This is a genomic window from Mesorhizobium sp. M0833, from assembly GCF_040319905.1.
In the GTDB taxonomy this organism is placed as follows: Bacteria; Pseudomonadota; Alphaproteobacteria; order Rhizobiales; family Rhizobiaceae; genus Mesorhizobium.
Map to the genome: position 1 here is coordinate 109,929 of NZ_JAMYOQ010000010.1, position 57,671 is coordinate 167,599.

Here is a 57,671-nt window from a genome sequence, read left to right on the forward strand (position 1 = left end):
TGCCTTACCTCCTCAGCCTGCCGGCCCTGCTGGTCTGCATCGGAATCCTGATCCCGTTCCTGACCTCGGTGGTCTATTCGTTCCAGCGCTACCGGTTGAGCCAGCCCTGGGCGCGGCAGTTCAACTGGGGCGACAACTATATCTCCTTCTTCACCGACCCGAAGTTCTGGAACACGCTGGAGATTTCGCTGCTCTACGCCGGCATCACCGTCGTGCTCGAGCTGCTTCTCGGTCTCGGCATCGCCATGCTGCTGCAGAAGCGCTCGACGTTAAACAACTTCATCTCGATCATGCTGTTGATGCCGCTGATGACGGCGCCGGCGCTCGCCGCGCTGATGTGGAAGCTGATGACCAATCCCGGCTTCGGTGTGCTCAGCTATCTCGCTAGCCTGATCGGGCTGCAGGATTTCCGCTGGGCCTCGTCTCCGTCGACGGCATTGCTCACCGTCGTCCTTGTCGACATCTGGGTCTACACGCCTTTCATCATGATCCTGCTGCTTGCCGGACTGCGCAGCCTGCCGACGCAGCCCTTCGAGGCGGCAGCACTCGACGGCGTGCCGCGCAGCTTCGTCTTCTTCCGCATCACCCTGCCGATGCTGACCCCCTATATCCTGACAGCGACGCTGTTCCGCCTGCTCGATTCAATCCAGCAGTTCGACATCATCTACGCCATGACCCAAGGCGGGCCGGGCGATACGCTGACCGTCTTCCAGGTGGAGGCCTATCTCAACTTCTTCCAGTCGACCAATGTCGGCCGCTCGGCAGCACTGATGATCATCCTGTGGGCGATCACCTATTTCCTCTCGAACATTTTCATCAAGAACTGGCTGCGGCTGCGCGAACGCGCCCGCGGCCATGCATAGGAGGCTGGCATGGAACACACCTCCCTTCTCGAACGCATCCTGCGTGGCATAGCCCTGGCGCTGGTCGTGATCTTCTTCATGTTCCCGATCGTCTGGATCCTGATGATGTCGTTCCAGACCAACGAGACAATCCTGCGGATCCCGCCGCAGCTTGTCTTCGAGCCGACGCTCGCCAACTACACCGCCTTGATCACAGGCAAGCTGATGACGGCAGCCGGCACGCTCGACATCGCCTTCATGCGCAATCTCTGGAATTCCGTCTTCCTGTCGGTCACCTCGGTTGCCGTCGCGCTGCTGCTCGGCGTTCCCGCAGCCTATGCCTTTGCACGGCACAAATTCCGTGGCTCGGAGGACATCGCCTTCACGCTGCTGTCGTTCCGGTTCGCGCCGGCGCTGCTGGTGCTTTTGCCGCTCACCCTCTATTTCCAGAAGCTCGGGCTGGCCAACACCTATATCGGGCTGATCTGGGTCTACCAGCTGATCTGCCTGCCGCTGATCCTGTGGATCGTGCGCGGCTATTTCGAGGATATTCCGGCCGACATCGAATACGCCTACCGCATTGCCGGCCATTCCTGGTTTGCCACCTTCCGCAAGATCGCGCTGCCGCTCGCCGGGCCGGGCATTGCCGCTGCCGGCCTGCTCGCCTTCATCTTCGCTTGGAACAATTTCGTCTTTGCGCTGGTGCTCGCTTCGGCCGACAAGCAGCCGGTGACGGTCGGCGCCCTGGCTTTCATCACCTCCTCCGGCATTCAGTACGGCCAGATCTCAGCCGCGATCGTGCTGTCGATCACGCCGACGCTCGCGCTCGCGCTTTATGCGCAGCGCTATCTCGTCGAAGGCCTGTCGCTTGGCGCGGTGAAAGGATAGTCCGATGGCAAGCCTCGAACTGCGAAACATCGTCAAGCGCTACAAAAGCCGGACCGTTCTCGACAACCTGTCGCTGACCGTCGCCGACGGCGAAACGCTGGTCCTGTTCGGGCCGTCCGGCGCCGGCAAGACGGTGCTATTGCGGCTGGTCGCCGGCGTCATCGACCCCGACGAGGGAAAGATCCTCATCGGCGGCGAGGACATGACCGACGTCGACGCCGAGTTCCGCGGCGTCGGCATGGCATTCCAGAACTTCGCGCTGTTCCCGCATATGACGGCGTTCGACAACATCGCCACGCCGCTGCAGGCGAAGCATTCGTCGCAGGGCGCGATCAAGGCCGGCGTCGAGAGCGTCGGCAAGCTGTTGAAGATCGGCCATGTGCTCAGCCACAAGCCGCGGGCGCTGTCCAACGGCCAGAAGCAGCGCACTGCGCTTGCCCGCGCCCTGGTCGGCTCGCCGCCGCTTCTGCTGCTCGATGATCCCTTGCGCAACGTCGATGCCAAATTGCGCTTCGAAATGCGGCTCGAACTGCCAAGACTGCTCGCCGATCGTGGCGCAACTGTTGTCTACGTCACCCAGGACTACAAGGAAGCGATGGCGCTTGGCGATCGCATCGCAGTGATGTCGCAAGGCGTCGTGAAACAGCTAGGCACACCCGAACAGATCTATCGCGAGCCGGCCAACGTCGAGATCGCCCGGCTGTTCGGCGACCCGACCATCAACCTGCTCGACGTCAAGCCGTCCCGGGATGCCAAGGGCGTCTATGTCGGCCTGTCCAATGTCCAGGTCCATCTGGCCGGCGCGCATGAGGCGGCGGTCGGCCGTGACTGCGTGATCGGCTTGCGGCCGGAGGCGCTGGCCTTTGTTGACGAAGGCACGTCCGGCGCCATCCCGGTGACGGTCGAGGCCGAGACGCCGCTCAACGAGAAGATCGTCACCCTGGTGCGCACCGTGCGCGGCCGTGAAATCCTGGTTTCGCGTCCGTCCGGGATACCGGGTCAATCCGAGGGCAGGGCGCATATCGCTGTCGACAGCAAAAGCGCCCTGCTGTTCGATCGTGCAAGCGGCGAGCGCATCGGCTCGAAAAATGTCGTCAATTTGCGCAGTGGAGAAGCGGCATGAGCCCGAGCGCAATCACCATTTCGGGCGTCGACAAGTTCTACGGTCCGATCGACCGCGGCGTGCACGCCGTCAAGAACCTGACGATGGAAATCGCCAAGGGCGAGATCGTGGCACTGCTCGGCTCATCCGGCTGCGGCAAGACCTCGACATTGCGCATGATCGCAGGCTTCGAAGAGGTCTCGCGCGGCACAATCTCGGTTGCCGGCCGCAAGGTGCACACGTTGCCGCCGGTTAAGCGCAACGTCGCGATGGCCTTCGAGGGCTATTCGCTCTACCCGCCGCTGACCGTGCGCGAGAACATGGCCTTCGCCCTCAAGGCTGCCAGGCTGGCTAAGAGCGCGGTCGATGCAAAGGTTGCTCATATCGCCAAGCTGCTTGAGATCGAGGACATTCTCGAGCGCTATCCGAGCTCGATCTCCGGCGGCCAGCAGCAGCGCGCCAGCCTCGGCCGGGCGCTGATCCGCGAAGCCAACCTGCACCTGCTGGACGAGCCGATGGGCCAACTCGAGCCGCAGCTTCGCGCTGTGCTGCGCGGCCGCATCAAGCACTTCATCAAGGAGCGCGGCCTGACCGCGATCCTGGTCACCCACGACCAGACGGAGGCCAATGCGCTGGCCGACCGTATTGCCGTTATGGAAGGCGGCGTGCTGCAGCAGTTCGATACGCCTGACAGGATCAAGGAGCGGCCGGCAAACCTGTTCACCGGCACCTTCGTTGGCGAGCCGCCAATGAATGTCTTCGAAGCCTATGTCGGCGCGACTGACGGCAAGATCAGTCTCAAGCTGCCCGACGGGCTTTCGCTCGACTACGACAAGGATGCCTTCAGCGGCCCGGTTCGCGACGAATTGCTCAACCGGCAGCGCGTCGTCATCGGCGTCAGGCCTTATGCTGTCCGCCGCTCCAAGGACGGCGTGCCGGCCACGGTTTCGGCCAATCAATGGCTCGGCGATCAGACCCATATCGCCGCCGATTTCGCCGGCGGTTCGCTGGTTCTGGTCGAGCATGACCGGACCCGCCTGGAGCTCGGGGCGCCGATCAAGGTCAGCATCGATCCAAAGAACCTGCACGTCTTCGATCAGGCGAGCGGTGACGCCATTTCGCACGGCACGGAGCTTGCCTGATGCGGGATGTGCTGATCGGCGTCGACGCCGGCACGTCTGTCATCAAATCCGTCGCCTTCGACACGGCGGGCAGGCAGATCGCGGCCGCCGCACTGCCCAACAAGTACGAGACACTGCCGGGCGGCGGCGCCGAGCAGGACCTGACACGCACCTGGGCCGATACCGCGACGACCTTGCGCGAGCTTGCCAACAAAGTGCCGGATCTCGCCAGCCGGACCATTGCCATCGCCGTGACCGGGCAGGGCGACGGCACCTGGCTGATCGACAAGGATGGTGAGCCGGTGGCCAAGGGCTGGCTGTGGCTCGACGCGCGCGCTGCCGCGGTCGTCGAGGAGATACGCGCGCGGCCCGAGGACCGGCTGCGCTTCGAAAAGACCGGCAGCGGGCTCGCTGCCTGCCAGCAAGGATCGCAGTTCGTCTTCATGAAGCGCCACATACCCGCGATGCTTGCCAATGCAGCGACGGCCTTCCACTGCAAGGACTGGCTCTATTTCAAGTTGACCGGCCACCGCGCCACCGACCCGTCCGAGGGCACCTTTACCTTCGGCGATTTCCGCACGCGCGGCTATTCAGATGATGTACTCGAGGTACTCGGCGTCACCGATCTCCGGCATCTACTGCCGCCCATCGTCGATGGCACCAGGCAAAGCACCTCGCTGTCGGCGGCAGCCGCCAAAGCGACCGGTCTGCTCGCCGGCACACCGGTCGTTCTGGCCTATGTCGATGTCGCCTGCACGGCGCTTGGCGCCGGCCTGTTCGATCGCGAGCGCAAGCCGGGATGCTCGATCATTGGCTCCACCGGAATGCATATGCGGCTTGCCGAAACGCCGGAGGAGGTTCTGCTCAACGAGGCTGCAACCGGCTACACGATGACGATGCCGGCGCCGGGCGTCTTTGCGCAGATGCAGTCGAACATGGCGGCAACACTCAATATTGACTGGGTCCTTGGCCTCGCCTCCGGCATTCTCGCCTCGCAAGGTATCACACGGACAAATGGCGAGATGATCGCGCTGGTCGACCAGTGGATATCGTCGTCCGAGCCAGGCTCGTTGCTCTACCAGCCTTATGTCTCGGAGGCCGGCGAGCGCGGCCCGTTCGTCGATGCCAATGCCCGGGCCGGCTTCATCGGCATTTCGTCCAGGCACGGCTATGCCGATATGGTTCGTGCTGTGTTCGAGGGGCTGGCTTTCGCGGCACGCGATTGCTACGCCGCCATGGGGCCGCTGCCCAAGGAAATCCGCCTGACCGGCGGAGCGGCCAGGAGCCCGGCGCTGCGCAATATCCTGGGTGCTGCGATCGGCGCCGACATTCGCACCAGCGAGCGCGAGGAGGCCGGTGCGGCGGGCGCCGCAATGATTGCTGCGGTCTGCGTCGGCCAGTACGCATCGATGGACGATTGCGTCAGTGAATGGGTCACACCGTTGCTCCGTGCGGCCGAGCCCAGCGACCGAAAGCTTGCCGCTGCTTATGAGGCGATGGCTCCGTCCTACACATTGGCGCACGAGGCGCTGCGGCCGGTCTGGCGTTCGCTGGCCGCGTCCAGGCAAACCGACGTGAATTGAGAAGAGCATGCCCAAGAAAATTGCGATCATCGGCGACCGCTTCATGCTTCCGGACGTGTTTCGCGAGAAAATCGAGGCGGCCTGCGGCGACAATCTAGACATCCGCACCGTTGAGACCGCTTGGCCCGACGAGCCGATGCAATTCGGCAATGCGGCGCTCGGCCTCGACAAGGTCAAGGAGTATTTCGGCGATCCGGACGAGGTGGTCGATTTTATCGGCGATGCCGAAATTTTTGTTACCCAGCTTGCGCCGCTCTCCGAAGCCATGATGCAGCGCCTGCCCACACTCAAGCTGGTTGCGGTGTCGCGCGGCGGTCCGATCAACATCGACATGGCTGCCGCCAAGGCCCATGGCATCACGGTGGTCAATGTGCCCGGCCGCAACGCCAGCGCGGTGGCCGAGTTCACCATCGGTGCCATTCTCGCCGAAACGCGGCTGATCCGTGTCGGCCACGAAGCCTTGCGCAAGGGCGAGTGGCGCGGCGATCTCTACCGCGCCGACCGCACCGGCCGCGAGCTCAACGAAATGACCGTTGGCGTCATCGGCTATGGCAATATCGGCACCAGGCTGGTTCGGCTGCTGCGTGCTTTCGGCTGTCGCATCCTGGTCTCCGATCCCTATGTGCAGTTGAGCGTCGAGGACCGCAATGCCGGCGTCGAGCTGGTAGCGCTGGACGATCTGCTGTCGCGCTCCGATGTGGTCACGCTGCATTCCCGGGTCACCGAAGAGACGCGGGGCCTCATCGGCAAGGACGCTATTGCACGGATGAAGCCAGGCGTAATCTTCGTCAATACAGCGCGGGGACCGCTGGTCGACTACGATGCACTCTACGAGGCGCTCGTCTCGGGACAGATCGGCAGTGCCATGTTGGAGACGTTCGCCGTCGAGCCGGTGCCAGCCGACTGGCCCTTGCTGCAGCTGCCGAACGTGACACTGACGCCGCATATCGCCGGCGCGTCGGTGCGCACGGTGACTTATGCGGCCGAGCAGGCGGCCGAGGAAGTGCGCCGCTTCATCGCCGGTCTGCCTCCGGTCAATCCATGCTGACGACAGGGCATAGAGCGAGATGAACGGTGAAACCGAAATCGTCGACCTCTTCGTCATCGGCGGCGGCGTCAATGGCGCCGGAATCGCGCGCGATGCGGCGGGCCGGGGCCTGTCGGTCATTCTTTGCGAAAAAGGCGATCTCGCCGAAGGCACCAGTTCGCGATCGGGAAAGCTCGTTCATGGCGGTTTGCGCTATCTCGAATATTACGAGTTCCGCCTGGTGCGGGAGGCGCTGATCGAGCGCGAGGTGCTGCTCGAATCCGCGCCGCACATCATCTGGCCTATGCGCTTCGTGCTGCCGCACAGCCCCGATGACCGGCCGGCCTGGCTGGTCCGGCTCGGCCTGTTCCTCTACGATCACCTTGGCGGCCGCAAGCGGCTGCCGGCCACCCGCACGCTCGACCTGCGCACCGCACCCGAAGGCGCGCCGATCAAGGACGCCTTCAAGCGCGGCTTCGAATATTCCGACTGCTGGGTCGACGACGCCCGCCTGGTCGTCATCAACGCGCTCGACGCCGCGGAGCGTGGGGCCAAGATATTCACCCGAACCGCCTGCATTGCCGCCCGTCGCGAAAGCGGCCTGTGGTCGGTGGAGATGCGCGACGGTCGAACCGGCGTCAGGACCACAGTCCGGGCACGGGCGCTGATCAACGCCGGCGGTCCCTGGGTCAACGACATCGTCAACCGCGTGGCCGGCCAGAACTCCAAGCGGAACGTGCGCCTGGTCAAGGGCAGCCACATTGTCGTGCCAAAATTCTGGGAAGGGCGACAGGCCTATCTCGTCCAAAACAGCGACAAGCGCGTGATCTTCATCAATCCCTACCAGAACGATCTGGCGCTGATCGGCACCACCGACATCCCCTATGACGGGCGGCCGGAAGACGTGACCGCGGATGCCGGCGAGATCGATTATCTGATCAAGGTGGTCAACCGCTACTTCAAGCGCCAGCTTGCGCGCAGCGACGTCGTTCATTCGTTTTCCGGCGTCAGGCCGCTCTATGACGACAATGCCGACAATCCGAGTGCGGTGACCCGCGATTATATTTTCGAACTCGACGCTTCGGCAGGGCAGGCGCCGCTGCTTTCCGTCTTCGGCGGCAAGATCACCACCTTCCGCAAATTGGCCGAGCACGCGCTGGACCGCATCGCCCCGTTCTTTCCGAAGATGGGCAAGCCGTGGACCTCGAAAGGGCATCTGCCGGGCGGCGATATCGCCAATGCCGATTTCGAGCAGTTCCTCGGTGACCTCGGCCACGAATATCCCTGGATGCCCGCCTCCCTGGTCAAGCACTATGGCCGGCTCTATGGCACAAGGACGCGTGATCTGGTCGGCGCGGCCGGTTCGCTCGCCGAACTGGGCCGGCGCTTCGGCAAGGATTTTTTCGAGCGCGAAGCCAACTACCTGCTCGAGCACGAATGGGCCGAGACCGCGGCCGATATTCTCGAACGACGCACCAAGCACGGCCTGCATCTGTCCGCCGCGGAAAGAGAAGCGTTCGAGGACTGGTGTTCGAATCGCCTGGCGAAGGCGGGCTGATGGCCTTTACGCTGTCCCTCAACACCAATCCGCTGGTCAACCGTTTTGCCGAGCCGGACGACCTGATCGATACGATTGCCTACGACATCGGCATCCGCGACGTGCAGCTCACGCATGAATTCATCAATCCCGGCTGGCCGGCGGCAACGATCGCCAAATTCACCCGCCTGTTCCGCTCCGCTCTCAACCGCACCGGGGTGCGCGTGACCTCGGCGATGACCGGCCCTTACGGTCGGCTCAATCATTTCGGCCATCCCGATGCCGACGTGCGGCGCTACTACGTCGACTGGTTCAAGACCTTTGCCGAAATTTCGGCCGAGCTCGGCGCCGGCGGCATGGGTACGCAGTTCGCGATCTTCACCCACCGGGATTACGACGATCCTGAACGTCGCGCGCGGCTTTTCGACATCGCGCTAGCGTGCTGGCGTGAGGTTGCCGAGCATGCCCAGGCCGCCGGCTTGATCTACCTGTTCTGGGAGCCGATGTCGGTCGGCCGCGAGTTCGGCCATACGATCGAGAGCTGCCGGACGCTGCAGCGCGAGATCGATGCCGCCGGCATGGCGATCCCGCTCAAGATGATGGTCGACATCGACCATGGCGACGTGACGTCGAGTAATCCGGACGACATCGACCCTTATGCCTGGGCCGAAGCCTTTCCAAAGCAATCGCCGATCATCCACGTCAAGCAGTCGTCGATGAACAAGGGTGGCCATTGGCCGTTCATTGCCGCCCACAACAAGGACGGCCGCATCACACCGGAAAAGCTGCTGGAGACGATTCGCCGTGGCGGCGGCGTCGACAACGAGATCTGCCTCGAATTGTCGTTCCGCGAGCGCGAGCCCGTCGACCACCAGGTCATCGCCATGATCCGCGAGTCGGTCGGCTATTGGGCGCCCTTCATCGAGGCCGGCAGGGCCGATCTTTTGCCGCGAGCATGATGGATGAGCAGGAGCCGATGCGGCCCCTGCTCATCCAGAACACATCAGCCGAATTTAGGGTCGAGGCTGCCGGATTTATAGCGCCTGGCCATTTCCGATAGCGGCAGCGGCTTGATCTTCTGTGCGTTGCCGGCGGTGCCGAATTGCTCGAAACGCTCCTTGCAGAGCTTTCGCATGGCGGCCATCGCCGGCGTCAGATATTTGCGCGGGTCGAATTCGCTCGGGTTCTCGGTCAGCACCTTGCGAATGGCGCCGGTCAGCGCCATGCGGTTATCGGTATCGATGTTGATCTTGCGCACGCCGTGCTTGATGCCGCGCTGGATCTCCTCGACCGGCACCCCCCATGTCGGCTTCATCTGGCCGCCATATTTGTTGATGATCTCCTGCAGCTCCTCCGGCACCGAGGACGAGCCGTGCATGACGAGATGCATGTTCGGCAGGCGGCGGTGAATTTCCTCGATGACGTTCATGGCCAGCACAGCGCCGTCCGGCTTGCGGCTGAACTTGTAGGCGCCATGGCTGGTGCCCATGGCGACGGCCAGTGCATCGACACGGGTGTCGCGCACGAACTGTTCGGCCTGCACGGGATCGGTCAGCAGCTGGTCGTGGCTGATGACGCCCTCGACGCCATGGCCGTCCTCCTGCTCGCCGCCGCCCATCTCCAACGATCCGAGAACGCCGATCTCGCCTTCCACCGAGACGCCGCCCCAATGCGCCATGTCGACGACGCGGCGGGTGATGCCGGAATTATAGGCGTAGTCGGCCGGTGTCTTGCCGTCTTCCTTCAGCGATCCGTCCATCATCACCGAAGTGAAGCCGTGCTGGATAGCGGTGACGCAGGTCGCTTCGTTGTTGCCATGGTCGAGATGCATGCAGACCGGGATATCGGGATGGATTTCGACCAGCGCGTCGATCAGCTTGGCCAGCACCACATCGTGGGCGTAGGCTCGCGCGCCGCGGCTCGCCTGCAGGATAACCGGCGATTTGGTCTCCTCGGCTGCCTCCATGATGGCGAGGCCCTGTTCCATATTGTTCATGTTGAAGGCAGGCACGCCATAGCCGTATTCGGCGGCATGATCGAGCAATTGTCTCAGTGTGATGCGAGCCACTCAGTAGTCTCCCGTATCCGGTTTCGAGCCAGTGTTTGCGGGCTGTTCGGTTGTCGTCGAGCCCCTGATGCTTCTGGCCGGATTTCCGCGGCACCGCAACCGCTGGGCGCTCGGCCGGCAGCAATTCTTGTTACAGCACGCGACCAGAAGCGTCATGATATCCCATAGAGATATAACATTATCACAAAAAATTTGATGGCTTGTGCGACGTTTGCTGTTATGTCTCGGAACCGGGGTGCACGAGGAAGCCGCGGAAATGAAGAGCGACGGCCGTCGGCAAGGCATCATGGATTTTCTGATGGACACCGGTACGGCCAGTGTCGACGATCTTGCCTCACGCTTCGGCGTGTCGAAGATGACCGTCCACCGCGACCTCGACGAGCTCGAGGAAAGGGGCTTTCTGCGCAAGGTGCGCGGCGGCGCCTCGATCCAGCCGAGCAGCCTTTTCGAGAGCGATTTCCGTTACCGCCAGAGATTGGCTGGCGACGAGAAAAAGCGCATCGCCGTCGCCGCCGTGAGGATGATCGAACCGGGCCAGACGGTGATTATCGACGACGGCTCGACCGCGGGCGGCGTTGCTCGGCACCTTGCCGATCTGCGTCCGCTGACGGTGATCTCGAACAACCTGGCTGTCATCCAGGATTTGGCGGGCGTTGCCGGCATCAACCTGATTGCGCTTGGCGGCCAATACAGCAAGAAGTTCCACGGCTTCTTCGGCCTGCTCGCCGAAGACACGCTGAAATCTTTGCGCGCAGATGTCGCCTTCCTGTCTTCATCGGCCATCCATGGTGCCTCAGCCTTTCACCAAGATCAGGAAGTGGTCCAGACCAAACGGCTGATGATGGCTGCAGCAGCGCGCAAATATCTGCTGGCCGATCACGGCAAGTTTGGCCGCACCGCCTTGCACTTCCTGACCGATCTCAAGGCCTTCGACATGGTCTTCACCGGCCGCGAGCCGCAGCCGCAGATGCGCGCCGCGCTGGATGGCGCTGGCGTTTCGCTGACCGTGATCGCAGACTAGGAGGGCGCGTATGGTTTATTGGGTCGGCACCAGCTGGAAAATGAACAAGACGCTCGCCGAGGCGATGGCTTTCGCCGAGGCGCTGGCGGAGTTCGTCCCCGGTTTCGACGAGCGCATTCAGCCTTTCGTCATCCCGCCATTCACGGCGGTCCGCGAGGTCAAGAAAGCGCTGTCGCCGACGCGCATCAAGGTTGGCGCGCAGAACATGCATTGGGCCGACGCCGGTGCCTGGACCGGCGAGATCTCGCCGGTAATGCTGAAAGACTGCGAACTTGATATGGTAGAGTTGGGCCACAGCGAACGGCGCGAGCATTTCGGCGAGACCGACAAGGCTGTCGGGCTGAAGACTGCAGCGGCGGTGAAGCACGGTCTCGTGCCACTCATCTGCGTCGGCGAGACCTTGGCTCAACGCAACAGCGGGCAGGCTGCTGCGGTACTGGCCCTGCAGGTGCACGGCGCACTGCAGTTTCTCGAAGGGGCGGCGAAGGCGGCGACGATCCTGTTTGCCTATGAGCCGGTCTGGGCGATCGGCGACAAGGGCGTGCCGGCCAGTTCTGATTATGCCGACAGGCAGCAGGCGCTGATCAAGAAAATCGCCCGCGACCTGCTGCCGGTGGTGCCGCCGGTGCTTTATGGCGGCAGCGTCAATCCGCAAAATGCCGCCGAACTGGTCGGCCAGCCCAATATAGACGGCTTGTTCATCGGCCGTTCCGCCTGGCAGGCGGAAGGCTATATCGACATCCTCAAACGCGCCTCGGCGGCGATCTGAAGCATCGAACAGGAAGGAAACCGAACATGAAAATAGCCATTGGAGCCGACAGCGCCGGCAAGCCGCTGCTCGACGTCATTGCCGCTCACCTCGCCACCAAGCCCGGCCTCACGGTTAGCGACCTCAGCCAGGCGGGCTACTATGCCGACCTGTCGCAGAAGCTCGCCCAGACCATCCTGGACGGCGAGAACGATCGCGGCATCCTGTTTTGCGGCACCGGCATCGGCGTATCCATTTCCGCCAACAAGGTCCCCGGCATTCGCGCCGCACTCACCCACGACACCTATTCGGCAGAGCGCGCGGCGAAATCCAACAACGCCCAGATCATCACCATGGGCGCGCGCGTCATCGGCCCGGAACTGGCCAAGTCGATCGTCGACGCCTGGCTCGCATCGGAATTCGATGAGAGGGGACCATCGGCCGGCAATGTCCAGGCCATCGACAGGCTCGACGCAGCGAAGCGGGGCTAAGCCAGACTGTTCCGCATCGCCCTGACGATCGTCACGGCCGACGCGGCGCCAGGATCGACGTGGCCGAGCGAGCGCTCGCCGAGACGCGAAGAGCGGCCCTTGGTGGCGATCATGTCCTTGGTCGCCTCGGCGCCGCTTTCGGCCGCGGCAAGTGCCGCATCCAGGCTCTCGGACAGGTTCTTGCCGGCTTGCTGCGCGGCACCCGCTGCTTGCGCCGCCGGCAGCCAGGCGTCGACCATGGTTTTTTCGCCGAGCTCAGCCTTGCCGCGATCCTGGATGCCTTGCGCCATCGCCCGGAACATGGCGATGACGTCAGCGTCCTCCAGAATTGCCTTGCCTTTCACGGCGGCGGCACCGCGCATGAAGGCGGTCGCATAGAGCGGGCCCGACGAGGCGCCGACTGCGTTGAGAAACGACTTTGCCGCGGTGTTGAGCAATGCCGTCGGCTCGGTCGACGCATCGATCTGGTCCAGCGCGTCGCGCACAGCGCCGAAGCCTAGTGCCATGGCGATGCCATGGTCGGCGTCGCCGATGACGCCGTCGAGCCGGCAGAGCCTGTCCTTGTCGGCGTCGATCGCCGCGGCGATCGCATCGAACATTCTTTTCAATTTGGCCGTATCGGTGGACGTCATGATGCTCTCTCAGCCGGCGCGGAACATGGCGCAGTCGCAGGGATGGTCGAGCATCTCCTGCAATTCGCCGTCGAGATGCATCAGCGTCACCGAGGCGCCGGCCATTTCGAGCGAAGTGCAATAATTGCCGACCCAGGTCGCGTGGACGGAAACGCCGATGTCGTCGAGCCTCTGCTTGAGGCGTCGGTTCATGATGTAAAGCTCCATCAACGGCGTTGAGCCGAGCGAATTGACGAGCACGGCGACCTTGTCGCCGCGCGCCGGCGCCATCTCGTCGAGCACCTTGTCCAGCATTTCGTCGGTGATCTCGTCGGCGGTTTTCAACTTTCCACGCGCGGTGCCGGGCTCGCCGTGGATGCCCATGCCGATCTCCATCTCGTCCGGGCCGATCTCGAAATTGGGCCGGCGGGTCTGCGGCAGCGAGCAGGGCGACAGCGCCACGCCCATGGTGAAGGTGTGATCGTTGGCCTTCCTGGCGATACGCTCGCATTCATCGAATGACAGCATCTGGTCGCATGCGGCACCGGCGGCCTTGAAAATGAAGAAATTGCCGGCGACGCCGCGCCGCTTCTGCCTCTGGTCGCGTGGCGCCGAGGCGACGTCGTCGGTGGTCAGCACGGTGCGCACTTCGATGTCGTCCATCGCCGCCATCTCTGCGGCCATGTCGAAGTTCATCACGTCGCCGGCATAGTTGCCGTACATGAACAGCACGCCGGCGCCGCCGCTGGCCGCCTTGGCGCATTCGAGGATCGGGTCCGGCGGCGGCGAGGCGAAGACATTGCCGATTGCGGCGGCGTCGGCCAGCCCCTTGCCGACGAAGCCGAGGAAGGTCGGCTCGTGGCCCGAGCCACCGCCGATGACGAGGCCGACCTTGTCGGGGCGTGGGCCGTCGCGGGCGATGATGGAGCGCGGACTTCCCTCCGCACTTTTGAGATGGCGCGGATGCGCAGCCAGGATGCCCTCCAGCATCTCGTCGACGGAGCGGTTACCGTCATTGATGATCTTCTTGGTCTGCACCGGCATCCTCCCTGGTTTTCGTGAGATACTACAGCGCCTTACCGGGATTTCCACCCGCGACGGAGATTTCATGCCGCGATGCGTTCGCGTGCCGCCAGCAGTTGCACGCAGGCACTGGCCGCCTCTTTGCCCTTGACCTTGAAATGCTCGAAGAAGAAGCGGTGATGGTCCGCGCTGTCATGGTAGTTGTGCGGCGTCAGCACCGCCGAAAGCACGGGCACGCCAGTCGACAATTGCACGTTCATCATGCCGTCGATGACAGCGCCCGCCACGAATTCATGGCGGTAGATGCCACCATTGACGACAAACGCCGCGCCGAGGATCGCGGCATAGCGACCGGTCTGGGCCAAGGTCTTTGCATGCAGGGGAATCTCATAGGCACCCGGCACGTCGAAGACATCGACGGCAAAGCGTTTCTCCCCGAGAACCGCCAGTTCCGCCTCGAACGCTTCGACGCATTGGTCGACGATGTCGGCGTGCCAGCGCGCCCGAATGACGGCAACGCGGATCGTTTCATAGTTTTTCCGGGAATGCTGATTCATGGGTCCATCCTTCCGTTTCGAACCAGAATCAGGACGCACGATACGGAATCCGAACCGCGAAAGCGGACCGTCTTCCATTCGTTCTCTTCCATCCGGACTTTGACCGTCGGCTCCGGAATCACACCGGATCTGCTGACCCTTCCGATCATCTGGAAGGCGCTCGCGGGCTTGGGCCGAAACCCTTCACCGCCGGTGGGGACTTTCACCCCGCCCTGAGAACATTGACGGCGTTTGTATGGAAGGGCTGGATGACGCTGTCAACCACCGGCGTCGCGGTCACCCTTGAGGGCGAGGAGGCGCTGACAACTTGCAGCGTCAAATGGCGATCACAGGCAAGGCAGGCAGCACCTTGTCCAAGGTGATGGGAAATTCACGCACTCGCACGCCGGTCGCGTTGTAAATGGCGTTGGCGACAGCTGCCCCGGCACCGCACACGCCGAGCTCGCCGAGACCCTTTGCGCCAAGCGGGTTGGCCTTGTCGTCATCTTCCTCGAGGAAGGCGACCTCCATATCGGGGACATCGCCATTGACCGGCACATGATACTCGGCAAGATCGTGATTGACGAAGTGGCCGTAGCGCGGATCGAGCACCGTCTGCTCCATCAGCGCTGCACCGATCCCCCAGGTCATGCCGCCGATGATTTGCGAGCGCGCGGTCTTGGCGTTGAGGATACGGCCCGCGCCGATCACAGTCAGCATCCGGCGCATGCGGATTTCACCGGTATCGCAATCGACAGCGACCTCTGCGAAATGCGCGCCATAGGAATGCTGCGAATAGGTCTTGTATGACTGGGTAGTGGCGCCCGCGGCCACGGAGCCTTCGGCTTCGAGCCCGTCGGGAGAGATCCCTCGGATAAGATCGGCCAGGCTCGCCGATCGCTGGCCGACCCTGACCTCGCCGTCGGCAAAGCTTGCCTCGGTGGCGTTCGCGCCGCGCAACGGCGAGGCTTCGTTCGACTGCGCCGCCCCCAGGATGCGTTCCTTCAGAGCGTTGCAGGCGTCGTGCAGCGCCGAACCCGCGCTTGCTGCGCCCCAGGACCCGCCGGAGCCGGCGGTACGCGGGAAGCGGCTGTCGCCAAGCTCCACTTTGATGGACGAGATCGGCAGGCCGAGGCTCTCCGCCACGATCTGGGTCAGGATCGTATAGGTGCCGGTCCCAATATCGGTCATGTCGAGCCGCGCCGTCACCCGACCGTCCCGGTCGATCGCAACCCGCGCCGTCGCCGCGCCGATGTAGTTCGGACGGATCGCCGCCGCCATGCCGTAGCCGATGAGCTTGCGGCCCTCTCGGGTGCGGCCAGGTGTCGGGTTTCTCCGCTCCCAACCGAAACGGCGGGCGCCTTCCTCCATGCAGGCGACGAGATTGCGGGTGGAGAACGGCACGCCGCGCTCGGGATCCTGTGCCGGCTCGTTTCGGACCCTGAGTTCGATCGGATCCAGGCCGACCCGCTCGGCGAGTTCATCCATTGCACATTCGAAGGCCAGCATGCCGGGCGCTTCGCCGGGCGAGCGCATCCATTCGCCGCGGTTGATGTCCAGCGGAACCAGGCGATGGCGGGTGAGACGGTTCGGCGCCGCATAGAGCGAGCGCGCAAAAACTGCCGTTTGTTCGCAGTACTCCTCGAAGCTGGACGTTGCGGACCAGACATCGTGCGCGATCCCGGTGAGCCGCCCGTCGGTGCCCGCGCCGAGACGCACCTGTTGGATCATCTCTGCACGATGACCGGCATTGGCGAACATCTGTTGTCGCGTCAGCGCGATTTTCACGGGGCGCCGCAGGACCTGCGCTGCAAGCGCGGCCAGGATCGTATCGGCATGGACAATCAGCTTGGACCCGAAGCCTCCGCCGATGAAGGGGCTCACGATGCGCACTCGCTCGGGCGGGATGCGAAGCGTGCCGGCGACCCCGGCCCGGAAGTTCGCGAGGGTCTGCGCCGATGTACGGATCGTCAGCTCGTTGCCTGACCAGGCAGCAAGCGTCGCATGAGGCTCCATCGGATTGTGATGTTCGAAAGGCGTCCGGTACGTGGCATCGATCTTGACCGGAGCCACAGCAAAGGTGCTCTCGAAGTCGCCGATCACGCTGTCGGTCTCGAAGCCGGCATTTGTCCGCTTTGGTGCATAGGCGTCGGCCTTATGGCCCGGTAGATCGTAGACGCCCGGCTCCTCGTCGTAGCGCACCTTGATGAGGCCCGCAGCAGCGCGTGCCGCCTCGAACGTCTCCGCAACGATCAGCGCGACGGGCTCGTCGTAATACCGCACCCGCTCGCTGTTGAGCGCGGGCCGGGCGCGCGTGAAGACCTCCGGCACCGTCGGCGTGACCGTTGGGCCGAAATCCGGCTGGGCCGGCGCATTGCGGTGCGTCATGACGAGCAACACTGCCGGCGCCCGTTCGGCTTCGGTCGTGTCTATCTCGGCGATGCGGCCCTTGGCGACGGAGGCGCCGAGAATGTAGCCAAAGGCTGTACCATCCAGCTCATTCTCGTAAGCGTATGTGGCGCCGCCCGTCACTTTGAGCGGACCGTCGATGCGGTCGATCGGCCGCCCGATGACGCCGGCATCGGGACGAGGTTTCACCCTTGAATGGATGGCGGAGCCGGGCAGTCCGGGTATGGTGTCGTTCATAAGTCACCCAAAGATTTCATTGGGAGTTCAGAAGCATCGAGGCCGCGACGCCGCCTCTTCCTTGCACCTTCATGTTCGTCGCGCGGCGGCCGGAGCTCACGCGGCGATCTCGCCGAAATACTCCCGAAACTCGACCAGCCTCCCTGTCGGGCCGGCCCGCATGAAGATCGCATGCAGGCCAGTGTAGGGCGCGCCACTGATTGTCCCGCTCCCGCGATCGCAGACGATGACCCAGTCGGCGGCGAAGAGCTTGAGATCGACGGTCGATTTCGTGATCCTGTTTCCCTGCGCTTGATGCGCGGCGGTCCAGGCTGCGAGTGCCTGCTTGCCTTCTGGCGGTCCATGTCGGCCTCGTTGCTCGCCGACAGGGAATTGGAAGGTCATCGTCTCATCGCAGGAATCAAGGAATGCCGTCCAGTCGCCAGAGGCCCAGCCGGCAAAGAAGGCGTCAACGGCGGCCTCGAGCACGTGACGAGCTGCCGGGTCGGATGTGGCGCCCCAGGCTGCGGCGGCACAAACAAAAAGGCCGCCACCCGCGGCGGCAACGGCGCGTCGCGTGAGTTTCATATCGATCCCCCGCTCGTCGCCTGCATCTGGGAACCGCTGCTCGGGGTCGTCGTCTCTGTCATCGCACCACCTCATGCACGTTCGACGGCAGCAGCGAGCGTGTGCCGCACCGTCCGTTTCGCCAGCGGGATCTTGAAGTCATTGGCGCCATGCCCGACGGCTCCGGCGAGCGCGGCTTCGGCCGCGTCGGTAAAGGCGCCGTCGAACGCCGCCGCGCCTGCCAGCGCGCGCTCCGCCTCCGTCGCGCGCCAGGGTTTCGCTGCCACGCCGCCCATGGCGATCCGAGCGCTTCGGATACGGTCGCCGCTTTTCTCGACGATTGCTGCCACCGACACCAGCGCGAAGGCGTAGGAAGCACGGTCGCGCACCTTGCGGTAAAGCTGCCGGCCGGGTGGTGGCGGCGGCAGGGTAACCGCAACGACCATTTCGCCGTGGCCGAGCACGGTCTCCACATGGGGCGTCGCCTCGGGCAATCGATGGAAATCGCCGATCGTGATCGTGCGGGTCTCACCGCCGGGCGAGACGGTCTCGATCCAGGCGTCGAGCCCGGACATGGCGACCGCCATGTCAGAAGGATGTACCGCGATGCAGGCTTCGCTCGCGCCGAGTACGGCGTGCATGCGGTTGAAGCCCTGAAGCGCCGCGCAGCCCGAACCCGGCTGGCGCTTGTTGCAGGGCATGTTGCGGTCATAGAAGTAGGGGCAGCGCGTACGCTGCAGGAGATTGCCGCTGGTCGAGGCCTTGTTGCGTATCTGTCCAGACGCTCCGGCCAGCAGCGCTTGCGTGAGCATCGGGTAGCGCGACCTTACCCGTGGGTCGGCGGCGAGATCGCTATTGCGGACCTGGGCGCCGACCCGAAGCCCGCCTTCCGCCGTCTCCTCGATCCGATCAAGAGGCAGCCGGCTGATGTCGACGAGATGCGCTGGGCGCTCGATCTCGAGCTTCATCAGGTCGAGCAGGTTGGTGCCGCCGCTGATGAACTTGGCGTCCGGCCGGGCCGCAACCGCGGCGGCCGCCTGCTCGGCACTCGTCGCACGTTCATAAGTGAAGGACTGCATTGCTCATGCCTCCTCTGCCGCGTCGCGGATTGCAGCGACAATGTTCGGATAGGCGGCGCAACGGCAGATGTTGCCGCTCATCCGCTCGCGGATCTCGACATCGGTGAGACCGACGGAAGCCGCTGCCACGTCAGCGCTCGCATGGCTTGGCCAGCCGGCCCGCGCCTCGCCCAGCATACCAACCGCCGAGCAGATCTGGCCTGGCGTACAGTAGCCGCACTGGAAACCGTCGCGGGCGATGAAGGCAGCCTGGACCGGATGCAGCCGGTCACCCTCGGCAAGGCCCTCGATCGTGGTGATCTCGTCGCCTTCATGCATTGCGGCAAGCGTCAGGCAGGAATTGATCCGGCGCCCATCGACGAGCACCGTGCATGCGCCGCACTGGCCGTGGTCGCAGCCCTTCTTCGAGCCGGTGAGGCCGAGATGGTTGCGCAGGGCGTCGAGCAGCGTCGTCCGCGGGTCGAGCGCGATGGCAAGATCCTTCGCGTTGATCCGCAACGATATCGTCATCGTCGGTACCGGCGTGGCCGATGCCGCCGCCGTGACGGTCTCGGCCGGCTCGGCGTCAACCGGTATTCCGGTAGCCAGGAGCACCCCGGTCGCAACACCGCCTTCCAACACCATCCGACGCGTCGGCCCGCTCCTGTTGTCCGTTTTGGCCATGCATGATCTCCCAGTCGCAATGAAGCGCAGACGGCAACTTGACCCGAGCAACCCTCGGGTTCTGTCACCCAACGACACTGGAGGTGGGAGTGCGCGCGGCGCCTTTCTTTCAAGAAACCGGCGGCACTATCAGGATTCTGGAGAAGAATTCATCCGATAGGCACGAGGCGTCGTGCCCCTTAGACGTCGGAAGGTCGTGGTGAAGTGGCTCTGGCTTGAAAAGCCGAGCCGAAAGGCAATGATACCGATCGACAAACCCGTTTCGCGCAGCAACACCTCCGCTCGCCGCACCCGTTCCTCGATCACATAGGCATAGGGTGCAAGGCCGGTCGTCGCCTTGAAGCGACGCGCAAAGCTGTCGACGGCCATGCCCGCGACGGCTGCCAGCTCGCTTAGCGAAATGTCGGAATTCATATGCGCATCGATGTAATCCCGAACGCGACCAAGTGCTCGGCGGCTGAGACAGCCGTGACGTACAAACCGCTGTTGCTCCCGGCTCAGGTTGGCCACGCGGAGGCTGACCAGGGCGACCAGATGCTCGACATAGGCAGTGTCTGGCTTGTGGCCGAGTGCCATCTCGTCGCGAAGCGAACTCAGGAGCGTGGCGACGACCGCGTCTTTCTTGTTTACCAGTATAGGCAGGTTCCTCAGGCGTTCGCATCCGGGAAGCCTGATATCGGGATCGATCCACAGGGCTGAATAGGAGAGGTTTACATCGCGATAGAAGCCCTGTCGCTCCGCGCCTGCCGGGACGAAGGTGAGGGCTCCGGGACGGTCCATTCCATCGTAAAGGGATCGTGCCTCGTGCCGGATGGATGTATGGGACGTGCCGCCTTCTTCGGTCAGCACGATCAGATGATGAGGGGCTGTCCAGCGGAGCTCCGCCTCCCGGCACGCCCACCGCCGGTTGTCGAACACGATCGAGGAGCTGACCCATGACGCGGTTTGCAGGGGCTCCGACTTCTCGTCCTGGCTCCGAACCCGTCCGTCACCAAGCAATGGTCTGAATGACATCGCGGTACCCCGCTTGTTCACTCGCCGGGCCGTGGTCAACCCCGGCTTCGAGCGTTGGGCGCCGCCCCGCCGCTACGCATACGGCCGTCCATGTGGGACAGGCAACGGGCGTTTTTAACCGTGCCGTGGTCAAGAAATCGTGAGATGAGGCAATCCAGAGCGCCCTCCCGGAAAAGCCGATCATCCGCGCTCGGGAAACATCGTCTTCAGGCCTTCGCGCGAGGCCGTAGCGACACCGCGTTCGGTGATCAAACCGGTGACCAGCCGCGCCGGCGTCACGTCGAAGGCCGGATTGGCCGCCGGCGTGGCTTCCGGCGACACGCGGACCTGGGCGATCTCGCCGGACGCGGTCTTGCCCCAGACCAGCGAGACCTCGTCGGGCGAGCGCTGTTCGATCGGGATTTCGGCCAGCCCGTCGCCCACGGTCCAGTCGATCGTCGGCGACGGCAGCGCGACATAGAACGGCACGTCGTTGTCGGCGGCGGCCAGTGCCTTGAGATAGGTACCGATCTTGTTGCACACATCGCCGTCGGCGGTGGTCCTGTCGGTGCCGACGACGACCATGTCGATCTGGCCACGCTGCATCAGATGGCCGCCGGCGTTGTCGACAATGAGCGTATGCGGCACGCCGTGGCCGGCCATCTCCCAGGCGGTCAATTGGGCACCCTGGTTGCGGGGTCGCGTTTCATCGACATAGACATGGACTGGAATGCCGGCTTCCGTCGCCAGATAGATCGGCGCGGTGGCGGTGCCGTAGTCGACGGTGGCCAGCCAGCCGGCATTGCAGTGGGTCAGGATGTTGACTGGTTCGCCCGGCTGCTTGCGCGCCGCGATCGCCTTGATGATTTCGAGCCCATGGGCGCCGATGGCGCGGTTGAGGCCGACATCCTCGTCGGCGATCTCGCCGGCACGCCGATACGCAGCCGCGGCACGTTCTGCCAGGGGAAGCGTCAGCAGGAAGCGCTGCATTTCGTTCAGCGCCCAGCGCAAATTGATCGCCGTCGGGCGCGTTTCGTGCAAGGTTGCCCAGACGGCGTCGAGTGCTGCATCCGACGGGTCGTCGGCCATCTGCATGGCGACGCCATAGGCCGCGGTGACGCCGATCAGCGGCGCCCCGCGCACCCACATGTCGCGGATTGCCGTGGCGATGCCGGCGACGGTATCGATCTTTTCGATGCGGAACTCATGCGGCAGCCAGCGCTGGTCGATGATCTCCACCGAACGCCCGTCGTCACTCGGCCAGATGGTGCGGTAGTGGCGGTCGCCGACGTTCAAATCCTGCTCTCCCGTTCGATCAGCGCGGCCAACCGGTTGACCTCGTCGATGCTGTGGATCTGGCGCCGGTTGACGGCGAGGTGACGGCCGAATTTCAGCGCCTTTGCCTCACATCTGGCGCGCAGATCAGGATCGGCAATGGTCTCGAAATCGGCATTATGGGCAAGGCCGAGAATGCGCCGGTGAACCTCGACGCCGGCAAAGCCGAGCAGATCGGTCCAGATCGACTGCAGCACGTGGTCGAGCGCCTGCTCGGCGCCAAGCCTGTCGCCTTGATCTTCGAACAGGCTCTTCTGGTAGAGCATGCCGGTACGCTCCGTCCGCCACAGATGCGAGAACTCGACGCGGAACACCGACCATGTCTCGACCGTAACGCCGAGCAGATAGTCCCGCATGGCATCGCGGCTTCCGTCCTGTTCATGGCCGCGCTGCGAGAAGAACGCCATCCAGAAATTGGCGAGCAGCATGCCGACGTCGAAGGCGATCGGGCCGTAGAAGGCGAATTCGGGATCGATCATCCGCGTTTCGGTGTCGGTGACCATGATCGAGCCGGAATGCAGGTCGCCATGCAGCAGCGTCTCGGCATTGGCAGCGAAGATGTGCTTCATGCGCTGCGCCTCGACCTTGAGGTCGCGGTCGGCGCGCAGCTCGGCGACAATGCCGTCGAGCTGCGGGCTGGTGTGCCGGTTCATCTTGGCATCGAAATACGGATCCGAGAAAACCAGGTTCTCGGTGATGTCGCAGAGTTCGACATTGTCGGCGAACAGCGCCAGATCGGCCTTGCGATCCTTGGTCGCCATATGCAGGTCGGAGCCGCGAAACAACGTGCGGGCCATGAACAAGCCGATGTCTTTCGCGATGTTCGGCAATTGCCGGCCTTCGATCAGTGCCCGCCGCAGGATGATGTGCGGCGACAGGTACTCCATGATGATCAGCGCCTGGCCTTCATCGAAGTGGTAGATCTCAGGCACCGAACCCGGCGCCCGTGCCTGTTGCCGCGTCAGCGCATGGTATTCGAAGAAGGAGCGTCTTAACGGCAGCGGCCAGCTGTCGCCGACCAGCCGGACGTAGGGCAGGGCCTGCTTGACGACGGCCGCACCCTGAGCACCCTCGACGATGAACACAAGGTTCAGATTGCCGTCGCCGACTTCACGAACTTTCCACTGGCTCGTATCCTTGCCGATCTGCGAACACAGGGCCTCGTTGGCACCGAGACGGCCCGCCAGTGTCTCGACCGACAGTGCTTCGAACGGCGATTTCCCAGTCATCCTCACCTCCCGCTTATGAGCTCCGATGATAGCGGAGCCATGGCGGCCGGGCCAAGCTAGGAAGCCTTCTGGCAATTGTCAATCGTGTTGACAATTGCCGATATAGCCCATAGCGTCACGGTCAGGGAGGAACGAATGGGCAATGATGCCGTGTTCCGCGTCGACGGCCTGAGGAAATCCTTTGGCCATATCGAGGTGCTTGGCGGCGTCTCGCTCGAATTGCATGCCGGCGAGATGACCGTGCTGATGGGCGCCAACGGCGCCGGCAAATCCACCCTCGTCAAGATCATCAGCGGCGTTTACGACCATGGCGGCGGCTCGATGTCGCTTGCCGGTCAGGACTTCGACCCGAAAACGCCGGCGGAGGCGATCCGCGCCGGCGTCGTTACCGTCCACCAGAACATCAATGACGGTGTCGTCGCCGACCTCGACGTCGCCACCAATCTTACCCTCGACAGGTTGAGCGGCAGCGGCGTGCCGACGCTGTTCAATCCGGGCCGAGTGCGTCGCGAGGCAAAGGCGGTGGCCGACCGTATGGGACTGGCCATCGACCTCAAGGCCCGGATCAGCGATCTCTCTCTGGCCGACCGCCAGATGGTGGCGATCGCCCGCGCCATGGCGCACCGGCCGAAAGTGCTGATCCTCGACGAGCCGACCTCCTCGCTGTCCAGCGCCGAAGCCGACCGGCTGTTCGCATTGCTCGACCGGCTCCGCCGACAAGGCGTGGCGATCCTCTACATCTCGCACCGTATGTCGGACATCAGGCGACTTGCCGATCGCATCATTTCGATGCGCGATGGGGTCATCTCAGGCATCTTCGACAGGAAGCCGCTGGATTACGAAGGTGCGGTCAACGCCATGCTCGGCCGCAAGATCCAGCTTGAGCGGATCGTCGCCAGGAATTCGGCCAAGGCAATTTTTGCCACTGACGGGTTGCGGATTGCAGAAGGCGCCAGGCCGATTTCGCTGACCCTCGGCGACGGCGAGGTCGTCGCCATCACCGGCCTCGTCGGTGTCGGCAAGACCGCACTCGCCGAGACGCTGTTCGGTTTGCGCAAGCCGCTGTCCGGGACCATGGTGCTGAACGGGAAACCCTATGCGCCGGCGTCGACCGGCGAAGCGATTGCCGCCGGCGTGTTTCTCGTCGCCAAGGACCGGGGCGAAAACGGCATCGTCGGCGACTTCAACATCCAGGAAAACATCAGCCTGCCGTTCCACAGTCGCATGTCGCGTCTCGGTGTTCTCAAACGCCGTATCGAACGCGCTGTTGCCCGCCAGCAGATCCAGGAGTTGGGCATCGTCTGCCGCTCCGAGAGGGACGAGATGGCGTCGCTTTCCGGTGGCAATCAGCAGAAGGTGATGGTCGCCCGCTGGATGTCGCAAGCGGCAAGGCTTTTCATCCTCGACGAGCCGTTTCAAGGTGTGGACATCTCGGCCAGACGCGATATCGCCGCAAAGCTGCGGGCGAGCGCCCACGGCCGCGCGACGCTGCTGTTCGTCACCGAACTCGATGAAGCCCTGGAGACAGCCGATCGCATCCTGGTGATGTCGGAGCAGACGATCGTCGGCGAGCACCGCAATACCGATGTCGATCTCGAGCGGCTATTGGCCGAAGTGGCGGGCGGGGCGGTTGCACAGCGCAGCCTGACAGCGGGAAGACGATGAGAATTGGAATGGAGAGGGTATGAATTCGGGTCGGATAAAGACGGTGCCAGCGTGCGGGAGCGCTGAATGATCCTGCGCGACCATGCTATTCGCTACGGCTTCATCGTTCTGTTGTTCGGGCTGATCGCCTATTTCGCCGTCGCCGCCGATGGTTTCGTCTCGCCGCAAAGTGCTGTCTTCATATTCCAGTCGGTCGCCATCACCGGCGTTCTGGCGCTCGGCGTCACCGCCACGCTGGTCGTCGGCGGCTTCGATCTGTCGATCGGCTCGGTCGCCACCAGCGCCATGATGGCGGCTGCCTACGTCATGGTGGTGCTGGAACAGAACGCCGTCGTGGCGGTCGTCGTCTGCCTTGTGATCGGCGCCGTCGTCGGCCTCATCAATGGCTGGCTGATCGTCTATATGCGGGTGCCGGACCTTTTGGCGACGCTCGGCATGATGTTCCTGCTTGTCGGCCTGCAGCGCATACCTACCGAGGGCCGTTCGATCGCCACCGGCATGACCATGCCCGACGGCTCGGTCGCCAACGGCAGCTTCGGCGCCGCGTTCCTGGCGCTTGGCCGCCATCGCTTCGACTTCTTCATCCCGAACCTCATCCCGGTGTCGGTCGTCGTCCTGCTCGTGCTGGCCGTACTGATCTGGTTCTTTCTAGAATACACGCGTTTCGGGCGCATGATGTATGCGGTCGGCAGCAACGAACGCGCTGCCGAACTCGCCGGCGCGCCTGTCAAGGCATACAAAATCTGGGCCTACGTTATTTCTGGGGTTTTTGCCTCGATCGGCGGCATTTTGCTCGCCGCCCGGCTTGGACGTGGCGACATCGCCTCGGGTAATAATCTGTTGCTCGACGCGGTGGCTGCGGCACTCATCGGTTACGCGGTTCTCGGCGCCGCCAAGCCGAACGCCTTCGGCACGGCTGTCGGCGCGGTGTTTGTCGGCGTGCTGCTGCAGGGCCTGACGATGATGAACGCGCCTTACTACACGCAGGATTTCGTCAAGGGCGTGGTTCTCGTGGTCGCCCTTGTCTTCACCTTCGCCCTGTCCGGCAGGGGCAGGAGATAGGTTTCGACCGGTTACATTTTGGGTTCAACAAGTGGAGGAAGCGACGTGAACATCACAAGAAGACTTTTGGGGAAGACAGCGCTCGGGCTTGCCGGCGCAACATTGCTGATGCAGTTGCCAGCGATGGCGCAGGATCGGCCGGCGCCGTTCGACAAGCCGGGCGGCGTCAAGATAGCGCTGGTCCGCTATCTCTCGACCGGCGACTTCTTCCAGGCGTATTTGTCCGGCGTCGAGGCGCAGGCGAAGGCGCTCGGCGTCGACCTGCGCGTGCTCGACAGTCGCCAGGACGCAGCGCTTCAGGCCGACATGGTCGACCAGGCCATCGCGCTCGGCGTCCAGGGCATCATCATCCAGCACGGACTGACGGAATCGATGAAGGACGCCGCCCAGCGCGCGGTCGATGCCGGCATCAAGGTCGTCGCCTTCGACGTCAATGTCGAAAACCCCAAGATCCCGCAGATCGAGCAATCCGACCGCGACCTCGCGCGCCTGGCGCTCGAACAGGCGGTCAAAGACAATGGCGAGAGCTGGAAGGCCGGCTATGTCTATGTCGCCGGCATCGCCCCACTCGACCGCCGCAACGAGACCTGGGTCGAATTCAAGAAGAAATATTCGGGCATCAACGAAGTCGCCATGTTCGGCACGCTCGACAATCCGATCGCCAATTCGGTCGCCAACCAGGCTCGCTCGGTGTTGTCGGCTCATCCCGACATCAAGGTGATGTTCGCGCCCTATGACGAATTCGCCAAGGGCGTCAAGATCGCCGTCGACGAGGCCGGGTTGAACAAGGACATCAAGATCTATTCGGCCGACATCTCTACCTCGGACATCGCCGCAATGCGCGAGCCGGACAGCGCCTGGGCGGCAACCGCCGCCACCAACCCGGCCGTCGTCGGCCAGGTCTCGGTGCGCGCGCTGGCGCAGCTGTTGGCCGGTGAAGATCCCGGCCACAACGTAATCGTGCCGCCGACGCTGATCACTCAGAAGGATCTGATCGACAAGGACATCAAGAACATGGAGGACCTCTCGGCCAAGCTGCCGCAGTTCGCCCATGCCGATGTCGCGATGCCGGCCTGGATGCCGAACCCGAACGCGAAGTAGTCTTCCGCTATCGGCAAAGGAAAAGAGCGGCTCGCGGGCCGCTCTTTTTTGTTGGCCCGGTGTTTAGATCTACCTCAACGCCGCCGCGATGTTGCCGCCGTCCACCGTCGTCACATCGGCGGTTGTCCGCTCGGCCAGCGCTTGATGCAGAAAGGCCTGGGCGACGTCTTCGGCCGTCACTTCCTGTCCGAGCAGGTTGCCGGACATGTACTCCTTTTCAGACACGCCGCGCGCGCCCGAGCGGCTGGCGATCATGGCATCGGTCAACAGCCCCGAACGGATGCGGTCGGCGTTGACGGCATTGGAGCGGATGCCATGCGCGCCGTAGTCGAGCGCATATTGCCTGGACAAAAACAGCGTTGCCGCCTTGGGAATGCCATAGGCGCCGAACTTCGGCCCCGGATTGACCGCCTGCTTGGAGGTGTTGAACAACAGCACGCCGCCGGTGCCCTGTTCGAGCATGATGCGGACGGCATTTTGCGCCGCCGACTGGTGGGCGAAGAAATTGAGTTCGAAACTCTTGCGCAAGGTGGCGTCGTCGAGCTCGCCGATCCGGCCCTCCCAGGCAGCGCCGGCATTGGAGACGAGAATGTCGAGGCCGCCGTAGACGGCGACCGCCTTGTCGAACGCAGCGCGCATCTGCGCCGGATCGGTGATGTCGGCGCCAATGCCGATCGAACCGTTGCCGGCTTTTTTTGCCGCCTCGGCAGCCCTTGACGCATCGAGATCGACGACGACGACATGGGCACCGTTGTCGGCGAACAGCTTTGCCGTGGCGGCACCGATCGCGCCGGCGCCGCCGGTGACCAGCATCACCTGGCCGGTCAGCGGCTTCGGCTTGTTGGAGGCGAGTTTGGCTTGTTCCAGCGACCAGTATTCGAGCGGGAACAGGTCGGCTTTGGAGAGCGGGCGGAAGTCACCGACGGCTTCGGCGCCGCGCACCGCCTCGATCCACATTTCGCCGACGTCGGAGGCGATCTTCGCGTCCTTGAGTGTGCGGCCGTGGCCGAACATGCCGAGGCCGGGCACCAGCGTCAGCCGCGGCATCGGGTCGAGCATGGTGCGCTTCACGTCGTCGAGCGCATCATTGGTTTCGAAATAGGCGCGATAGTCCTTGGCGAATTTCTCGACATGCTGGCGGATGACGGATTTGTAGTCGCCGACCTTGTCAGCGTCGGGCGCTGGTAGTGCCATCGGTCCGGTCTTGATGCGGATCGACAGGTCGGGTGTCGACACGCCGCGCCCGGCATAGTCGGCAATTTTTGCCGAATTGATGAAGTCGACGATCGCATCCGAGGTGCGGAAATCGCTGATCATGCGGTCGAAACGGCCTTCGCCGCGCGCCACCGCCACCGCGCCGCGCAGCATCGGTGCAATCTCCGCAGGCTTCGCCAGCCTGGCCGGCAGTGCCACCTTTTCGGTGCGCGGCTTGCCGTGGCTGGCGATGAAATCCTCGGCGACGTTCACATAATGGATCATCCGGTCATAGGCCTGCCTGGCATCGTCGCCGAAGGTGAAAATCCCATGCTTGTCGAGGATCAGGCCTTCGACCATCGGATCGGCGTCGAAAACATCGGCGGCCGCCTTCGCCAAATCGAAGCCCGGCATGATGTAAGGCACAAAGCCCATCTTTTCGCCGAACACCTTGCGGCTCAGCGCCTCGCTGTCCTCCTGGTCGACGATGGCGAGGATTGCGGTCGAATGCGTGTGGTCGACGAATTTGTGCGGCAGGAAGGCGTGCAGCAGCGTCTCGACGGACGGATTGGGCGAGGACGGATCGATGAGGTTCGCCCGCTGCAGCGCGACCATGTCCTCGTCGGAGAGCTTCTTCAGCGACCGCGCCTTCAACAGCGCGCCGAGCTTGACCGCCGGCAGGCCCTGCGGCTCGATGACGCCCATGTCCCAGCCGCTGCCCTTGACGCAGAGCACGTCCCACTCGTCACCGACAAGATCGGTGGCCTTGGTCTTGCACGAGGTGTTGCCGCCGCCATGCAGGACGAGCCGCGGCTCGCCGCCCAGCAGCCTGGTCGTGTAGACGCGCAACGCCAGGTCGCGGGCCACACCCTTCTTTGCATAGTCGGCGACCAGCTTCTCCGCCTCGCCGTCATTCCACAGGTTCTTCATGTCAGCTTCGTCCGATTTCTCTTTATTGTGAACAGGAATGCCGCGACGCCTTGATGACAACGCACCGGCGGCTGGAATTAACTATCAGGCGACCTTTTCTGCTGCCGCTCCTGCACGGTCGAGCAGCCGTCGCGCCATGCGCGCGCCGACGACGAGATGGGTGCAGAGCCCGCCGGCGATCGCCGCGACGAGCGGTTCGAACTTGCTCTCTTCCTGTACCACCACAAGGCGCTTTTCGATCTGGCGCAGCGATGACAGCTCTGCCGAAATCAGCCGGCGGTTGTAGCTGCAGTCGAGCGCCTGGCCCTGGGCGTCGATGATCTGCCCGGCAATGACGCCGGCTGCACCCGCCTTGTGCAATGTAGCCATTTCGCTTGGCGTCAGCGCGCCGCATTTGACCAGATGGCTGTCGGTATCCACCGAGCCGACCGAGTATAGCGCCAGGTTGCAGTCACCGATGCCCGACAACTGCTCGCGGATCACCGGCTCGGCGCGCAGGCCGCGTGCCAGTTCTTCCGTCGTCAGCACCAGCGGCGCGTAAAAATTCAGTCCCTTGGCGTTGAGCCGGCGGGCGATCTCCATGGTGCATTGGTCCGGCCGGTACGAATAGGGGGCGCCCAGATTGCCGCAGAGCTGCACCACGGTGACGTCCTGCAGATCGGCATAGGACATGATATCGGCGATGGTGTAGATGGTCCGCCCCCAGGCGACGCCGATGCGGTCGCCCTTCCTGACCAGCTCGAGAAAGACGCTTGCCGCAAGTACCGCGATGTCGGTGGACGGGTCGGCGACATAGCCGTTTTCCGGCGCGATCCAGACGGCGTCGAGCTTCAGCGCGTCTTCCAGCTCGCGCGCCAGCACGTCGTCGGTGAAAAGCTGGGTCGAGGTCGAGATGTTGACGATGCCGGTCTCGCGCGCCTTGCGCAGATACATCGCCACCGAGGCACGCGAAATCTTGAGCTGGCTGGCCACCTGGTCCTGGCGCAAGCCGTGTGCGTAGTAAAGCCAGGCGGCCTTGTGGATAAGCTGTTCTGCCGGTCGGATCGCCATGCCATCTCCTCGCTGACATTATTCACGGCTCTCGACAAAAGTCAAACTACGCGCGGGCAGGTAATGCTCTCGCGCCCGTCGAATCTAGATCGTCATTGTGCCAAATGCGGTCTGTCGCGGCATCGTTGGTGGTGACGGGCCGCAAACCTGTAGCTAAAGTTCCGGACGAACATCGGGGAGGACGGGATGGGCAATCCCTACGAACAGGATCTCGACAGGAACCCGGCCAACCATCAGCCGCTGACGCCGCTCACCTATTTCGAGCGGGCGGCAAAAACCTTTCCCGACCAGGTCGCCATCATTCATGGCCGCCGGCGCACGACTTATCGCGATTTCTGGAAACGCTCGCTGAGGCTTGCCTCGGCCCTTTCTAAGCGCGGCATCGGCAAGGGCGACACCGTTACCGTCATGCTGTCCAACACACCGCCGATGCTGGAAGCGCATTTCGGCGTGCCGATGACCAAGGCGGTGCTGCACTCGCTCAACACCCGCCTCGACGCCGCCGTCATTGCCTTCCAGCTCGATCACGCCGAAAGCAAGGTGCTGATCGTCGACCGCGAATTCGCCGGCGTGGTCCGGCAAGCGCTGACGCTGGCCAAGGTCAGGCCGCTGCTGATCGATTACGACGATCCCGACTATGCCGCCGATGCGCCCTATGCCAAGGGGGAGCGGATCGGCACGCTGGACTATGAGGCGTTTGTCGCCGACGGCGACGAGGATTTCGCCTGGTCGATGCCGGACGACGAATGGGATGCCATCTCGCTCAACTACACCTCCGGCACGACAGGCAATCCGAAGGGCGTCGTCTGTCACCATCGCGGCGCGGCACTGATGGCCTATGCCAACACCATCCATGCCGGCATGGGCAAGCACCCGGTCTATCTGTGGACGCTGCCGATGTTCCATTGCAACGGCTGGTGCTTTCCCTGGACGCTTGCCGTGCAGGCTGGCACCCATGTCTGCCTGCGCTGGGTGCGGCCGAAGCCGATCTACGACGCCATCGCCGATCACGGCGTCACCCATCTGTGTGGCGCACCGGTGGTGATGTCGGTGCTGATCAACGCTAGGGACGAGGACAAGCGGCAATTTCCGCAGACCGTCACCTTCAACACCGCCGCGGCGCCGCCGCCTGAGGCGGTGCTGTCGGGCATGGCCGATGCGGGCTTTGTCGTCACCCATCTCTACGGCCTGACCGAAACCTACGGCCCGGCCGTCGTCAACGAATGGCACGGCGAGTGGGACGGGCTGGAGAAGGGGGCGAGGGCGGCGAAGAAGGCCAGGCAGGGTGTGCGCTACGCCGCGCTCGAAGGCCTGACGGTGATGGACCCGCAGACCATGCAAGAAACGCCGGCCGACGGCGAGACGATCGGCGAGGTGATGTTCCGCGGCAATATCGTCATGAAGGGCTATCTCAGGAACCGCAAGGCGAGCGACGAGGCTTTTGCCGGCGGCTGGTTCCATTCGGGCGACCTCGGCGTGATGCATCCGGATGGCTACATCCAGCTCAAGGACCGTTCCAAGGACATCATCATCTCCGGCGGCGAAAACATCTCCTCGATCGAGGTCGAGGAGGCGCTCTACAAGCATCCCGCCGTCGCTTCCTGCGGCGTTGTCGCCCGATCCGACGATAAATGGGGCGAGGTGCCCGTTGCCTATGTCGAGCTGAAGCCGGGCAAGGCGGCGACTGAGGCCGAAATCATCGAGCACTGCCGCGCACTGCTCGCCCGCTTCAAGGTGCCGAAAGCGGTGATCTTCGCCGAGATCCCGAAGACTTCGACGGGCAAGATCCAGAAGTTCCGGCTGCGGGAGATGGCAAAGCAGCCTTAGCGCCTGATCCGAAACGGAACCGATTTCGGAAAGCATCTTTTCAAAAATCCTTCGCACAAAAAAACGCGCGCTGTCGCAGGCGCGCCCGGCGCCAATCCCATGCGCTTCATGGGCCAACTCCGTCCAGAGATGTCACCCTCTGTCGTCAGCGCCCAAAATCGTGCCTTGACAGGTGACGGTTTTCAATTTACGAGTGACGAAATTCTAAATTCGTCAGTCGTAAATTTTGGCCAACGAGATGCTTGAAACCCTAGACGCCACCGCCGATTCCGCCCGCCAGGAAAATGTCACGCGCATCCTGGATTGCGCGGAGCGATTGTTCCGCCACTACGGCTACGGCAAGACCAACGTCGCCGACATAGCGCGCGAACTCGGCATGTCGACCGCCAACATCTATCGCTTCTTCGCCTCCAAGGTGGAAATCCACCAGGCAGTTTGCGGCCGTATGCTCGAGACCTGCTACCGGTTGACCTACGAAGCCTGCCATAGCCCCGGCACCGCCAGCGAAAAGCTCCGCCGCTACGTGCGTACGCACTATCAGTGGACGCTCGAGACCATGATCGACCAGGAGAAGGTGCACGAGATGGTCATCGTCGCCATCGAGCGCGACTGGCACGTCATCGAAAAGCACATCGACAGCATCCATGAACTGGTCGCGGAAGTGATCCGCGAGGGCATCGCTACCGGCGAGTTCGTCGATCAGGATCCGGTGATCGCTTCCCGGTGTTTCGGCGCTGCCATTATCAGCCTCTGTCATCCGCAGATGGTGGCCCAGTGCCTCGCCAAGAAGAACCGGGCAACGCCGGACGAGCTTGCCGAGTTCGCCATCAGAGCCTTGAAGAAATGACCGTTGCCGCCCGTCGGGCGGCGATGCCGAGAATTCATCTCCACAGTTCGGGAGTACGAAAAGTGTCTTTGTCCAAGTCCATCACTTACAGGCGACCGGCCGCCGGCCTGGCACTGATTGTCGTTGCCGCTCTCGGCCTCGCCGGCTGCTCGCAGGAGAAAGCCGAGGTCAAGGAGATCATCCGCCCGGTCAAGGTGGTCGAGATCGCCAAGGCGAGCGATACCCGTCAGCTTTCCTATTCCGGATCGGTGCGCGCCCGCACCGAGATGAATCTCGGTTTTCGCATCAACGGCAAGATCACCGAGCGCCTTGTCGACATCGGTGACCGCGTCAAGCCGGGCGACGTTCTTGCCCGCATCGATCCCACCGACTACGAGCTTTCGGTGAGAAGCGCTCAGGCCAGCCTCGATGCTGCCGACCGTCAGGTCGAGACAGTCGAGCTTACGCGCAAGCGCGCCGAACAGCTCTACGCCAAGAATTTCGCGCCGAAGTCGCAGCTCGAGCAGGCGACGCTCGCCTATAATCAGGCGGTCGCCACGCGAGACTCCGCCCGCTCGCAGCTTGCCCAGGCGCAGAACCAGGTCCGCTATACCGATCTCAAGGCGGACAAGAACGGCATCGTCACCGCCGTTGCCGCCGATGTCGGCCAGGTGGTCGGCTCCGGCACGCCGGTGGTGACCGTTGCCATCGACGGCGAGAAGGAAGTTCTGATCGCTGTTCCGGAAACCGATATCGCCGAATTCAAGCCGGGCAAGACCGTCAAGGCTGGCTTTTGGTCCGACGAGGCGCTGACGCTCGACGGCAAGGTCCGCGAAGTCGCCGGCAGCGCCGATCCGCAGTCGCGCACCTTTGCCGTTCGCGTCAGCCTGCCCAACGATCCTCGCGTGCTGCTAGGCATGACCGCCTCCATCGAAGCCGCGGCGGACAATCGGCAGCAACTGGTGTCGATCCCGCTGGCCGCGTTGGCGCAAAAGGACAGCCAATCGATCGTCTGGACCGTCGACCGCAATGGCGGGACCGTCCATGCTCATCCGGTCAAGGTCGCCGCCTTCACCCCCGACGGCGTCAGCGTCGCCGATGGGCTGAAGCCGGGTGACGTGGTCGTCGCCGCCGGCACGCAGTTCATGACCGAGAATCTGAAAGTCAAGCTGACCGGTGATGCAGCGCAACAGTCGGCGTCTGCCGATGACGCTGCAAGGCGCTTGCGCTGACGGCCAGGCAATTCACGGTTTCCGGGCGGCAGGCGCCCCCGATTTTCGAGATCTCAGGTCGATGTAACCCCCACGTCGATCCTCGCGTCCCACCGCGATGTAGATCTCTCAACTCGGAAAGCCACGCCGCCCGGAAGCCCACATCGGAAGTTCCTTGGGCATGCGAAAGCACGTGCTCTGTTGATCAAATTGAAACGGACTGACGCCGATGACCATCGACACCAATGAAAAGCGGTCTTTCAATCTTTCGCGCTGGGCAATCGGCCATCCGAGCATTGCCCGCTTCCTGTTCGGGCTGATCATCGTCGCCGGTGCGCTCGGCCTGATGCGCATGGGCCAGAAGGAAGACCCCGATTTCACCTTCCGCGTCATGGTCGTCCAGGCGATCTGGCCAGGCTCCTCGATCAAGGAGATGGAGGACCAGGTCGTCAACAAGATCGAGCGCAAGCTGCAGGAAACGCCGCACCTCGATTTTGTCCGCTCCTACACCCGCGCCGGCAGCGCCATCATCACCTTGCAGGTCAAGGGCGACACCAATCCGGCGCAGGTCGCCGATGCTTTCTATCAGGTGCGCAAGAAGGTCGGCGATATCGCCAATGAGCTGCCGCAGGGGCTGCTCGGGCCCTACTTCAATGACGAATTCGGCGATACTTTCATCACCCTGCATTCGATCAGCGGCGACGGCTACAGCTATCCCGAGCTGAAGAAATTCGCCATCCAGGCGCGTGACATGTTGCTGACGACGCCCGGTGTCGAGAAGGCTGTGATCATCGGCGACCAGCCGGAAAAACTCTACATCGACGTTTCGTCCAAGGCGCTTGCCGAACGCGGCCTGACGCTGACCGACCTGCAGAATGCGATCCGAGGCCAGAACAACGTCGACCCGGCAGGTTCGGTCGACACCGGCCAGCGTTCGGTGCGCATTTCGGTCGAGGGCGATGTCACCAGGGCGGCCGACATCCGCGAGCTTCGCCTGCGCGCCGGGAACCAGGTGACGCGCCTTGGCGACATCGCGACCGTGACCTCGGGCCTCGAGGATCCGTACCAGCGCAAATATCGTTTCAACGGTCACGACAGCGTCCAGCTCGGCGTCGTCATGGCCAAGGGCTTCAACGTCACCGACGTCGGCAAGGACGTCGAAGCGACCTACAAGCGCTTCGAAGAGGCGCTGCCCTATGGCGTTTCGGTCGATCAGATTTCCGACCAGCCGCATGTCGTGAAGGAGGCGGTGAGCGAGTTCATGGAAGCGCTCGGCGAAGCGCTGCTGATCGTGCTATTCGTATCGTTCCTGTCGATAGGCTGGCGCTCGGGCCTGGTGATCGCAATTGTCATTCCGCTGGTCCTGGCGGCCACCTTCGCGATCATGTACGAGCTCGGCATCGACCTGCAGCGCATTTCGCTCGGCGCGCTGATCATCGCCCTTGGCCTCTTGGTCGACGACGCGATGATCGTCGTCGAAATGATGGAGCGAAAGCTCGAGGAAGGCCTGGTCAAGGTCGAGGCGGCAAGCTTCGCCTACTCCTCGACCGCCTTCCCGATGCTGACCGGCACGCTGATCACCACAGCTGGCTTCATCCCCGTCGGGTTCGCTGCCTCGACGGCCGGCGAATATGTGCGCACCCTGTTTTACGTCGTCGGCATCGCGCTGGTCGTGTCCTGGTTTGCGGCAGTCTATTTCACGCCGTGGCTCGGCCACATGATCCTGAAGCAGCGCAAGCACGCCGGCAACCATCACGATGTCTTCGACACGCGCTTCTACCGCCGTCTTCGCTCGACCGTGGGATGGGCGGTGCGCCATCGCATCATCGTCCTGGTGATGACGCTGATGACGTTTGCCACCAGCCTGTGGGCGTTCCAGTTCATTCCGCAGAATTTCTTCCCGCAATCGTCGCGTCCGGAAATCCTCGTCGATCTCTGGCTGCCGGAAGGCACCAGCATCAAGGAAGTCGAGACCCAGGCCAAGGCGCTCGAAGCCAGGATGATGGACGACAAGGACAAGCGCTTCATAGCCACCTATATCGGCGAAGGCGCGCCGCGCTTCTTCCTGCCGCTCGACCAGCAGCTTCGCAACCCGAACTTCGCCCAGCTTCTGGTGATGGCCAATGACGAACCGGCCCGCGAGCGGCTGATCGTCAAGCTGCGCACCATCCTGGCCGAAGATTTCCCATCGATCCGCGCCAAGGTTGATCGCCTGTTCCTCGGTCCGCCGACCGGCTGGCCGGTGCAGATGCGCGTCATGGGTCCCGATCGCCAGGAGGTGCGACGCATTGCCGACGAGGTAAAGGCGAAGTTCCAGGCAAATCCGCTGCTCGGCGCCATCCACGACGACTGGCTGGAGCCGGTGCCGGCGATGAAGCTGGTGATCGACCAGGATCGTGCCCGTGCGCTCGGCGTCACCTCGCAGCGCATCCGCCAGATGCTGCAGGCGACCATGTCGGGAGCGCCGCTCGATGACTTCCGCGACGGCGAGGAGACGGTTTCGATCGTCGCCCGTGAGCCGGAGGCAAGCCGTCACCTGCTGTCGGCGGTCGACTCCGTCTATATACCGACCGATTTCGGTGGCTCCGTGCCGCTGTCGCAGGTCGCCAAGATCGTCCCGGTGCTGGAGCAAGGCGTCGAATGGCGGCGCGACCGCTTGCCGACCATCAGTGTACGCGCCACGCTTCCGGATGGCGTGCAGCCGAACGATGTCGCCATGAAAATGTACAGCGAGATGCAGGGCCTGCGCGCCAGCCTCGCCCCCGGCTACAAGATCGAGATCCAGGGCGGCGCCGAGGATGCGGCCGAAAGCCAGGCCTCGATTGCGGCGAAAGCGCCGATCATGCTGGCCGTCATCGTCGTGCTGCTGATGATCCAGCTGCAGCATTTCGGCAAGGCGATGCTGGTGCTGGCGACCGGTCCGCTCGGCATTATCGGCGCGGCCGCGGCACTTTTGATCAGCGGCGCGCCGTTCGGCTTCGTCGCCATCCTCGGTGTCATCGCCCTGCTCGGCATCATCATGCGCAACTCGATCATCCTGGTCGATCAGATCGACCAGGACATTGCCGCCGGCGTGGAGCGTTCCGAGGCCATCATCGGCTCGGCGGTGCGCCGGTTCCGGCCGATCGTGCTGACGGCGCTGACGGCGGTGCTGGCGCTGATCCCGATCTCGCGCGGCGTCTTCTGGGGGCCGCTCGCCTACGCCATGATGGGCGGCATTCTCGTCGCCACGGTGCTGACCATCCTTGTCCTGCCGGCAGCCTATGCGCTGTTCTTCGGCAGGGAGCCCAAGAAGGTGGTGGAGCAGCCGGCCGAGACGGAAGAAAAGAACGAAAGGCCGCAACTGGCCCTGGCGGCCGAATAGAGCTGTTGGCAAATGTAACCTCCGGCGGTTTAATCCACCCACCAGGCGTAGGCGCCGGAGGAGGACGTTATGACCATCGCTCAGACAAAGGCACCGCTGCGGCTGCCGATCGACGGGCGCCATCGCCGGATGTTCATCGGCGGTGGCTGGGTCGATGCCCGCTCCGGCCGGACCACGGAGAGCCGCAATCCCGCCACCGGCGCGGTCATCGCCACGGTGCCGCGCGCCGACCGCCAGGACATCGACTTGGCGGTGACTGCCGCGCGCAAGGCGTTCGAGGGCCCGTGGAGCCGGTTCAAGCCTTATGAGCGGCAGGTGCTGCTGCTGAGGATCGCCGACCTCTTCGAAAAGCACTGGGAAGAGATCAGCCGCTCCGACACCACCGACATGGGGATGCCGATCATACGCACCCGCGCCAATCGCAACCGCGTCATCGGCATGCTGCGCTACTATGCCGGCATGGCGACGGCGCTGCACGGCGAGACGATCGACAACTCGCTGCCCGGCGAAATCGTCTCTTTCACCCGCAAGGAGCCGGTCGGCGTCGTCGGCGCCATCATTCCCTGGAACGCGCCAACGGCGGCGTCGATCTGGAAGATCGGCCCGGCGCTGGCGACCGGCTGCACGATCGTGCTGAAACCATCGGAAGAGGCGCCGCTGACGCCGCTTTTGATCGCTGACATCATGAACGAAGCCGGCGTCCCGGAAGGCGTCGTCAACATCGTCACCGGCACCGGCGCCGAGGCAGGCACGGCACTCGCCGAGCACATGGGCGTCGACAAGATCGTCTTCACCGGCTCGACGGCAACCGGCCAGTCGATCGTGCGGGCCTCGGCCGGCAACCTCAAGCGCGTCTCCCTGGAGCTCGGCGGCAAGTCGCCGGTCATCGTCTGCGCCGATGCCGATCTCGACAAGGCGGTACCGGTGGCGGCGATGTCGGTGTTCGCCAATTCCGGCCAGATCTGCATCGCCGGCTCGCGCCTTTTCGTCGAACGCGCGGTCCATGACGAGTTCGTCGAGCGGCTGGCGGCATATGCCAAGGGTCTCAGGGTCGGCGACGGCATCGACCCGGCGACCGAGATCGGCCCGCTCGTCTCCGAAAAGCAGTTGCAACGGGTCACCGGTTACCTTGAGGCCGGCACTGCGGAAGGGGCGAAACTCGTCACCGGAGGCACCCGGCTTGTGGAAGGCGCACTTGCCACCGGCAATTTCGTTGCGCCGACCGTCTTTGCCGGCGTCTCGGACGACATGAAGATCGCCCGTGAGGAGATCTTCGGGCCGGTGATTTCAGCCTTGCCGTTCGATGCTCTGGACGAGGCGGTCGAGCGGGCCAACAACACGCCTTACGGCCTTGCTGCAGGGGTCTTCACCCAAAATCTCGCTACCGCCCACCAGCTGTCGCGCAAGATCCGCGCCGGCTCGGTCTGGGTCAACACCTATCACGCGATCGATCCGGCCGTGCCCTTCGGCGGCTACAAGATGAGCGGCTACGGCCGCGAGGGTGGCGCCGAACACCTCGACGAATATCTCAACACCAAGGGTGTGTTCATCAAGATCGATTGAGCCTGGCGCCAACAGGGTCAGAAACGAAAAACCCGCCTCGGGAGGCGGGTCTTTGGAGCCAATTGGCACCATACCCAATTTAGTAGCATAGCTGCCGGCACAAAGCAAGAACAAAATAGGGCTATGCCTCAAATAATCGACGTGCCGGGCGTCTCGATGTTCCGGCAGGGGATCGGGCGCATCGCGCACCCGATCCCTCAGGCAAGCCTCAGATGACGAACAGCCAGTTGGCGAGCAGCATCACCGCGACGCCGGCGATCAGCGTCAGATAGGGCAGCATGCCTGCCTTTCGCACCGTAAGGTCGGACGAGCTCATGCCGAGATCGGCCAGCATGTGGTCGGGGAATTTGCCCTTGTCCTGGATGTAATGCCGGAAGCAGAACACCGGGATGATCAAGGCCGCGGTGATCAGCCCGGCCCACAATGCCATCGGGTTCCAGACCTTGGCGCCGGCGCCCATGAAGACCGCGTTGACATAGGCAAAGATGGCGCCGAGGCCGAGCACCCAGCTCGGCGCCTTCCATGGCCGCGCGATGTGGCCATTGTCGATGCGGTGGATCCAGCCGGCATTGAGATTGAGGAAGTTGAAGATGATATAGCCGCAATTCGACACCGCGAGGATGAAGAAGAAGCTTGTCGCGTCGGCCGAGGCGATGGCCAGCACGATCAGGTTGAAGACCAGGTCGGTCCACATCGCCCGCGTCGGTGCGCCATGCTCGTTGACATGGCTGAGGTAGCGCGGCAGCCAGCCGTCGACCGAACCCTGATAGAGCGTACGCGAGGAGCCGGCCATCGCCGTCATGATGCAGAGCACCAGCGCCAGGATCATCAGCATGACCAGCAGGCTATGGATCAGCTGTCCGCCGCCGACCATGCCGGCCAGCGCATCGGCAACGCCGGAGCCGTCGACGATCGGCGTCGCCAGCATGCCGTTCAAGCCGAGCACTCCCTGGAAGGTGAATGGCACCAGGATGAACAGCAGCATGCATAACAGGCCGGAGTAGAAGATCGCCTTGAAGGTATCGGTGCCGGGGTTCTTGAATTCGGAGGTGTAGCAGACCGCGGTCTCGAAACCGTAGGTCGACCATGCCGCGATGAACATGCCGCCGAGCACCAGCGTCCAGCCGGCGATATTCCATGCGCCGGGCTCCGGCGCATAGGCTGCCGCGAGCGGCACCAGCGGCGAGAAGTTTGCCCAGTTGATCTGGCCGGTGACGATCGGCACCACGCCGACGATCAGCATCGGGATGATGACCAGCAGGCCGATATATTTCTGCACGTTGGCCGTGCCCAGGATGCCGCGGTGCTGGATCGAGAAGATGATCAGCATCAGTACCGCGCCGATGAAAAAGGTGGCGTTGAAAGTAAAGGAAACCGGACCAAGCGTGTGACCGTAGAGCGTCCAATTACGGATCGCCGGCGTCGCCGCCGCGGTGACCGCGGTGATGGCGTCAGCTGCGCTGGTTCCGGCATGGGCCGCAATATAGGCGGCGACTTCCGGCGAAGTGTCGGTGAACAGCGGCACCGGCGCCAGTGCGTTGAGGATGTAGGCGGCGGCGATCGAGCAGCCGAGCGACAGCACCGGCGACCAGGCGAACCAGTTGCACCACACCGAAAGCGGCGCGATGAATTTCGAATAGCGCAGCCATGCGGTGGCGCCATAGATCGAGGCGCCGCCGGATTTATTCGGGAACAGCCCGGCGATTTCCGCATAGGTGAAGGACTGCAGGAAGCCCATGACCATGGATACGGTCCAGATCAGGAAGGCCAGCGTTCCGGTAGTGCCGGCGATGCCGCCGATCGAAAACAGGACAAGGGCCGGAACGCCGCTCGCGACCCAGAAGGCGCCGCGCCAATCGATGTTCCGGTGCAGCTGCCCTTCGGCAGGCGGCACCAAGGTGGTGACTATCGTGCTCATTTACGTGGATTCCCCATTTTTGATGTTCCCATCGGCAACGGCCACAGTCTCGCGAGGCGTCATCGACGCTCACGTTGAACGGCCCCAGGCGTTTTCCGCTCAGTAGTATTTTTTTCTTAGCAGTGAAGATTGACCCAACGCGCTTTCACGTCAAGCGCTTTGTGACGCTGTGCACATTGCGTTTGTGGAACAGTCGAGCTTCGTTGGCGCTGCCAACGGGTGCGGTCTTCCTTCTCCCACGACAGCAACGGGAGAAGGGAAGAACCAGACAGCATCGATCAGGAGCGCGGCCTGGTCTTTTGCGGGTCATAATGGGCAAAGGCGACGACGCGCGCCGGCAGCCGCTTGCTGTGGCCGTCGAGCTTGCCGATCTCGACCTCGGTGCCGACCGCCGAATGCGCGACGTCGAGCCTGGCCAGCGCGATGGTCTTGCTTAGCAGCGGCGAGCGCATGCCGGAGGTGACCACGCCGATCTGGGCGCGGCCGACATGCACGCAATCGCCGTGGCCGACGGCGACATTGGCGTCGATGTCGAGGCCAACCAGCTTCCTCTGCGGATTTTCCTTGCGCCGGATCAGCGCCTCGCGGCCGATGAAATCGTCGCTCTTGGTCTTCAGCGGTACGGTGAAGCCGATGCCGGCCTCGAACGGATCTGTCTGGTCGGAAAATTCGTAACCGGCAAAGATCAGCCCGGCCTCGATGCGCACCATATCGAGCGCCTGCAGCCCCATCGGCTTCAGGCCGTGCGGCTGGCCGGCCTGCCAGATCGCGTCGAAGACCTTGTCGGCGTCGCGCGGGTGGCACCAGATCTCGTAGCCGAGCTCGCCGGTGTAGCCGGTGCGCGAGACAATGACGGGAATGCCATTGCCGCCGCCGATGCGAGCGACCGCGAAACGGAACCATTCAAGCTCGTCGATCGACGGCTGCAGCGGCGAGGTCCAGACGATCTGCCGCAGAATGTCGCGGCTTTTCGGTCCCTGCACGGCGACATTGTGCATCTGGTCGGTCGACGAGCGCACCAGCACGGTGAGGCCGAGTTTTTGCGCTGTTTCCCGCAGCCATTCGCCGGATAGATCGTCGCCGCCAACCCAGCGGAAATTATCCTTACCAAGCCGAAGCAGCGTGCCGTCGTCGATCATGCCGCCGTGCTCGTAGCACATGGCGGAGTAGACCACCTGACCGACGCCGAGCTTCTTGATGTCGCGGGTCAGGGTATATTGCAGCAGCGCTTCCGAATCCGGCCCGGTGACCTCGAACTTGCGCAGCGGCGACAGGTCCATGATCACGGCGTCCTGCCGGCAGGCCCAGTATTCGTCGATCGGGCCTTGCCTGGCGAAGGAATTGGCCAGCCAATAACCCTTGTACTCGACGAAGTTGCGGGTGTGCTTGGCAAAGCTCGAATGAAAGGCGGTCTCGCGGGTCATTTTCGGTTCCGAATCGGGCATCATGCGTCTGGCGATCGCTCGCGAGAATTTGTGCTGGCCGGAATAGGTTCGCACATGGATGTCGGTCAGGTTCCAGCCATTGGCCGGCGTGGTGTCGTCGGGGCAGGCGGACGAGACGCAGACGATGTCCGTGAGCGCCCTGAGTAGCACATAGTCGCCCGGCCGCGACCACGGCTCGTCCGAAACCACGACGCCATGCGCGTCGATCGCCGTGTTGAAGAAGAAGTTGATCGCCATCCAGCCGGCGCGGGGCGTGACGCCCTTGTCGGCCAGCGCGCGGTTGAAATTCTCCGAGCAGTTGGGATGGCCGGGATAGCCGATGTCGTCGTAATATTTGGCGGCGCAGGCGAGCGCGAACGCATCGTGCCGGCCGCAAGTGTCCTGCACCACCTCGACCAGCGGCTCCATGTCCTGGTCGTAGTATTTCGAATGCAGGCCGGGCATCGGATAGCTCGAACCCATCAGCGTGCGCGTCGTCGTCACGTCGAGCGGATGATCGCGGCCCTTGTCCAGCTTGCGCGCCGAAAAGCACTGGAAATCCGTGCATTGGCGCCCGTCGACATCGATGATCTGCAGATAGTCGCCCGCCTTGACGAAGTAGGCCTCCGCCGTCGCCGAATGGACGCGCAGGTCGAGCACGGGATCGGCCAGCGGGTCGGCAAGCCTGGATTTCGCCGCCGGGCGGATGGTGGCGCGCCGGACGATGACGCTAAGCGGCGTCGCGGTATCGTGGCCGTCGACCAGCATCGGCCCGCCGGGCGCGGCAATCAGCATTGAACCGTCGCGGGCTACGGTAAAAGCCTGTTCGGTCCCGGCAGGGGTGGCGCCGCCGAAAACGCGAACCGCCTTTGCCTGATCGAGCTGCACCTCGCGTCGCTCGAGGCCTCGGCGCAAGGAAGCGAGGCTATCGTCGCCCTCGGCCAGCATCGCCTTGATGCCGGCGGCATTGCTGTTCGATTGCTCTCCGAGAATGCCGGGATCGGTCGCGCCGCTGCTGTCCCATGCCAGCAGCTCGCAAGCCTGCCCGCCCTCGACATTGCGCACGCTGATCGTATCGCCGGCCTCGACCTTGATCAGCACCGCGCCGTTGCCGTGGACGGTGTAGCGCTCCATCCCGGCCGGCAGCGCGATCTGGCCTGGCCGCAGGATCAGGCTCGGCCGCGGCGGTCCGGCGACGACGGCGGGGTAGGGCGACTGGCTCATCTCAACCCTGGTTTCGAGAAACAAGTTTGCCTGTGCGTGAAATTATTTTAGCGGGAAGAATAGGATAGAAGAGCCGGAGTTGGCAAGTGAAGGTGGAGCGCGCGCCTCTTCCTTCTCCCACAAGGGGAGAAGGGAAGACGCGCCAAGGCTACCCCAATTCCTCGGAATGCCCGATATCGACGCCATACTCCGCGGCCGCATCGAGCATCGTGTGCCACAGGCTTTCCGCGAAGGTGGCGAACACCAGAAGATTGAACACCGCCTGCCCATCCGGCCGGTCACTGCCGCGCCAGAGATTGATGCTGGTGTGATCGACCGAGGTCGCCGCAGCGGTGCCGGCCGGGAACGCCGCCGGGTGCAGGTCTAGCGACGACAATTTCACCAACATCGAGCGCGCCTTGGCTCCAGAGACGCTGATCAGGGCGCGCGCATGCGACTGATCGGAAAGCGAGGCGGACTGCGAGAACGCCTGGCTCAGCTTCTCCATCGCGTGAATGCCGCCCTTCGACAGGACGAGGAACTGATCCGGTCCCGACCAGATCAGCGTGGCGTCGGGAACTCGGACCGCGTTGGGCGCATTCGGGGCGGCAACGCCGAAGCGGGTTTCGGCAGCCTTCGCCAGTTCTGCCGCCTTGCCGCGCTGCGCCATCACCTGGATCAGGTCGAAATTGCGAATCTCGGTGAGCGATACGCCGGCCGCCGTGCCGCGCGCGCCATAGCCGCCGACAACAAGCGCTTTCTCCAGCGGACTGCGGGCAATCCAGGAAAACTCAGCCACGCTGGCGCCCTCCATCCGGATCGTAGAAGACGGGACTGCACAGCTCGACATCGTAATCTTCGCCGCGCAGCGGATCGTGCGCATGGACGATCTCGCCGATGCGCTCGCGGCCGCGCTCGACCAGCCCAAGCCCGATCCACTGGTCGAGCATCGGCGAAAAGCAGACCGAGGTGACATAGCCCTGGTCATTGTCGGGACCGGGCGTCTCGCCCTTCGGGATAATATGCGCGCCGGAACGCAGGCGGCGCGTCTTGTCGACCGGCTTGATGCCGACGACGACCTGACGGTCCGGCGCGACCAGCGCCTCGCGCCCGGCCATGACGCGGCCGATGAAGTCTTTCTTGGTCGACATCATCTTGCCGAGGCCGAGGTCGGCGGCGGTCGTCGTGCCGTTCAGCTCCGGTCCGGCGACATGGCCCTTTTCGATGCGCATGACGCCGAGCGCCTCGGTGCCGTAGGGCGTAACGCCGAATGGCTTGCCGGCCAGCATCAAATTGCGCACCAGTGCGTCGCCATAGCGGGCGGGACACGAAATCTCGAACGCCATTTCGCCGGAGAAGGAGATGCGGAACAGCCGCGCTCTGATGCCACCGTGCAGCGCGACTTCCCGCGCCCCCATGAACGGGAAACCTTCGTTCGACAGGTCCTCGGATTCATCAACGACCTGTTTCAGCAACTCCCGCGCGCTCGGCCCGGCGATCGAGAATTGCGCCCACTGGTCGGAAACCGAGGTCAACTGCACGTCGAATTCAGGGAATAGCACCTGCCGGCAGAATTCGAGATGCTGCATCACCAGCCCGGCCTTGGCGGTGGTGGTGGTCAGGAAATAATGGTCCTCGGCGAGCCGCGACGTCGTGCCGTCGTCATAGACGATGCCGTCCTCGCGCAGCATCAGTCCGTAGCGGGCTTTTCCGACGGCAAGATTGGAGAAAGTGTTGATGTAGACGCGGTCGAGGAAGGCGCCGGCATCCGGGCCGTGCACGTCGATCTTGCCGAGCGTCGAGACGTCGCAGAAGCCGACGCCTGAGCGCACCGCCTTGACCTCGCGCGTCACCGATTCCAGCCAGTCCTTTTCGCCGGCGCGCGGATACCATTGCGCCCGCTTCCACAGGCCGGTGTCGACGAACACCGCGCCCTGTTCGGCTGCCCAGTGATGCGACGGCGTCAGTCGTGTCGCGTGGAAGTTTTCGTCGCGATGATGGCCGGCGAAGGCGCCGATGGCGACCGGCACATAGGGCGGGCGGTAGATCGTCGTGCCGGTCTCGGGAATGGACTTGCCTGACAACGCAGCCATGATGGCGAGGCCGGCGACATTCGAGGTCTTGCCCTGGTCGGTGGCCATGCCGAGCGTCGTGTAGCGCTTGAGATGCTCGACCGATTCAAACCCTTCACGCTGCGCCAGTTCGATGTCGGACGCGGTCACGTCATGCTGGTAATCGACGAAGGCTTTCCCTTTGCCGGCCACATGCCAGAGCGGCGTTAGTGAAAACGCCTCGCTGTCGGCGACCGGCCGCGTGCCGGCATTGCCGCTGCGCCCGGCGCTCTGCGCTGCCGCAGCACCCGCGGCAAATCCCTGGCGCAGGCAGTCGCCTAGGCCGAAGGCGCCGTTGGCGGCGCCGACGGCCACCATGCCGGGCGGCGCGCCATCCGGCACGAAGGCTGCGATATCGTCCTGCCATTTCGGCCGGCCGCGATGATAGGAAGTCAGCCCGACCGCCGGATTCCAGCCGCCGGACACGGCAAGCCCATCGGCTTCGACTTCGGCGCGCGCGCCGCCGGTGAGTGCCACCGCGATCGTCCGGACACCGTCCTTGCCGCCTTCGACCCCGCTGACCGAGCCGTTGAGCACGGTAAAGCCGGTCTTTGCGGCAAGCGCGCGATGCGCGGCGGAGACATCCGGGCGCGCATCGATGACCGCCGCGACCTGCAACCCGGCGGCAAGCGCGGTCTCTACCGTGCGCCAGCCATCCTCATTATTGGTGAACAGCGCGATCCTCTTTGCAGGGGTAACCGCGTAGCGCGCGACATAGGTCCGCATCGCCGAAGCCATCATCACGCCGGGCGTGTCGTTGCCGGCAAAGACGATCGGCCGCTCGATGGCGCCGGCGGCGACCACGCAGCGCTTGGCCACGATCCGCCACAGCCGCTGGCGCACCTGGTGCTCGGGCGGCGAGGGCAGGTGATCGTTGACCCGCTCGATGGCGCCATATGTGCCGCCATCATAGACGCCGAACAATGTCGTGCGGGTCATGATGCGGACATCGGGCAGTGTGGCGAGTTCGGCCAGCGTGCGCGTAATCCATTCGGCCGCCGGCTTGCCGTCGATCGTGCCGCCGTCGGCAAGCAGGCGGCCGCCAAGCGCGAAATCTTCCTCGCACAGGATGACGCGGGCGCCGCCGCGCCCGGCCGCCAGTGCCGCAGCCAGCCCGGCCGGGCCGGACCCGGCGATCAGCACGTCGCAATGCGCCCACGCCTTGTCGTAATGGTCGGGATCGGCGACGCCTGCAGCGCGACCGAGGCCGGCGGCGCGGCGGATCGCCGGCTCGTAGACCGCTTCCCAGAATTTCGCCGGCCACATGAAGGTCTTGTAGTAAAAGCCGGCGACGAAGATCGGCGCAAACAGCTGGTTGACCGCCATCAGATCATGGCGCAGCGACGGCCAGCGGTTCTGGCTGGCCGCTTCCAGACCGTCATAAAGCTCGGCCGTGGTCGCCTTGGTGTTGGGCTCGCGTCGCGCTCCGCTGCGCAGTTCGACCAGCGCGTTGGGCTCCTCCGAACCAGCGGTCAGGATGCCGCGCGGCCGATGGTATTTGAACGAGCGGCCGACCAGCTTGACGCCATTGGCGATCAGCGCCGAGGCCAGCGTGTCGCCTTGGAAGCCGGCAAAGCTCTTGCCGTCGAAGCGGAAGCCCAGTGGCGCGGCGCGATCGATGAGACCGCCTGATACGAGACGATAGGGCTGGCTGGAGGTCACGATCGCCCGCCTTCCGTCGCTGTGGCCTGATGAGCGCTGACCTGGACAGAATTCATCTTGCAGCCTGCTTCGCACCAACGCCGGCCGCCGGCTCGACGGAGGAAATCTCATGCGTAAGCGTGTTGCGGGCGACCTTGAGCCAGACCCGGCAGCCGCCGCCATGGTACCAGTATTCGCTCATCGGCCCGGCGATGTTGTCGCGCAGATAGACGTAGTCGAACACCTCGTCTTCGGAGGCGCCGGCTGCCGGGCGCGCCGGCTTGGCGTCGCCGAGATAGGTGAACTCGCCGAGTTCGCGTTCGCCGCAGAAGGGACAGACAATGCGCATGCTTCTTCAGCCAGCCTTCAATGCAGGTTCGGTTGGGCGCCCTGGCCCTTTTCGTCGATCATGGCACCTCGCCGAAAGCGGTCGAGGCGGAAGCGGGCAGCCTCCTTGTGCGGCTCGTCGCGCGCCAGCAGATGGGCAAAAACCAGGCCGGAGCCGGGCGTCGCCTTGAATCCGCCATAGCACCAGCCGGCGTTGAGATAGAGCCCGTTGACCGGTGTCTTGTCGATGATCGGCGAGCCATCCATCGACATGTCCATGATGCCGCCCCACTGACGCAGAAGCCGTATCCGGCCGATCATCGGCATCAGCGCCATGCCGCCTTCGCAGACATCTTCCATGACAGGCAGATTGCCGCGCTGGGCATAGGAATTGTAGCCGTCTATATCGCCGCCGAAGACCAGCCCGCCCTTGTCGGACTGGCTGACGTAGAAATGGCCGGCGCCGAAGGTCATGACATTGGGGATCAGCGGCTTGATCGCCTCCGAGACGAAGGCCTGCAGCACATGGCTTTCGATCGGCAGCCACATGCCGGCCATCGCCGCGACGCGCGACGAGGAGCCGGCGACCGCCATGCCGACCTTGGCGGCACCGATCCTGCCGCGCGATGTCTCGACGCCGATCACCTTGCCGCTGCCGTCGCGAACAAAGCCGGTCACCTCGCAATTCTGGATGATGTCAACGCCGAGCGCGCTCGCCGCATGCGCATAGCCCCAGACCACGGCGTCGTGCCTTGCCGTGCCGCCGCGTCGCTGCAAGAGGCCGCCCTGCACCGGGAAACGTGCGTTGTCGAAGTTCAGGAACGGCATCATCTTCCTGACCGCCGCCAGATCGAGCAGTTCGGCATCGATGCCGTTGATGCGCATGGTGTTGCCGCGCCGTGCGTAGGCGTCGCGCTGCGCGTCGGAATGGTAGAGGTTGATGACGCCGCGCTGGCTGACCATGGTGTTGTAGTTGAGGTCCTGCTCCATCCGCTCCCAGAGCTTCATCGACAGCTCGTAGAACCCTGTATTGCCGGGCAGCCCGTAATTGGAACGGATGATGGTGGTGTTGCGGCCGGCATTGCCGGAGCCGATCCAGCCTTTTTCCAGCACGGCGACATTTCTGATGCCGTATTCGCTGGCGAGGAACCATGCCGTCGCCAGGCCATGGCCGCCGCCGCCGATGATCACCACGTCGTAGTGGCTCTTCGGGGTGGCGTCGCGCCAGGTGCGCTGCCAGTTCTTATGGCCGGAAAATGCCGCCCGGGCGAGGGAGAAGATCGAGTATTTCATGAACCTGTTTCGCGCCGGGCGTGCAACAATTCCGGATCAGATGTCGAGCGTGTGGTCGCGCTCCCACTGGGTGAAGTGGGAAGCATAGGAATTCCATTCCTGCTGCTTGAGCTTTAGATACGCCGACGAGAATTCCTCACCCAGCGCCGCCTTGAGCGATTTGTCGTTGTCGAACTCGCGCAACGCGTCGAGCAGGTTGAGCGGCAGCTTCGGCGCGCCCTCCACCGTATGGCCGAACTGGTACATGTCGATGTCGTAGCGCCGGCCGGGATCGGCCTTCGAGCGGACACCGTCAAGGCCGGCGGCGATGATGACGGCCTGCAGCAGATAGGGGTTTGCCGCGCCGTCGGGCAGGCGCAGCTCGAACCGGCCTGGCCCAGGCACGCGCACCATGTGGGTGCGGTTGTTGCCGGTCCAGGTCACGGTGTTCGGCGCCCAGGTGGCGCCGGAGATGGTGCGCGGTGCGTTGATGCGCTTGTAGGAATTGACCGTCGGGTTGGTGATCGCGGCAAGGGCGGAAGCATGTTTCATGATGCCGCCGAGGAAATTCCGGCCCTTTGCCGACAGGCCGAGCTCCATCGCATTATCGGCAAAGACATTGGTCTTGCCGTCTTTGTCCCACACCGAGATATGCGCATGGCAGCCATTGCCGGTCAGGCCCTGGAAGGGTTTAGGCATGAAGGTTGCGCGCAGGCCGTGCTTTTCGGCGACCGATTTCACCATGAATTTGAAGAAGGAATGCTTGTCGGCGGTCGCCAGCGCATCGTCGAAGGCCCAGTTCATCTCGAACTGACCGTTGGCGTCCTCGTGGTCGTTCTGGTAGGCGCCCCAGCCGAGCGCCAGCATGTGGTCGCAGATCTCGGCGATCACGTCGTAGCGGCGCATCACCGCCTGCTGGTCGTAGCAGGGCTTCGACGCCGTGTCATATTCGTCGGAAATCGTCTTGCCATCCGGCGAGATCAGGAAGAATTCGGCCTCGACGCCGGTCTTGATGTGCATGCCGTCGCCAGCGGCCTCCGCGATCAACCGCTTCAGCGTGTTGCGCGGCGCCTGCTCGACCGATTTGTCGTCCATGATGCAGTTGGCGGCGACCCAGGCGACCTCCGGCTTCCAAGGCAACTGGATCACCGAGGCCGGATCCGGCACCGCCAGCATGTCGGGATGCGCCGGCGTCAGGTCGAGCCAGGTGGCAAAGCCGGCAAAGCCGGCACCGTCCCGCTGCATGTCGGCGATCGCCTGCGCCGGCACCAGCTTGGCGCGTTGCCCACCGAACAGGTCGGTGTAGGATATCATGAAATATTTGACGCCCTTTTCCTTGGCGAAGGCGGCGAGATCGTTCCCCATTATAGTTCCTCGCTTACTGGCATTTGGTTTGTTTTAGAAGCCGTTCTTGCCCGGTATCCAATTGGTGCCGGCCAGCGGCACGCCGGCCATGGCTGCGGCTTCGATCGTTAAGGCCACAAGATCCTCGGGCTCGAGATTGTGCAGGCTGTTCTTGCCGCAGGCGCGGGCGATTGTCTGAGCCTCAAGTGTCATCACCTTAAGATAATTCGCCAGCCGTCGTCCGGCCGCAATCGGATCGACCCGTTTCATTAGCTCGGGATCCTGCGTGGTGATGCCGGCCGGGTCGCGTCCCTCATGCCAGTCGTCATAGGCGCCGGCGGTGGTGCCGAGCTCGTTGTATTCCGCCTCCCAGCGCGGATCATTGTCACCGAGCGCGACAAGCGCTGCCGTGCCGATTGACACCGCGTCGACGCCGAGCGCCAGCGCCTTGGCGACGTCGGCGCCGTTGCGTATGCCGCCCGAGACGATCAGCTGCACCTTGCGGTGCATGCCGAGATCCTGCAGCGCCTGCACCGCCGGCCTGATGCAGGCAAGCGTCGGCTGGCCGACGTTCTCGATGAACACTTCCTGGGTTGCCGCGGTGCCGCCCTGCATGCCGTCGACGACGACGACGTCGGCGCCGGCCTTTACCGCAAGGGCTGTATCGTAATAGGGCCGGGCGCCGCCGACCTTGACGTAGATCGGCTTTTCCCAGTCGGTGATTTCGCGCAGTTCCAGGATCTTGATCTCGAGATCGTCCGGCCCGGTCCAGTCGGGGTGGCGCGAGGCCGAGCGCTGGTCGATGCCTTTCGGCAGCGTGCGCATTTCGGCGACGCGGTCGGAGATCTTCTGGCCGAGCAGCATGCCGCCCCCGCCGGGCTTGGCGCCCTGGCCGACGACAACCTCGATCGCGTCGGCACGGCGCAGATCGCGCGGGTTCATGCCGTAGCGCGACGGCAGATACTGGTAGACCAGCGTCTTCGAATGGCCGCGCTCTTCCTCGGTCATGCCGCCGTCGCCGGTCGTCGTCGAGGTGCCCGACAGCGTGGCGCCGCGGCCGAGCGCTTCCTTCGCCGGCCCGGACAGCGACCCGAAGCTCATGCCGGCAATGGTGATCGGGATTTTCAGTTCGATCGGTTTTTTTGCATAGCGCGAGCCGAGCACGACGCTGGTGTCGCAGCGTTCGCGATAGCCTTCGAGCGGATAGCGCGAGATCGAAGCACCGAGGAACAGAAGGTCATCGAAATGCGGCAGCTTGCGCTTGGCGCCGGCGCCGCGGATGTCATAGATGCCGGTCGCCGCGGCGCGGCGGATCTCGGAAAGCGTGTAGTCGTCGAAGGTCGCGGATTTGCGCGGCGTCGTCGGCGGGTTGCGATAGGTCATTGAGCCTCAATACGCGTCGGCGTTGTCGATATTGAAATTGTAGAGGGTACGAGCCGAGCCATAACGCTTGAACTCCGCCGCCTTGACGCCGGTCACGCCGGCGCGGTCGAGCAAGCCTTGCAGCAATTCGAGATGCTCGGGCCGCATCTCCTTGGCGATGCAGTCGGCGCCGAGGCTTTCGACCTTGCCGCGCACGAAAAGCCGCGCCTCGTAGATGGAATCGCCGAGCGCATCGCCGGCATCGCCCAGCACCACCAGATTGCCGGACTGCGCCATGAAGGCCGACATGTGGCCGATATTGCCATGGACGACAATGTCGATGCCTTTCATCGAAATGCCGCAGCGCGATGACGCGTTGCCTTCGATGACCAGCAGCCCGCCGCGGCCGGTGGCGCCGGCATACTGGCTGGCATCGCCTTTGACGACGATCTGGCCCGACATCATGTTCTCGCCGACGCCGGGCCCGGCCGAGCCATGCACGGTGATGGTGCCGCCGTCGTTCATGCCGCCGCAATAATAGCCGACGCTGCCGCGCACATCGATGGCGACCGGCTGGTCGACGCCGACGGCGACCGAATGGCTGCCTCGCGGGTGGAGCACCTCCCAGGCGGTCTCGTTCGAACCGGGCGCCAGATCGTGCAGCGCCTGGTTGAGCTCGCGCAGCGACATTTCGGCCAGGTCGAAGACCCGCGATGCGTGGCCCGGCTCACGCGCCGCCTTGGAAAGGTTGATTGCCGGCATCAGCTCAATGCTCCCAAAAATAGACAGTTGCGGGCTCGGGTTCCCAGACTTTCGCATTGTCTATGCCGGGCAGTTTGGTGAGCGCACGATATTCCGAGCCGAAGGCGACATACTGGTCGGTTTCGGCCATCACGGCGGGTTTGCAGGCGATGGGGTCGCGCACCACGCCGAAGCCGTTCTTGGTGCCGACGACGAAGGTGAAAAAGCCGTCGAGATCGCTCAGCGTGCCTTCCAGCGCCTCGCCGAGATTCTTGCCATGCGCCATCTGCGAGGAGAGATAGGCGGCAGCGACCTCGGTGTCGTTCTCGGTCTCGAACGTCATGCCTTCACGGATCAGTTCGCGGCGGACATTGTTGTGGTTGGATAGCGAGCCATTATGCACCAGGCACTGGTCGGCGCCGGTCGAGAACGGATGCGCGCCCATCGTCGTCACCGCCGATTCGGTCGCCATGCGGGTATGGCCGATGCCGTGTGTGCCGGTCATCTCGCGGACGCCGAAACGGTCGACGACCGCTTCCGGCAAGCCGACTTCCTTGTAGATCTCGACGACGTCGCCGGCGCCCATGATGCGGATGTCGGGGCGCAGCGTCTGGATCGCCTCGCGCGCTTCGTCGATCTTGGCAGGCATCGTCCGGACCACGGCATGCGTCGACTTCGCAGCAATGCTCACCGGCGCGCCGATTGCCTTGGCGAGTTCGGCGTCGAGGCCGCGGAAATCGCGCTCCGGCTTGGCCGACTGGATGGTGATCTTGGCTTCACCGGAGGGCGCGCCATAGATGGCGATGCCGGCGCTGTCGGGACCGCGATCGCTGAGCGAGATCAGCATCTCCGACAGCATCGCGCCAAGCTGGGGCTCGAGCGACTTGTCCTTCAAAAACAGTCCGACGATTCCGCACATGTCAGGCTCCGCGAGTTTGTTCCTCCGAGATGTATCGAATGAGTCCCGGGAATTCAATTGGTATGAAAAAAATTTTCCTGTCGTTATATATCGGTTGAGGCGCCGTCGGCCGCACTATCGCTACGCTGGCCGCCATTGTGAACCCATTTGGCATAGCGGATGCGGGCGATCTTGTAGGCATCCAGGATCGACAGGGCATAGATCAGGACGCCGCCGGCATGGCGGCCGATGAAGCTGGCATCGGGCGGCGCGATCTTGGCGGTGACCCAGGCCAGGACCACCATGAAGAACAGGAATTGCAGGCCGCGCACCGGCACGCCGAGCACGACATGCCCGCTCGCCGGCAAGACGATCGCAGCGCCGAGAACCAGATAGGGGCTCGGTGGTGCGGGGGAGGTGCTGATCTGGCTGGTCATGCCGCCTGCCGTTCACTTTGATTGATGGCATCGCGCAGCGCCGAAGCCGACGACAGCAGCCGCTCGATCAGCCCCGGATCGAGCCTGACCGTGCCGAATTCGGCTTGCCGGAATACGCCGTAGCGCGCCCGCTCGGCCTCGGCCAGCAGCCAGACGATGCGCACGCCGTTCGGTGTGATCAGCAGTTCCTTGGCGCGCTCCTCGGCAAAGACATCGAGGTGATCGGCGATGACGGCTTCGGGGAAGCGCACGCCCTTGCGGTCGCTCCGCAGCACCGCCTCGGCTGGAAATCCGGCGGCCTTCGGCAGTGTATGGACGAGATGATCGAAATTGGAAAAAGTCGTCGGCGATCCCGGCCGCATCATCATGTCGAAAGTGCCTGGTATCACGACCTTTTCGGTGATCGAAACGCTCAGCCAGCGCGCCGGCAGCTTCCTTATCGCCAGCGTGTCGACGATGGTCCGCACCTGCACCCGCCGGCCGTTCCACGAGCCGGCGAAGGTGACGACGCCGGCGACGCCGTTCGAGACGTTGGCCGCGTCGGGGATGACGGCGCGGACGCCGGCTTCGTCGGCAGCAAGCGCAGTCGAAGCCTTGGCGCGGTTGGCGCGCGCAAGCCAGGCTATGTGGAGGACGAGAGCCAGGGCAACCGCCCCGGTGAGCAATGCTGAGATCACCTAGCGCACCTCGTCACGCAAATGCCCGCCCAGACCGGGCGCGCCGTCAGTACCCCTGCGGCTTCGGCCACGGCATGGTGAACTGGGCACCACGGCGTACGAATTTGTAGCGGTAGAAGTGGAACCACAGCGAGATCAGGAAGTAGAAGGCGACCATGGCGATCAGCTGCGAACCAAAGCCGAGGAAGATCGCAAAGAAGGTGACCACGCAAAGGCAGAACAAGACGATCGCCGGCAGCGGATGGAAGGGATGGGTGTAGCCGCGGCGGATCGAGCCGAGCGGCCACTTCTTCCTGAACATGATGATGTTGATGCTCATGAAGGTGTACTGCAGCACGCCCGACAGGATCGAGAAGGTGATCGCCTGGTTGAGGTCGGCGATGAAGGCGAAGGCGAGCGCGATCGGCAGCAGGAACAGGATCGAGCGGTAGGGTGTGCGGTATTTCGGATGCACCGCCGAGAACCAGGTCGGCAGATAGCGGTCGCGGCCGAGCGAAAACCAGGCGCGCGCGGCGTCGTTGATGCAGCCATTGGCGGAAGCAAGTGCAGCAAGCAGCGTCGCGATGAACAACAGGTTCTCCAGCAGCGCACTGCCGGTCAGTTTGCCTGCGTCCCACAGCGGATAATAGGTGATGCCGAGATATTCCCAGGGCATCAGCGAGGCGCAGACATACCAGGTCATGGCGGCCGCGATCAGAAGCGTGATCATGCCGGCCATCGTGCCGTAAGGCAGCGAGCGCGCCGGCGAGCGTACTTCCTCGGCCGCCTGCGTGGTGCCCTCGATGCCGAGATAGTACCAGATGCCGAACTGGAAGGCGGCGATGACGCCGATCCAGCCATAGGGCAGGGCGTTGCCGGGGGTGACCAACTCGTTCAGCTTCAGCACGGCGCCTTGCGTCCACGGGCTGACTGAGAAGAACAGGATGACGATCGAGACATAGGCGATGGCGGTGATGACGAAGTTTACGTTGAGCGTCATCAGCACGCCGCGATAGTTCAGCCATGCCAGCACGACGATGGTCGCGGCGATGAAGGAATTGTGGTTGAGGCCCTCGACGCCGGCCTTGGCGACAATGGTGTCGCCGAGCAGGATCGCGTCCGACACTTCGAGCATGGTATAGGCAAAGACCAGGAAAAGCGCGACGTTGAAGGCCATCAGCGGTCCGACAATGTGCTTGGCCTGGGCATATTGGCCGCCGGCGGCGGCAACCGTCGAGGTGACTTCGGAATCGATCATCGCGACCGAGGTGTAGAGCAGTCCGACGATCCAGCAGACGATCAGCGCCGCCAGCGCGCCGCCCTTGTCCGCCGCGAAATTCCAGCCGGTGAATTCGCCGACCAGAACGATGCCGACACCGAGCGCCCAGACATGGGCGGGGCCGAGCACTCTGAGCAGTGAAACCCTGTCGCCTTGCACTTGCACCGCTGGTTCAGCCGTGATCGTCATCGTTCAATCCCCCACTCAGATCCGGTGTTTTTCGGACACGGCTTCAAGCTCGCCTTCCCTGGACGAGGTCAGCATCTCTTCGGAATAGGTCGTGTCGATCTTGAACCAGTCGTAGAGCATCCACAGCGCGAGCACGATCGAGATGCCCCAGCATGCGTAAGAGAGTGCCACCCACATGACGATGCTTCCCTGATTTATTTGTCGTCGAATTTTTCGTTGATGACGTCGCGGTATTCGCGGTCCGATGCGCGGAACAGAAAAATGAAATAGCCGATCAGCACCGCGGCCATGATGATCAGCGTCGGCCAGTCGATGATGTAGTGGAACCGGTTCTGGATGATGTCGTGCGCGGTTTCCGGCGTGTAACCGAGCTTTTCCCAGATCGAGGCCATGGTCGGGTTCTGGCCGAGCGCCTCCCACGTCTTGGCGTCGAGCGCGTCGATGGATTTTGCCGCCCCTGCCAGGCCTAGTTTCAGCGGCAGCCACAGCGCGACGAAAATCGCGACCACGACGACGGCGATATCGAAAACCTGTCCGGCCTTGCTCTGTTCGGGCGGTGTATAGCGGGCCATGCGTCTTCCCCTCAGGACTTGCGGTTGCGGTAGGCGTCGGCATTCTTGATGTCGAGGCCGTAGATGAAGTCCTTGTCTTCCTTGTAGTGGTTGACCATCGCCAGGATCGCGGCCGTGTTGAAGATCAGCACGGCGGCCGCGGCGACCGCGACCACGAGCTTGATGCCGGCATCGGGGATGTATGGCCATGTCATGAACAGGACGAAAAGGATCGTCGCCCATAGGAAGACGATCAGGAGCACCGATCCACGAAGGTCGGAACGGTACAGGGCTTCAATGCGCTGCTGCATGTCGGACATCGGTTCCCCTCCATCGCTCTCTTTCAAGAGAGTGAAATTTTTTTCATAAATTCAAGGCGAATTCCGCAATTGTCAAGACGATTTTACGCAACGTTAACCGTTTGTTTGATCCGTCGAATTTTGCCTGACAATGAAATTATTTGCTTGCGGGTATTGCAGGCTCCCGGCGTTTGCGATCAATATTCGGGCAACGCTCCCGCCGCTGTGCAGGGAGCAGGGGAAAGCAAACGTTTTTCGAAACGGAGGACAAGCGGATGACGGCATCCTGGAGATTTTCGGCGCTTGCGGACCGCCATCGCGCGCTCGGCTCGAAGCTCGAGGACTGGAGCGGCATGGGCACCGCCTGGACCTACGACAAGGACGCCGACGAAGAGTATATCGCCATCCGCACCAAGGCCGGCCTGATGGACGTGTCCGGCTTGAAGAAGATCCACATCACCGGGCCGCACGCCTCTCACCTGATCGACCTGGCGACGACGCGCGACGTCGAAAAGATCTATCCCGGCAAGTCGGCCTATGCCTGCATGCTCAACGAGGCCGGCAAGTTCACCGACGACTGCATCCTCTACCGCACCGGCCCGAATTCCTGGATGGTCGTGCATGGCTCGGGCACCGGCCATGAAGAGCTGCAGCGCGCTTCCGTCGGTCGCGACGTGTCGCTGCGCTTCGACGACAATCTGCACGACCTTTCGCTGCAGGGGCCGCTAGCCGTGGATTATCTGGCAAAGCATGTGCCCGGCATTCGCGACCTCAACTATTTCCACCACATGCAGACGCAGTTGTTCGGCTTTCCGGTGATGATCTCGCGCACCGGCTACACCGGCGAGCGCGGCTACGAGATCTTCTGCCGTGGCCAGGACGCCGGAACGATCTGGGACAGGATCCTCGACGAGGGCAAGAGCGCCGGCATCATCCCGTGCCGCTTCACCACGCTCGACATGCTGCGCGTCGAGAGCTACCTGTTGTTTTACCCCTACGACAATTCGCAGAAATATCCGTTCGAGAATGAGGGGCCCGGCGACACGCTGTGGGAGCTTGGTCTCGACTTCACCGTCAGCCCGGGCAAGACGGGCTTTCGCGGTGCCGAGGAGCACTACCGCCTGAAGGGCAAGGAGC

General features: G+C 63.6%; 49 protein-coding genes and 1 riboswitch (2 of these 50 cut by a window edge). Of the genes, 20 read left to right on the top strand and 29 right to left on the bottom strand.

All coding sequences use genetic code 11. From position 1 onward, the window contains the following. The 8 genes in view from NKH98_RS13945 to NKH98_RS13980 are tightly spaced (at most 19 nt apart) and all read left to right on the top strand, a layout consistent with a single transcriptional unit that may run on beyond the window. Positions 1-863, top strand: the 3' portion of a protein-coding gene (locus NKH98_RS13945; protein ID WP_254818724.1) for a carbohydrate ABC transporter permease. Its footprint begins 61 nt before the window's first position; 863 of the gene's 924 nt are visible here — the last part of the coding sequence; its start codon lies off the left edge, out of view; it ends in the stop codon at positions 861-863. A gap of 9 nt (positions 864-872) precedes the next feature. After that, positions 873-1,730, top strand: a complete 858-nt coding sequence (locus tag NKH98_RS13950; RefSeq protein ID WP_023676025.1) for a carbohydrate ABC transporter permease — start codon at positions 873-875, stop codon at positions 1,728-1,730. Between the two features lie 4 nt (positions 1,731-1,734). Then, a complete protein-coding gene (locus NKH98_RS13955) occupies positions 1,735-2,853 on the top strand; it encodes an ABC transporter ATP-binding protein (RefSeq protein ID WP_352899179.1) in 1,119 nt (372 codons plus the stop codon). Beyond that, the gene (locus NKH98_RS13960; RefSeq protein WP_352899181.1) at positions 2,850-3,974 is read left to right on the top strand and encodes an ABC transporter ATP-binding protein; all 1,125 of its coding nucleotides are present in this window, start codon (positions 2,850-2,852) and stop codon (positions 3,972-3,974) included. Before NKH98_RS13955 ends, NKH98_RS13960 begins: the two co-directional genes overlap by 4 nt. After that, a complete protein-coding gene (locus NKH98_RS13965; RefSeq protein ID WP_352899183.1) occupies positions 3,974-5,536 on the top strand; it encodes an FGGY-family carbohydrate kinase in 1,563 nt (520 codons plus the stop codon). Before NKH98_RS13960 ends, NKH98_RS13965 begins: the two co-directional genes overlap by 1 nt. Positions 5,537-5,543: 7 nt before the next feature. After that, complete coding sequence (locus tag NKH98_RS13970; RefSeq protein ID WP_352701794.1) at positions 5,544-6,584, top strand: 2-hydroxyacid dehydrogenase; 1,041 nt, start codon at positions 5,544-5,546, stop codon at positions 6,582-6,584. Positions 6,585-6,603: 19 nt separating this feature from the next. Continuing rightward, positions 6,604-8,121, top strand: coding sequence for a glycerol-3-phosphate dehydrogenase (locus NKH98_RS13975; protein WP_352899185.1), 1,518 nt, complete (start codon positions 6,604-6,606; stop codon positions 8,119-8,121). Further along, the gene (locus tag NKH98_RS13980) at positions 8,121-9,059 is read left to right on the top strand and encodes a sugar phosphate isomerase/epimerase family protein (protein ID WP_352505459.1); all 939 of its coding nucleotides are present in this window, start codon (positions 8,121-8,123) and stop codon (positions 9,057-9,059) included. The genes NKH98_RS13975 and NKH98_RS13980 overlap by 1 nt, the downstream gene beginning before the upstream one ends. Positions 9,060-9,103: 44 nt before the next feature. Here the strand turns inward: NKH98_RS13980 and fba are convergent, their stop codons facing one another. Beyond that, the gene (gene fba / locus NKH98_RS13985) at positions 9,104-10,168 is read right to left on the bottom strand and encodes a class II fructose-bisphosphate aldolase (RefSeq protein ID WP_352899187.1); all 1,065 of its coding nucleotides are present in this window, start codon (positions 10,166-10,168) and stop codon (positions 9,104-9,106) included. Positions 10,169-10,424: 256 nt separating this feature from the next. On the opposite strand from fba, the gene NKH98_RS13990 reads away from it, so the two are divergent. Genes NKH98_RS13990 through derI form a run of 3 tightly spaced genes read left to right on the top strand, consistent with a single transcriptional unit; the run spans position 10,425 to position 12,428 of the window. Then, positions 10,425-11,189, top strand: coding sequence for a DeoR/GlpR family DNA-binding transcription regulator (locus NKH98_RS13990; protein WP_352899189.1), 765 nt, complete (start codon positions 10,425-10,427; stop codon positions 11,187-11,189). A gap of 10 nt (positions 11,190-11,199) precedes the next feature. Further along, positions 11,200-11,958, top strand: coding sequence for a triose-phosphate isomerase (locus tag NKH98_RS13995; RefSeq protein ID WP_352777153.1), 759 nt, complete (start codon positions 11,200-11,202; stop codon positions 11,956-11,958). A 26-nt stretch (positions 11,959-11,984) separates the two neighbouring features. Beyond that, a complete protein-coding gene (gene derI, locus NKH98_RS14000) occupies positions 11,985-12,428 on the top strand; it encodes a D-erythrulose-4-phosphate isomerase (protein ID WP_352804628.1) in 444 nt (147 codons plus the stop codon). Here derI and dhaL read toward each other — a convergent pair. The 10 genes from dhaL to mtnK form a co-directional block, all read right to left on the bottom strand. Beyond that, a complete protein-coding gene (dhaL, locus tag NKH98_RS14005) occupies positions 12,425-13,060 on the bottom strand; it encodes a dihydroxyacetone kinase subunit DhaL (protein WP_352899191.1) in 636 nt (211 codons plus the stop codon). The genes derI and dhaL overlap by 4 nt on opposite strands. Positions 13,061-13,069: 9 nt before the next feature. After that, positions 13,070-14,077, bottom strand: coding sequence for a dihydroxyacetone kinase subunit DhaK (locus tag NKH98_RS14010; RefSeq protein WP_352899194.1), 1,008 nt, complete (start codon positions 14,075-14,077; stop codon positions 13,070-13,072). 68 nt (positions 14,078-14,145) lie between these two features. Further along, entirely contained in the window at positions 14,146-14,619 is a 474-nt protein-coding gene (locus NKH98_RS14015; protein ID WP_352899196.1) for a 6,7-dimethyl-8-ribityllumazine synthase, read from the bottom strand. A gap of 76 nt (positions 14,620-14,695) precedes the next feature. Next, positions 14,696-14,843: riboswitch (FMN riboswitch) on the bottom strand. 91 nt (positions 14,844-14,934) lie between these two features. Then, entirely contained in the window at positions 14,935-17,244 is a 2,310-nt protein-coding gene (locus tag NKH98_RS14020) for a xanthine dehydrogenase family protein molybdopterin-binding subunit (protein WP_352899198.1), read from the bottom strand. A 96-nt stretch (positions 17,245-17,340) separates the two neighbouring features. Beyond that, positions 17,341-17,811: a nuclear transport factor 2 family protein gene (locus tag NKH98_RS14025; RefSeq protein ID WP_352899200.1), complete on the bottom strand. Its 471-nt coding sequence runs from the start codon at positions 17,809-17,811 to the stop codon at positions 17,341-17,343. Between the two features lie 71 nt (positions 17,812-17,882). Next, positions 17,883-18,869: an FAD binding domain-containing protein gene (locus tag NKH98_RS14030; protein ID WP_352899202.1), complete on the bottom strand. Its 987-nt coding sequence runs from the start codon at positions 18,867-18,869 to the stop codon at positions 17,883-17,885. 3 nt (positions 18,870-18,872) lie between these two features. Continuing rightward, the gene (locus NKH98_RS14035; protein ID WP_352476552.1) at positions 18,873-19,532 is read right to left on the bottom strand and encodes a 2Fe-2S iron-sulfur cluster-binding protein; all 660 of its coding nucleotides are present in this window, start codon (positions 19,530-19,532) and stop codon (positions 18,873-18,875) included. Between the two features lie 129 nt (positions 19,533-19,661). Then, a complete protein-coding gene (locus NKH98_RS14040) occupies positions 19,662-20,546 on the bottom strand; it encodes a helix-turn-helix domain-containing protein (RefSeq protein ID WP_352645508.1) in 885 nt (294 codons plus the stop codon). Positions 20,547-20,726: 180 nt separating this feature from the next. Then, complete coding sequence (gene mtnA / locus NKH98_RS14045; RefSeq protein WP_352505326.1) at positions 20,727-21,821, bottom strand: S-methyl-5-thioribose-1-phosphate isomerase; 1,095 nt, start codon at positions 21,819-21,821, stop codon at positions 20,727-20,729. Continuing rightward, entirely contained in the window at positions 21,818-23,089 is a 1,272-nt protein-coding gene (mtnK, locus tag NKH98_RS14050; RefSeq protein ID WP_352899205.1) for an S-methyl-5-thioribose kinase, read from the bottom strand. The genes mtnA and mtnK overlap by 4 nt, the downstream gene beginning before the upstream one ends. Positions 23,090-23,224: 135 nt before the next feature. Between mtnK and NKH98_RS14055 the strand changes: the two genes are divergently transcribed. From NKH98_RS14055 to NKH98_RS14065, 3 genes are all read left to right on the top strand, one after another. Continuing rightward, positions 23,225-24,754, top strand: a complete 1,530-nt coding sequence (locus NKH98_RS14055) for a sugar ABC transporter ATP-binding protein (RefSeq protein ID WP_352899207.1) — start codon at positions 23,225-23,227, stop codon at positions 24,752-24,754. A 66-nt stretch (positions 24,755-24,820) separates the two neighbouring features. Further along, positions 24,821-25,816 (top strand): ABC transporter permease, encoded by a 996-nt coding sequence (locus NKH98_RS14060; RefSeq protein ID WP_352476556.1) that lies wholly within the window; start codon positions 24,821-24,823, stop codon positions 25,814-25,816. A 45-nt stretch (positions 25,817-25,861) separates the two neighbouring features. Beyond that, positions 25,862-26,917 carry a substrate-binding domain-containing protein gene (locus tag NKH98_RS14065; RefSeq protein ID WP_352899209.1) on the top strand — a complete coding sequence of 352 codons (1,056 nt, stop codon included), beginning with the start codon at positions 25,862-25,864 and terminating at the stop codon, positions 26,915-26,917. A 69-nt stretch (positions 26,918-26,986) separates the two neighbouring features. On the opposite strand, the gene NKH98_RS14070 is transcribed toward NKH98_RS14065, so the two are convergent. Further along, entirely contained in the window at positions 26,987-29,041 is a 2,055-nt protein-coding gene (locus tag NKH98_RS14070) for a bifunctional aldolase/short-chain dehydrogenase (RefSeq protein ID WP_352899211.1), read from the bottom strand. Between the two features lie 84 nt (positions 29,042-29,125). Next, on the bottom strand, positions 29,126-30,091 hold the full coding sequence (locus NKH98_RS14075; protein WP_352476560.1) for a sugar-binding transcriptional regulator: 966 nt from the start codon (positions 30,089-30,091) through the stop codon (positions 29,126-29,128). A 186-nt stretch (positions 30,092-30,277) separates the two neighbouring features. On the opposite strand from NKH98_RS14075, the gene NKH98_RS14080 reads away from it, so the two are divergent. From NKH98_RS14080 to NKH98_RS14100, 5 genes are all read left to right on the top strand, one after another. Continuing rightward, positions 30,278-31,918 (top strand): acyl-CoA synthetase, encoded by a 1,641-nt coding sequence (locus tag NKH98_RS14080; RefSeq protein ID WP_352899215.1) that lies wholly within the window; start codon positions 30,278-30,280, stop codon positions 31,916-31,918. A gap of 238 nt (positions 31,919-32,156) precedes the next feature. Then, positions 32,157-32,765 (top strand): TetR/AcrR family transcriptional regulator, encoded by a 609-nt coding sequence (locus NKH98_RS14085; RefSeq protein ID WP_352899217.1) that lies wholly within the window; start codon positions 32,157-32,159, stop codon positions 32,763-32,765. Between the two features lie 62 nt (positions 32,766-32,827). Beyond that, the gene (locus NKH98_RS14090; RefSeq protein WP_352801368.1) at positions 32,828-33,976 is read left to right on the top strand and encodes an efflux RND transporter periplasmic adaptor subunit; all 1,149 of its coding nucleotides are present in this window, start codon (positions 32,828-32,830) and stop codon (positions 33,974-33,976) included. Between the two features lie 208 nt (positions 33,977-34,184). Beyond that, positions 34,185-37,319, top strand: coding sequence for an efflux RND transporter permease subunit (locus NKH98_RS14095; RefSeq protein ID WP_352899220.1), 3,135 nt, complete (start codon positions 34,185-34,187; stop codon positions 37,317-37,319). Between the two features lie 69 nt (positions 37,320-37,388). Continuing rightward, positions 37,389-38,882 carry an aldehyde dehydrogenase family protein gene (locus tag NKH98_RS14100; protein ID WP_352899222.1) on the top strand — a complete coding sequence of 498 codons (1,494 nt, stop codon included), beginning with the start codon at positions 37,389-37,391 and terminating at the stop codon, positions 38,880-38,882. A 208-nt stretch (positions 38,883-39,090) separates the two neighbouring features. Here the strand turns inward: NKH98_RS14100 and NKH98_RS14105 are convergent, their stop codons facing one another. From NKH98_RS14105 to NKH98_RS14180, 16 genes are all read right to left on the bottom strand, one after another. Then, the gene (locus tag NKH98_RS14105) at positions 39,091-40,800 is read right to left on the bottom strand and encodes a trimethylamine N-oxide permease (protein ID WP_352899224.1); all 1,710 of its coding nucleotides are present in this window, start codon (positions 40,798-40,800) and stop codon (positions 39,091-39,093) included. Between the two features lie 278 nt (positions 40,801-41,078). Further along, on the bottom strand, positions 41,079-43,448 hold the full coding sequence (locus tag NKH98_RS14110) for a trimethylamine N-oxide demethylase (RefSeq protein ID WP_352899226.1): 2,370 nt from the start codon (positions 43,446-43,448) through the stop codon (positions 41,079-41,081). 148 nt (positions 43,449-43,596) lie between these two features. Continuing rightward, on the bottom strand, positions 43,597-44,226 hold the full coding sequence (locus NKH98_RS14115; RefSeq protein ID WP_352801372.1) for a sarcosine oxidase subunit gamma: 630 nt from the start codon (positions 44,224-44,226) through the stop codon (positions 43,597-43,599). Beyond that, a complete protein-coding gene (locus NKH98_RS14120; protein WP_352899230.1) occupies positions 44,219-47,200 on the bottom strand; it encodes a sarcosine oxidase subunit alpha in 2,982 nt (993 codons plus the stop codon). Before NKH98_RS14120 ends, NKH98_RS14115 begins: the two co-directional genes overlap by 8 nt. A gap of 52 nt (positions 47,201-47,252) precedes the next feature. Further along, entirely contained in the window at positions 47,253-47,528 is a 276-nt protein-coding gene (locus NKH98_RS14125; protein ID WP_352899232.1) for a sarcosine oxidase subunit delta, read from the bottom strand. A gap of 17 nt (positions 47,529-47,545) precedes the next feature. Continuing rightward, positions 47,546-48,799 carry a sarcosine oxidase subunit beta family protein gene (locus NKH98_RS14130; RefSeq protein WP_352899234.1) on the bottom strand — a complete coding sequence of 418 codons (1,254 nt, stop codon included), beginning with the start codon at positions 48,797-48,799 and terminating at the stop codon, positions 47,546-47,548. Positions 48,800-48,835: 36 nt separating this feature from the next. Next, complete coding sequence (gene glnT / locus NKH98_RS14135; RefSeq protein ID WP_023673983.1) at positions 48,836-50,143, bottom strand: type III glutamate--ammonia ligase; 1,308 nt, start codon at positions 50,141-50,143, stop codon at positions 48,836-48,838. A 33-nt stretch (positions 50,144-50,176) separates the two neighbouring features. After that, positions 50,177-51,505, bottom strand: a complete 1,329-nt coding sequence (locus NKH98_RS14140) for an FMN-binding glutamate synthase family protein (protein WP_254818691.1) — start codon at positions 51,503-51,505, stop codon at positions 50,177-50,179. A 6-nt stretch (positions 51,506-51,511) separates the two neighbouring features. Next, positions 51,512-52,246 carry a GltB/FmdC/FwdC-like GXGXG domain-containing protein gene (locus NKH98_RS14145; RefSeq protein WP_352453795.1) on the bottom strand — a complete coding sequence of 245 codons (735 nt, stop codon included), beginning with the start codon at positions 52,244-52,246 and terminating at the stop codon, positions 51,512-51,514. Between the two features lie 4 nt (positions 52,247-52,250). Further along, a complete protein-coding gene (locus NKH98_RS14150) occupies positions 52,251-53,144 on the bottom strand; it encodes a class II glutamine amidotransferase (protein ID WP_352804681.1) in 894 nt (297 codons plus the stop codon). A gap of 83 nt (positions 53,145-53,227) precedes the next feature. After that, on the bottom strand, positions 53,228-53,560 hold the full coding sequence (locus NKH98_RS14155) for a hypothetical protein (RefSeq protein ID WP_254818688.1): 333 nt from the start codon (positions 53,558-53,560) through the stop codon (positions 53,228-53,230). Beyond that, positions 53,557-54,237, bottom strand: coding sequence for a hypothetical protein (locus NKH98_RS14160; protein ID WP_352899236.1), 681 nt, complete (start codon positions 54,235-54,237; stop codon positions 53,557-53,559). Before NKH98_RS14160 ends, NKH98_RS14155 begins: the two co-directional genes overlap by 4 nt. A gap of 46 nt (positions 54,238-54,283) precedes the next feature. Further along, positions 54,284-55,684: an APC family permease gene (locus tag NKH98_RS14165; protein WP_292653875.1), complete on the bottom strand. Its 1,401-nt coding sequence runs from the start codon at positions 55,682-55,684 to the stop codon at positions 54,284-54,286. Positions 55,685-55,699: 15 nt separating this feature from the next. Next, positions 55,700-55,861: a hypothetical protein gene (locus NKH98_RS14170; RefSeq protein WP_023673991.1), complete on the bottom strand. Its 162-nt coding sequence runs from the start codon at positions 55,859-55,861 to the stop codon at positions 55,700-55,702. Positions 55,862-55,878: 17 nt separating this feature from the next. Next, positions 55,879-56,256, bottom strand: coding sequence for a hypothetical protein (locus NKH98_RS14175; protein WP_023716770.1), 378 nt, complete (start codon positions 56,254-56,256; stop codon positions 55,879-55,881). 11 nt (positions 56,257-56,267) lie between these two features. Then, positions 56,268-56,555: a hypothetical protein gene (locus NKH98_RS14180; RefSeq protein WP_352899238.1), complete on the bottom strand. Its 288-nt coding sequence runs from the start codon at positions 56,553-56,555 to the stop codon at positions 56,268-56,270. A gap of 254 nt (positions 56,556-56,809) precedes the next feature. On the opposite strand from NKH98_RS14180, the gene NKH98_RS14185 reads away from it, so the two are divergent. Beyond that, positions 56,810-57,671, top strand: the 5' portion of a protein-coding gene (locus NKH98_RS14185; protein WP_352899240.1) for an aminomethyl transferase family protein. 272 nt of this gene lie beyond the right edge of the window; only the first 862 of its 1,134 coding nucleotides appear in the window; the start codon lies at positions 56,810-56,812; its stop codon lies beyond the right edge, outside the window.

Excerpts from the sequence above, each read along its gene's own strand:
- NKH98_RS14145 (WP_352453795.1), bottom strand. The coding sequence starts at position 52,246 with ATGCCGGCAATCAACCTTTCCAAGGCGGCGCGTGAGCCGGGCCACGCA.
- NKH98_RS14080 (WP_352899215.1), top strand. The coding sequence starts at position 30,278 with ATGGGCAATCCCTACGAACAGGATCTCGACAGGAACCCGGCCAACCAT.
- dhaL (WP_352899191.1), bottom strand. The coding sequence starts at position 13,060 with ATGACGTCCACCGATACGGCCAAATTGAAAAGAATGTTCGATGCGATC.
- NKH98_RS14165 (WP_292653875.1), bottom strand. The coding sequence starts at position 55,684 with ATGACGATCACGGCTGAACCAGCGGTGCAAGTGCAAGGCGACAGGGTT.
- NKH98_RS14175 (WP_023716770.1), bottom strand. The coding sequence starts at position 56,256 with ATGGCCCGCTATACACCGCCCGAACAGAGCAAGGCCGGACAGGTTTTC.
- derI (WP_352804628.1), top strand. The coding sequence starts at position 11,985 with ATGAAAATAGCCATTGGAGCCGACAGCGCCGGCAAGCCGCTGCTCGAC.
- NKH98_RS14105 (WP_352899224.1), bottom strand. The coding sequence starts at position 40,800 with ATGAGCACGATAGTCACCACCTTGGTGCCGCCTGCCGAAGGGCAGCTG.
- NKH98_RS14015 (WP_352899196.1), bottom strand. The coding sequence starts at position 14,619 with ATGAATCAGCATTCCCGGAAAAACTATGAAACGATCCGCGTTGCCGTC.
- NKH98_RS14070 (WP_352899211.1), bottom strand. The coding sequence starts at position 29,041 with ATGAAGAACCTGTGGAATGACGGCGAGGCGGAGAAGCTGGTCGCCGAC.
- NKH98_RS13965 (WP_352899183.1), top strand. The coding sequence starts at position 3,974 with ATGCGGGATGTGCTGATCGGCGTCGACGCCGGCACGTCTGTCATCAAA.
- NKH98_RS13980 (WP_352505459.1), top strand. The coding sequence starts at position 8,121 with ATGGCCTTTACGCTGTCCCTCAACACCAATCCGCTGGTCAACCGTTTT.
- NKH98_RS13990 (WP_352899189.1), top strand. The coding sequence starts at position 10,425 with ATGAAGAGCGACGGCCGTCGGCAAGGCATCATGGATTTTCTGATGGAC.
- NKH98_RS14155 (WP_254818688.1), bottom strand. The coding sequence starts at position 53,560 with ATGACCAGCCAGATCAGCACCTCCCCCGCACCACCGAGCCCCTATCTG.
- NKH98_RS13970 (WP_352701794.1), top strand. The coding sequence starts at position 5,544 with ATGCCCAAGAAAATTGCGATCATCGGCGACCGCTTCATGCTTCCGGAC.
- NKH98_RS13975 (WP_352899185.1), top strand. The coding sequence starts at position 6,604 with ATGAACGGTGAAACCGAAATCGTCGACCTCTTCGTCATCGGCGGCGGC.
- NKH98_RS14150 (WP_352804681.1), bottom strand. The coding sequence starts at position 53,144 with ATGTGCGGAATCGTCGGACTGTTTTTGAAGGACAAGTCGCTCGAGCCC.
- NKH98_RS14060 (WP_352476556.1), top strand. The coding sequence starts at position 24,821 with ATGATCCTGCGCGACCATGCTATTCGCTACGGCTTCATCGTTCTGTTG.
- NKH98_RS14110 (WP_352899226.1), bottom strand. The coding sequence starts at position 43,448 with ATGAGCCAGTCGCCCTACCCCGCCGTCGTCGCCGGACCGCCGCGGCCG.
- NKH98_RS14140 (WP_254818691.1), bottom strand. The coding sequence starts at position 51,505 with ATGACCTATCGCAACCCGCCGACGACGCCGCGCAAATCCGCGACCTTC.
- NKH98_RS14100 (WP_352899222.1), top strand. The coding sequence starts at position 37,389 with ATGACCATCGCTCAGACAAAGGCACCGCTGCGGCTGCCGATCGACGGG.
- NKH98_RS14025 (WP_352899200.1), bottom strand. The coding sequence starts at position 17,811 with ATGAAACTCACGCGACGCGCCGTTGCCGCCGCGGGTGGCGGCCTTTTT.
- NKH98_RS13955 (WP_352899179.1), top strand. The coding sequence starts at position 1,735 with ATGGCAAGCCTCGAACTGCGAAACATCGTCAAGCGCTACAAAAGCCGG.
- NKH98_RS14035 (WP_352476552.1), bottom strand. The coding sequence starts at position 19,532 with ATGGCCAAAACGGACAACAGGAGCGGGCCGACGCGTCGGATGGTGTTG.
- glnT (WP_023673983.1), bottom strand. The coding sequence starts at position 50,143 with ATGGGGAACGATCTCGCCGCCTTCGCCAAGGAAAAGGGCGTCAAATAT.
- NKH98_RS13950 (WP_023676025.1), top strand. The coding sequence starts at position 873 with ATGGAACACACCTCCCTTCTCGAACGCATCCTGCGTGGCATAGCCCTG.
- NKH98_RS14095 (WP_352899220.1), top strand. The coding sequence starts at position 34,185 with ATGACCATCGACACCAATGAAAAGCGGTCTTTCAATCTTTCGCGCTGG.
- NKH98_RS14030 (WP_352899202.1), bottom strand. The coding sequence starts at position 18,869 with ATGCAGTCCTTCACTTATGAACGTGCGACGAGTGCCGAGCAGGCGGCC.
- NKH98_RS14075 (WP_352476560.1), bottom strand. The coding sequence starts at position 30,091 with ATGGCGATCCGACCGGCAGAACAGCTTATCCACAAGGCCGCCTGGCTT.
- NKH98_RS14130 (WP_352899234.1), bottom strand. The coding sequence starts at position 48,799 with ATGAAATACTCGATCTTCTCCCTCGCCCGGGCGGCATTTTCCGGCCAT.
- mtnK (WP_352899205.1), bottom strand. The coding sequence starts at position 23,089 with ATGACTGGGAAATCGCCGTTCGAAGCACTGTCGGTCGAGACACTGGCG.
- NKH98_RS14055 (WP_352899207.1), top strand. The coding sequence starts at position 23,225 with ATGGGCAATGATGCCGTGTTCCGCGTCGACGGCCTGAGGAAATCCTTT.
- NKH98_RS14170 (WP_023673991.1), bottom strand. The coding sequence starts at position 55,861 with ATGTGGGTGGCACTCTCTTACGCATGCTGGGGCATCTCGATCGTGCTC.
- NKH98_RS14180 (WP_352899238.1), bottom strand. The coding sequence starts at position 56,555 with ATGTCCGACATGCAGCAGCGCATTGAAGCCCTGTACCGTTCCGACCTT.
- NKH98_RS14085 (WP_352899217.1), top strand. The coding sequence starts at position 32,157 with ATGCTTGAAACCCTAGACGCCACCGCCGATTCCGCCCGCCAGGAAAAT.
- NKH98_RS14125 (WP_352899232.1), bottom strand. The coding sequence starts at position 47,528 with ATGCGCATTGTCTGTCCCTTCTGCGGCGAACGCGAACTCGGCGAGTTC.
- NKH98_RS14020 (WP_352899198.1), bottom strand. The coding sequence starts at position 17,244 with ATGAACGACACCATACCCGGACTGCCCGGCTCCGCCATCCATTCAAGG.
- NKH98_RS13995 (WP_352777153.1), top strand. The coding sequence starts at position 11,200 with ATGGTTTATTGGGTCGGCACCAGCTGGAAAATGAACAAGACGCTCGCC.
- NKH98_RS14040 (WP_352645508.1), bottom strand. The coding sequence starts at position 20,546 with ATGTCATTCAGACCATTGCTTGGTGACGGACGGGTTCGGAGCCAGGAC.
- NKH98_RS13960 (WP_352899181.1), top strand. The coding sequence starts at position 2,850 with ATGAGCCCGAGCGCAATCACCATTTCGGGCGTCGACAAGTTCTACGGT.